Origin of the sequence: Rhodobium orientis (genome assembly GCF_003258835.1) — a bacterium.
Lineage (GTDB): Bacteria > Pseudomonadota > Alphaproteobacteria > Rhizobiales > Rhodobiaceae > Rhodobium > Rhodobium orientis.
The window spans coordinates 1-56,959 of sequence record NZ_NPEV01000014.1 but is presented as its reverse complement, the minus strand read 5'-3'; the positions used below and the strand labels follow the sequence as shown (position 1 = coordinate 56,959).

The 56,959-nt window shown below is 66.2% G+C and carries 50 protein-coding genes and 1 pseudogene (1 of these 51 cut by a window edge); 27 read left to right on the top strand and 24 right to left on the bottom strand.

Annotated features, from left to right (window positions below; genetic code table 11):
• Positions 1-346, top strand: partial view of a DHA2 family efflux MFS transporter permease subunit gene (locus CH339_RS08900; RefSeq protein WP_111433994.1) — the 3' portion only. 1,253 nt of this gene lie to the left of the window's left edge; only the last 346 of its 1,599 coding nucleotides appear in the window; its start codon lies beyond the left edge, outside the window; its stop codon occupies positions 344-346.
• Positions 347-402: 56 nt separating this feature from the next.
• On the opposite strand, the gene panC is transcribed toward CH339_RS08900, so the two are convergent.
• The 3 genes from panC to CH339_RS08885 all read right to left on the bottom strand — a co-directional run bounded on the left by panC (position 403) and on the right by CH339_RS08885 (position 3,152).
• Positions 403-1,254, bottom strand: coding sequence for a pantoate--beta-alanine ligase (gene panC / locus CH339_RS08895; protein ID WP_111433993.1), 852 nt, complete (start codon positions 1,252-1,254; stop codon positions 403-405).
• Positions 1,251-2,096 carry a 3-methyl-2-oxobutanoate hydroxymethyltransferase gene (gene panB / locus CH339_RS08890; RefSeq protein ID WP_111433992.1) on the bottom strand — a complete coding sequence of 282 codons (846 nt, stop codon included), beginning with the start codon at positions 2,094-2,096 and terminating at the stop codon, positions 1,251-1,253. Before panB ends, panC begins: the two co-directional genes overlap by 4 nt.
• A 174-nt stretch (positions 2,097-2,270) precedes the next feature.
• Positions 2,271-3,152 carry a bile acid:sodium symporter family protein gene (locus tag CH339_RS08885; protein ID WP_170138455.1) on the bottom strand — a complete coding sequence of 294 codons (882 nt, stop codon included), beginning with the start codon at positions 3,150-3,152 and terminating at the stop codon, positions 2,271-2,273.
• Positions 3,153-3,420: 268 nt separating this feature from the next.
• On the opposite strand from CH339_RS08885, the gene bchE reads away from it, so the two are divergent.
• From bchE to CH339_RS08865, 4 genes and pseudogenes are all read left to right on the top strand, one after another.
• On the top strand, positions 3,421-5,100 hold the full coding sequence (bchE, locus tag CH339_RS08880; RefSeq protein ID WP_111433990.1) for a magnesium-protoporphyrin IX monomethyl ester anaerobic oxidative cyclase: 1,680 nt from the start codon (positions 3,421-3,423) through the stop codon (positions 5,098-5,100).
• A 9-nt stretch (positions 5,101-5,109) separates the two neighbouring features.
• Positions 5,110-5,766, top strand: a complete 657-nt coding sequence (gene bchJ, locus CH339_RS08875) for a bacteriochlorophyll 4-vinyl reductase (RefSeq protein WP_201241050.1) — start codon at positions 5,110-5,112, stop codon at positions 5,764-5,766.
• A gap of 25 nt (positions 5,767-5,791) precedes the next feature.
• A pseudogene (locus CH339_RS08870) lies at positions 5,792-7,069 on the top strand (cytochrome b); the annotation flags it as partial.
• A gap of 252 nt (positions 7,070-7,321) precedes the next feature.
• On the top strand, positions 7,322-8,245 hold the full coding sequence (locus tag CH339_RS08865) for a cytochrome c1 (protein ID WP_111433989.1): 924 nt from the start codon (positions 7,322-7,324) through the stop codon (positions 8,243-8,245).
• A gap of 538 nt (positions 8,246-8,783) precedes the next feature.
• Here CH339_RS08865 and menA read toward each other — a convergent pair.
• From menA to dxs, 3 genes are all read right to left on the bottom strand, one after another.
• Entirely contained in the window at positions 8,784-9,731 is a 948-nt protein-coding gene (menA, locus tag CH339_RS08860; protein ID WP_170138453.1) for a 1,4-dihydroxy-2-naphthoate octaprenyltransferase, read from the bottom strand.
• 549 nt (positions 9,732-10,280) lie between these two features.
• Positions 10,281-11,138, bottom strand: coding sequence for a cobalamin B12-binding domain-containing protein (locus tag CH339_RS08855; RefSeq protein WP_111433987.1), 858 nt, complete (start codon positions 11,136-11,138; stop codon positions 10,281-10,283).
• A gap of 295 nt (positions 11,139-11,433) precedes the next feature.
• Positions 11,434-13,383: a 1-deoxy-D-xylulose-5-phosphate synthase gene (gene dxs, locus CH339_RS08850; protein WP_111433986.1), complete on the bottom strand. Its 1,950-nt coding sequence runs from the start codon at positions 13,381-13,383 to the stop codon at positions 11,434-11,436.
• A 422-nt stretch (positions 13,384-13,805) separates the two neighbouring features.
• Here dxs and bchI point away from each other — a divergent pair, with 422 nt between their 5' ends.
• The 6 genes from bchI to CH339_RS24640 all read left to right on the top strand — a co-directional run bounded on the left by bchI (position 13,806) and on the right by CH339_RS24640 (position 20,542).
• On the top strand, positions 13,806-14,837 hold the full coding sequence (gene bchI, locus CH339_RS08845) for a magnesium chelatase ATPase subunit I (protein ID WP_111433985.1): 1,032 nt from the start codon (positions 13,806-13,808) through the stop codon (positions 14,835-14,837).
• Positions 14,830-16,602, top strand: coding sequence for a magnesium chelatase subunit D (locus CH339_RS08840; RefSeq protein WP_111433984.1), 1,773 nt, complete (start codon positions 14,830-14,832; stop codon positions 16,600-16,602). The genes bchI and CH339_RS08840 overlap by 8 nt, the downstream gene beginning before the upstream one ends.
• 5 nt (positions 16,603-16,607) lie before the next feature.
• Complete coding sequence (gene bchO / locus CH339_RS08835; RefSeq protein ID WP_111433983.1) at positions 16,608-17,492, top strand: alpha/beta fold hydrolase BchO; 885 nt, start codon at positions 16,608-16,610, stop codon at positions 17,490-17,492.
• A gap of 159 nt (positions 17,493-17,651) precedes the next feature.
• Positions 17,652-19,178, top strand: coding sequence for a phytoene desaturase family protein (gene crtI, locus CH339_RS08830; protein WP_111433982.1), 1,527 nt, complete (start codon positions 17,652-17,654; stop codon positions 19,176-19,178).
• Positions 19,165-20,199 (top strand): phytoene/squalene synthase family protein, encoded by a 1,035-nt coding sequence (locus CH339_RS08825; protein WP_111433981.1) that lies wholly within the window; start codon positions 19,165-19,167, stop codon positions 20,197-20,199. Before crtI ends, CH339_RS08825 begins: the two co-directional genes overlap by 14 nt.
• Before the next feature lie 178 nt (positions 20,200-20,377).
• Positions 20,378-20,542 carry a hypothetical protein gene (locus tag CH339_RS24640; RefSeq protein WP_170138452.1) on the top strand — a complete coding sequence of 55 codons (165 nt, stop codon included), beginning with the start codon at positions 20,378-20,380 and terminating at the stop codon, positions 20,540-20,542.
• Here the strand turns inward: CH339_RS24640 and CH339_RS08820 are convergent.
• Both CH339_RS08820 and crtD read right to left on the bottom strand, forming a co-directional pair.
• Positions 20,528-21,391 (bottom strand): carotenoid 1,2-hydratase family protein, encoded by an 864-nt coding sequence (locus CH339_RS08820; RefSeq protein WP_497847401.1) that lies wholly within the window; start codon positions 21,389-21,391, stop codon positions 20,528-20,530. The two genes, CH339_RS24640 and CH339_RS08820, sit on opposite strands and share 15 nt — an antisense overlap.
• A gap of 29 nt (positions 21,392-21,420) precedes the next feature.
• Entirely contained in the window at positions 21,421-22,995 is a 1,575-nt protein-coding gene (gene crtD / locus CH339_RS08815) for a 1-hydroxycarotenoid 3,4-desaturase CrtD (protein ID WP_111433980.1), read from the bottom strand.
• Between the two features lie 108 nt (positions 22,996-23,103).
• On the opposite strand from crtD, the gene CH339_RS08810 reads away from it, so the two are divergent.
• From CH339_RS08810 to pufC, 12 genes are all read left to right on the top strand, one after another.
• A complete protein-coding gene (locus CH339_RS08810) occupies positions 23,104-23,976 on the top strand; it encodes a polyprenyl synthetase family protein (RefSeq protein WP_111433979.1) in 873 nt (290 codons plus the stop codon).
• A 10-nt stretch (positions 23,977-23,986) separates the two neighbouring features.
• Positions 23,987-25,144 (top strand): methyltransferase, encoded by a 1,158-nt coding sequence (locus CH339_RS08805; protein ID WP_111433978.1) that lies wholly within the window; start codon positions 23,987-23,989, stop codon positions 25,142-25,144.
• A gap of 87 nt (positions 25,145-25,231) precedes the next feature.
• Complete coding sequence (bchC, locus tag CH339_RS08800; RefSeq protein ID WP_111433977.1) at positions 25,232-26,173, top strand: chlorophyll synthesis pathway protein BchC; 942 nt, start codon at positions 25,232-25,234, stop codon at positions 26,171-26,173.
• A complete protein-coding gene (locus CH339_RS08795; RefSeq protein WP_111433976.1) occupies positions 26,170-27,177 on the top strand; it encodes a chlorophyllide a reductase iron protein subunit X in 1,008 nt (335 codons plus the stop codon). Before bchC ends, CH339_RS08795 begins: the two co-directional genes overlap by 4 nt.
• Before the next feature lie 8 nt (positions 27,178-27,185).
• Positions 27,186-28,733, top strand: coding sequence for a chlorophyllide a reductase subunit Y (gene bchY, locus CH339_RS08790; protein ID WP_111433975.1), 1,548 nt, complete (start codon positions 27,186-27,188; stop codon positions 28,731-28,733).
• The gene (bchZ, locus tag CH339_RS08785; RefSeq protein WP_111433974.1) at positions 28,727-30,178 is read left to right on the top strand and encodes a chlorophyllide a reductase subunit Z; all 1,452 of its coding nucleotides are present in this window, start codon (positions 28,727-28,729) and stop codon (positions 30,176-30,178) included. The genes bchY and bchZ overlap by 7 nt, the downstream gene beginning before the upstream one ends.
• A gap of 129 nt (positions 30,179-30,307) precedes the next feature.
• Positions 30,308-30,472 (top strand): hypothetical protein, encoded by a 165-nt coding sequence (locus CH339_RS24635; RefSeq protein ID WP_170138451.1) that lies wholly within the window; start codon positions 30,308-30,310, stop codon positions 30,470-30,472.
• A gap of 120 nt (positions 30,473-30,592) precedes the next feature.
• Positions 30,593-30,811, top strand: a complete 219-nt coding sequence (pufB, locus tag CH339_RS08775) for a light-harvesting antenna LH1, beta subunit (RefSeq protein WP_111433972.1) — start codon at positions 30,593-30,595, stop codon at positions 30,809-30,811.
• Positions 30,812-30,824: 13 nt separating this feature from the next.
• The gene (gene pufA / locus CH339_RS08770; protein ID WP_111433971.1) at positions 30,825-31,025 is read left to right on the top strand and encodes a light-harvesting antenna LH1, alpha subunit; all 201 of its coding nucleotides are present in this window, start codon (positions 30,825-30,827) and stop codon (positions 31,023-31,025) included.
• A 114-nt stretch (positions 31,026-31,139) separates the two neighbouring features.
• Entirely contained in the window at positions 31,140-31,985 is an 846-nt protein-coding gene (gene pufL / locus CH339_RS08765; RefSeq protein WP_111434023.1) for a photosynthetic reaction center subunit L, read from the top strand.
• Between the two features lie 11 nt (positions 31,986-31,996).
• The gene (gene pufM, locus CH339_RS08760; RefSeq protein ID WP_111433970.1) at positions 31,997-32,974 is read left to right on the top strand and encodes a photosynthetic reaction center subunit M; all 978 of its coding nucleotides are present in this window, start codon (positions 31,997-31,999) and stop codon (positions 32,972-32,974) included.
• The gene (pufC, locus tag CH339_RS08755) at positions 32,971-34,113 is read left to right on the top strand and encodes a photosynthetic reaction center cytochrome PufC (RefSeq protein WP_111433969.1); all 1,143 of its coding nucleotides are present in this window, start codon (positions 32,971-32,973) and stop codon (positions 34,111-34,113) included. Before pufM ends, pufC begins: the two co-directional genes overlap by 4 nt.
• Before the next feature lie 154 nt (positions 34,114-34,267).
• Here pufC and CH339_RS08750 read toward each other — a convergent pair whose 3' ends face one another.
• From CH339_RS08750 to bchF, 16 genes are all read right to left on the bottom strand, one after another.
• A complete protein-coding gene (locus tag CH339_RS08750; RefSeq protein WP_111433968.1) occupies positions 34,268-34,711 on the bottom strand; it encodes a hypothetical protein in 444 nt (147 codons plus the stop codon).
• 131 nt (positions 34,712-34,842) lie between these two features.
• Positions 34,843-35,367, bottom strand: coding sequence for an isopentenyl-diphosphate delta-isomerase (gene idi, locus CH339_RS08745; protein WP_111433967.1), 525 nt, complete (start codon positions 35,365-35,367; stop codon positions 34,843-34,845).
• Positions 35,364-36,578 (bottom strand): 5-aminolevulinate synthase, encoded by a 1,215-nt coding sequence (hemA, locus tag CH339_RS08740; protein ID WP_111433966.1) that lies wholly within the window; start codon positions 36,576-36,578, stop codon positions 35,364-35,366. The genes idi and hemA overlap by 4 nt, the downstream gene beginning before the upstream one ends.
• A 44-nt stretch (positions 36,579-36,622) precedes the next feature.
• Entirely contained in the window at positions 36,623-37,507 is an 885-nt protein-coding gene (puhE, locus tag CH339_RS08735) for a putative photosynthetic complex assembly protein PuhE (RefSeq protein ID WP_170138450.1), read from the bottom strand.
• Positions 37,508-37,521: 14 nt separating this feature from the next.
• Positions 37,522-38,610, bottom strand: a complete 1,089-nt coding sequence (gene acsF, locus CH339_RS08730; protein ID WP_111433964.1) for a magnesium-protoporphyrin IX monomethyl ester (oxidative) cyclase — start codon at positions 38,608-38,610, stop codon at positions 37,522-37,524.
• Positions 38,607-38,909 (bottom strand): O2-dependent cyclase accessory protein, encoded by a 303-nt coding sequence (locus tag CH339_RS08725; protein ID WP_420825907.1) that lies wholly within the window; start codon positions 38,907-38,909, stop codon positions 38,607-38,609. The genes acsF and CH339_RS08725 overlap by 4 nt, the downstream gene beginning before the upstream one ends.
• Complete coding sequence (gene puhC, locus CH339_RS08720; RefSeq protein WP_244669165.1) at positions 38,906-39,403, bottom strand: photosynthetic complex assembly protein PuhC; 498 nt, start codon at positions 39,401-39,403, stop codon at positions 38,906-38,908. The genes CH339_RS08725 and puhC overlap by 4 nt, the downstream gene beginning before the upstream one ends.
• A gap of 14 nt (positions 39,404-39,417) precedes the next feature.
• The gene (gene puhB / locus CH339_RS08715; protein WP_201241049.1) at positions 39,418-40,113 is read right to left on the bottom strand and encodes a photosynthetic complex putative assembly protein PuhB; all 696 of its coding nucleotides are present in this window, start codon (positions 40,111-40,113) and stop codon (positions 39,418-39,420) included.
• Positions 40,110-40,874, bottom strand: a complete 765-nt coding sequence (gene puhA, locus CH339_RS08710; RefSeq protein ID WP_111433963.1) for a photosynthetic reaction center subunit H — start codon at positions 40,872-40,874, stop codon at positions 40,110-40,112. The genes puhB and puhA overlap by 4 nt, the downstream gene beginning before the upstream one ends.
• A gap of 26 nt (positions 40,875-40,900) precedes the next feature.
• On the bottom strand, positions 40,901-42,340 hold the full coding sequence (locus tag CH339_RS08705) for a BCD family MFS transporter (protein ID WP_111433962.1): 1,440 nt from the start codon (positions 42,338-42,340) through the stop codon (positions 40,901-40,903).
• Positions 42,337-43,038, bottom strand: coding sequence for a magnesium protoporphyrin IX methyltransferase (gene bchM / locus CH339_RS08700; RefSeq protein ID WP_111434019.1), 702 nt, complete (start codon positions 43,036-43,038; stop codon positions 42,337-42,339). The genes CH339_RS08705 and bchM overlap by 4 nt, the downstream gene beginning before the upstream one ends.
• Before the next feature lie 11 nt (positions 43,039-43,049).
• Positions 43,050-43,982: a ferredoxin:protochlorophyllide reductase (ATP-dependent) iron-sulfur ATP-binding protein gene (gene bchL, locus CH339_RS08695; protein ID WP_111433961.1), complete on the bottom strand. Its 933-nt coding sequence runs from the start codon at positions 43,980-43,982 to the stop codon at positions 43,050-43,052.
• The gene (locus CH339_RS08690) at positions 43,979-47,704 is read right to left on the bottom strand and encodes a magnesium chelatase subunit H (RefSeq protein ID WP_111433960.1); all 3,726 of its coding nucleotides are present in this window, start codon (positions 47,702-47,704) and stop codon (positions 43,979-43,981) included. The genes bchL and CH339_RS08690 overlap by 4 nt, the downstream gene beginning before the upstream one ends.
• Positions 47,679-49,283: a ferredoxin:protochlorophyllide reductase (ATP-dependent) subunit B gene (gene bchB, locus CH339_RS08685; RefSeq protein WP_111433959.1), complete on the bottom strand. Its 1,605-nt coding sequence runs from the start codon at positions 49,281-49,283 to the stop codon at positions 47,679-47,681. Before bchB ends, CH339_RS08690 begins: the two co-directional genes overlap by 26 nt.
• 3 nt (positions 49,284-49,286) lie before the next feature.
• Positions 49,287-50,603, bottom strand: a complete 1,317-nt coding sequence (locus CH339_RS08680) for a ferredoxin:protochlorophyllide reductase (ATP-dependent) subunit N (RefSeq protein WP_111433958.1) — start codon at positions 50,601-50,603, stop codon at positions 49,287-49,289.
• Positions 50,600-51,073: a 2-vinyl bacteriochlorophyllide hydratase gene (gene bchF, locus CH339_RS08675; protein WP_306461173.1), complete on the bottom strand. Its 474-nt coding sequence runs from the start codon at positions 51,071-51,073 to the stop codon at positions 50,600-50,602. Before bchF ends, CH339_RS08680 begins: the two co-directional genes overlap by 4 nt.
• Positions 51,074-51,749: 676 nt before the next feature.
• Between bchF and ppsR the strand changes: the two genes are divergently transcribed.
• The 4 genes from ppsR (at position 51,750) to CH339_RS08655 (ending at position 56,904) form a co-directional block, all read left to right on the top strand.
• Complete coding sequence (ppsR, locus tag CH339_RS08670; RefSeq protein ID WP_111433957.1) at positions 51,750-53,177, top strand: transcriptional regulator PpsR; 1,428 nt, start codon at positions 51,750-51,752, stop codon at positions 53,175-53,177.
• A 221-nt stretch (positions 53,178-53,398) separates the two neighbouring features.
• Positions 53,399-54,307: a chlorophyll synthase ChlG gene (chlG, locus tag CH339_RS08665; protein ID WP_111433956.1), complete on the top strand. Its 909-nt coding sequence runs from the start codon at positions 53,399-53,401 to the stop codon at positions 54,305-54,307.
• A 28-nt stretch (positions 54,308-54,335) separates the two neighbouring features.
• The gene (locus tag CH339_RS08660; RefSeq protein ID WP_111433955.1) at positions 54,336-55,706 is read left to right on the top strand and encodes a BCD family MFS transporter; all 1,371 of its coding nucleotides are present in this window, start codon (positions 54,336-54,338) and stop codon (positions 55,704-55,706) included.
• 4 nt (positions 55,707-55,710) lie between these two features.
• Positions 55,711-56,904: a geranylgeranyl diphosphate reductase gene (locus CH339_RS08655; RefSeq protein WP_111433954.1), complete on the top strand. Its 1,194-nt coding sequence runs from the start codon at positions 55,711-55,713 to the stop codon at positions 56,902-56,904.
• Positions 56,905-56,959: the final 55 nt, after the last annotated feature.

The following is a 56,959-nucleotide window of genomic DNA, read 5'->3' as shown; positions in this document are numbered from 1 at the left end:
CAACGTGTTTCGCAACATGGGTGGCGCCGTCGGTCTCGCCATGATCAACACCGTCTGGGACGGCCGCTACGACCGACACTATTGGTGGCTGGTGGAATCCCTGCCGGACACCAACCGGATCGCCACCGAGCAGATCGACAAGTTGACCACCCTGTTCTCGGCAAACCCGGCGATCGGAGACCCGTCGCTTGCCGCCATCAAAGTCGTCGTCACCAAACTCGCGCAGCAGGCCAATATCATGGCCTGGAACGACGTATTCCTTCTCATGGCGCTGGCGTTCGTAGTGGCGTGGCCGCTGGTCTTCCTGCTGCGCAAACCGGACCACGGTGACGTTGCAGCACATTGATTGATTTTCGCGTTCAAACGCCACGCAAGTCTTTACCGCGCAGAAGCTTCGCAATGCTATTCCGGCAGGACCTTCACATTGTCGATGAGGCGGGTGGCGCCGAGCCAGGCGGCAACGAGGAGCCGCGCCGGCCGGTCGGCAGCCGCGAGCGGCGTCAGGTCCGCCTCGGCCCTGAGTTCCAGATATTCGACCTTCGAAAACCCCGCAGCGAGGATCGCAGCCTTCGTCGTCTCCACGATCGGCGCAAGGGCCGCACCGCCTTCCAGCGCATGTGCGGCCGCGCGCAAGGCTTCGGCGAGCTTCGGCGCGATTGCGCGCTCTTCCGCTTTGAGGTGGACGTTGCGCGAGGAGATCGCCAGGCCGTCCGTCTCGCGCACCGTCGGGCAGCCGACGACCTCGATCGGAATATCGAGGTCGCGGGCGAGCCGGCGCACCACATGGAGCTGCTGGAAATCCTTCTCGCCGAAAAAGGCGCAATCGGCTCCGGTCTGCAGGAAGAGCTTGGCGACGACGGTGGCAACGCCGTCGAAATGGCCGGGCCGGAATGCGCCGCAGAGGCCCTCGCTGACGGTTCCCACCGTCACCGTCGTTGAAAACCCCTGCGGATAGACCTCTTCCGGCTCCGGGCAATAGAGCATGTGGGCGCCGAGCGGCGCGAGCTTGGCCGCATCGTCGGCTTCGGTGCGCGGATAGGAGGCGTAGTCTTCCGGGTTGTTGAACTGCTTGGGATTGACGAAGAGCGTGACGATGACCCGCTCGGCCCGTTCCAGGGCAGCGCGCACGAGGCTCAGATGTCCCTCGTGGAGCGCGCCCATGGTCGGCACGACGGCGACCTTGAGGCCGGCCTTGCGCCAGCTGGCAACGGTCTCGCGCAGTTCCGCGCGGGTGCGGACGATGGCAACGCTCATGCGCCTTCGGTCCCGCTTTTCGCCTTCGGCTTGTCGGCAAAGACGTGCTCGGGCGCCGGGAAACGGCGGGCCCGAACCTCTTCGGCATAGGCGGCAACGGCGCCTGCCGCGGCCTCGCCCAGCTCGGCATACCGCTTGACGAATTTCGGCCGGAAGTCGGTGAACAGGCCGAGCATGTCGTCGACGACGAGGATCTGGCCGTCGCAGGCCGGCGAGGCGCCGATGCCGATGGTCGGGATCGCGATCTCGTCGGTGATTCTGGCAGCAAGCGTCTCCGGGATCTTTTCCAGCACCACGGAAAAGGCGCCGGCGTCCGTCACCGCGCGGGCATCCGCAAGGATTCTCTCCGCGCCTTCGCCCCTGCCCTGCACCGCGTAGCCGCCGAAGGAATTCACCGCCTGGGGGGTCAGGCCGATATGGGCCATCACCGGAATGCCGCGGGCGACGAGGAAGCGGATCGTCTCGGCCATGGCAACGCCGCCTTCCAGCTTGACCGCCGCGCAGCCGGTCTCGGTCATCACCTTCGCGGCATTGCGGAACGCCTGTTCGGGGCTTTCCTCATAGCTGCCGAAGGGCATGTCGACCGCCATGAAGGCGCGCTCCACGCCGCGGCGCACCGCCTGGCCGTGCAGGATCATCATGTCCAGCGTCACGCCGAGGGTCGAGGGAAGGCCATGCAGCACCATGCCGAGGCTGTCGCCGACCAGCACCACGTCGCAGTGGGGATCGACCAGCCGGGCGACCGGCGTCGTGTAGGCGGTCAGGCAGACCAGCGGGTCCTTGCCCTTGCGCGCGGCGATGTCCGGCAATGCCAGAGCCGTGGCGCGTGCTGTCGCGCTCATTGTTATCACCTCCCGGGGATAGGCGTTCTCGGTTGGGCCCCGTATTTGGCACAGGATTGTGCAGGTGCGAAGAAAAAACATGGCTGCGGGCGGCCGAAATGCGGTCGCGGGCAGACGCCGGGGAGCGCCCCGAACCGCCCTGCCCTTTGCGGCATTCGGTCGCGCAGGTCCGCCTCAGGCCCCTTTTTCCAGCGCCAGCGGGTCCTCTTCGGCGAGCGTCTTGCGGCCGATGGCGATGACCGCAATCACCGAGAGGTTCATGGCGATGGCGTAGATGATCGCCGGCACAGACAGCAGCGGCGTTTCCAGGAGCACGAAGGCGATGAACATGGCGAGCGCCACGTTCTGCAGGCCGCATTCCACGGCAATGGCGATCGCCCGGCGCGCCTGAAGCCTGAGGAGCGCGGCAAGGCCGAAGCCGAGGCCGATGGCCAGTACGTTGAGGGCAAGGACGGCCGGGCCGACCTCGGCCCAGTAGGTGCTGATCGAATCGCGTTCGACCCAGAAGGTCCAGGCGACGATCATGGCGAAGATCAGCGTCGCCAGGCGCCGGGCAAGACCGACATTGCGGCGCACGAAGCCCGGCGCTTTGGCGCGGATCGTCATGCCGACGATGAGCGGCAGCGCGGTGACGACGACGATCGAGCCGATGGTGCGGCCGAGCGGCATGGAGATGGTCTCCGCCGCGCCGAGGAAATATGCGAGGCCGAAGCCGACGACCAACGGCACGGTGACGAGCGAGAGCGCGCTGGTCACCGCCGTCATGGCGATCGACAGGGCGACGTCGCCGCGGGCCAGCATGGTCAGGAAGTTGGAGGTGACGCCGCCCGGCGAAGCGGCGAGAATCACCAGCCCGACCGCCATTTCCGGCGACAGGCCGAGAAGGTGGGCGAGGCCGAAGGCGATCAGCGGCAATCCCAGGATCTGGGCGGCAAGGCCGAAGACCAGCGCCCGCTTGCCGTCCCTCAGGCGCGCAAAGTCGATCGGCCGCATGCCGAGACCGACCACGGTCATGATGACGAACAGGCCGGCGGGCAGGAGAATGTTGGCTGTCATGGCGGCGTGCCCCGTCCTTCTTTGAGCGCCAGGTCCCGAAACGACTGGCATCGGCCTTTCGCACAGACCATCCCGGCCCGCAAGATTGCCGCCGCCACAGCCGCACTCGAAGCACCGGTTCGACGGTCGGTCATTGACGGCTCGCAACGTAACGCGCCGGCGGGATGCCATAGTGTCACATCGCCCTGTCATGCACCGCAAAATAATGTAAAGTCAGATTGACACTATAGGCCGTAATGATATGTTGACGGCCGTGGGAGTGAAGCCAATGCGAATTGTTCTTGTCCACCCGAACTATCAGTCCGGCGGCGCGGAAATCGCGGGCAGATGGCCCCCGGCCTGGGCGGCGTATCTTGCCGGATCGCTGAAGAAAGCGGGTTACACCGATCTGCACTTCATCGACGCCATGACCGACGATATCGGCGAGGAAGAGCTCGGCCGCATGCTGGAAGAGCTGCAGCCGGACTTCGTCGGCGTGACGTCGATCACCCCGTCGATCTATGCGGCCGAGGGCGTCATGGAAGTGGCGCTTCGAAAATGCCCGAACGCGGTTCGGTGCATCGGCGGCGTGCATGCCACCTTCATGTACAAGCAGGTGCTCTCCGAGGCGCCGTGGATCGACGTGGTCGTGCGCGGCGAAGGCGAGGAGATCATCGTCGAGCTTGCCGACGCCATCAGGGACGGCCGCTGGCCGGCCGAGCGGGACAAGATCCTCGGCATTGCCTATCGCGACGGCGAGACGATCACCGCGACAGCCGCCGCGCCGACGATCAAGGACCTCGATTCCATCGAGCCGGACTGGTCGATCCTGGAGTGGGAAAAATACATCTACGAGCCGCTGAACACCCGCGTCGCGATCCCCAACATGGCGCGCGGCTGCCCGTTCACCTGCTCGTTCTGCTCGCAGTGGAAGTTCTGGCGCGACTATCGCATCCGCGACCCCAAGAAGGTGGTCGACGAGATCGAGAACCTCGTCAACAACCACAAGGTCGGCTTCTTCATCCTGGCCGACGAGGAACCGACCATCAACCGCAAGAAGTTCATCGCGTTCTGCGAGGAACTGATCGCGCGCGACCTGCCGAAGCGGATCCAGTGGGGCATCAACACCCGCGTCACCGACATCCTGCGCGACGAGGAATACCTGGACTTCTACCGCAAGGCCGGCCTCGTCCATGTCAGCCTCGGCACGGAGGCCGCCGCCCAGCTCAAGCTCGACCTGTTCAACAAGGAGACCAAGGTCGAGGACAACAAGCGGGCGATCGAGCTGCTGCGCAAGGCCGACATCTTCACCGAAGCCCAGTTCATCGTCGGCCTGGAAAACGAGACCGCCGAGACCCTGGAAGAAACCTACCAGATGGCCAGGGACTGGGATCCGGACCTTGCCAACTGGTCGATGTACACGCCGTGGCCGTTCTCGTCGCTGTTCCATGAACTCGGCGACAAGGTCGAGGTGTTCGACTTCTCCAAGTACAACTTCGTCACGCCGATCATGAAGCCGGCTGCCATGGACCGGGCCGAACTGCTCGACCGGGTCATGAGCAACTACCGCCGCTTCTACATCCGCAAGGCGTTGTTCCACTATCCCTGGCGCGGCATCGGCTACCGGCGCCGGTATCTGCTCGGCTGCCTGAAGGCCTTCCTGAAGGCCGGCTTCCAGCGCAAGTTCTACGACCTCGGCCGGGTCAACTATTGGGGCCCGCAGTCGAAGAAGGGCGTCGACTTCCAGTTCGACCAGACGCGGGGCATCGCCCAGGCGCAAGAGGAGGACTGGGAAGCCGCGGCCGATCGCGCCGCCAGGGCCCGTGCCAAGCGCATGGACGCCATGGCGTGTGGCGGCGGCGACGAGCAGCTATCGGAAGAAGAGCTGTACACGGCGGAGGAACTTGCAGCCCGGCGGGCGGCAAAGGCCAAAGACGCCGCCGACCAGGGGTCCGTTGCCGCCGAGTAGAGCGCGGCCATGTCGTACACTCGCGTCCAGGAACACCAGGACGGGCTGGCGCCGGCGGAAATGTCCGCCACGCCGGCCCGCGTCGGTCCCAACGCCGTCATCCAGCTTGCCATCGTGCTGCAGCTTCGCCTCGGCGAGGTGCGGGCGCGTGCCGTTTTCGCGCGCGCCGGCTTTGCGCCGATGCTGGACGACCTGCCCGACGAGATGGTCGACGAGCGCATTCCGGCCGCGCTGTTTTCCGCACTCTTTGCCGAGCTTGACGCGGAGACCGCGGCCTCAATCGCCGAGGAAGCGGGATTTGCGACCGCCGACTACATCATGGCCAACCGCATTCCCGGCTTCGCCCGCACTCTCCTCAAGATTCTCCCGGGTCCGCTCGCGGCGCCACTGCTGACCAAGGCGATCGCGCAGCATTCCTGGACCTTTGCCGGCTCCGGCGCCTTCAGCGCTGCGCCCGGCTCTCCCATCGTGGTGGAGATCGCCGACAATCCGCTCGCCATGCCCGGCTGTGCCTGGCACCGGGCGGTCTTCGAACGGCTCTACCGCAGCCTCGTTTCTCCGCGCACCACCGTCACGCACGCCTCCTGCTGCCATGACGGAGCGCCGGCCTGCCGTTTCACCATCGACATATCCGGCGGGGGCCCTTCCCGGGCGTCCGCCTCCTGATCCGCCAATCCCTCGAGAGGATGGATTGATGCTTGAAATAGAAAAATACCATCCGAAGAGCCGCCTCGGCCGCTGGGTCCAGTCACGCCTGCCCGTGATCAGCCTGGTGAAAGAGCAGTTCATCGATTTTCCGACGCCGAAGAACCTGAACTACTGGTGGACCTTCGGCATGATCCTGACGGTGATGCTGGTGATCCAGCTCCTCACCGGCATCGTGCTGGCCATGCACTACACGCCGCATGAGAAGATGGCTTTCGATTCCATCGAGCACATCATGCGCGACGTGAATTTCGGCTGGCTGATCCGCTACATGCACGCCAACGGCGCGTCGTTCTTCTTCCTCGCCGTCTATGTACACATCTTCCGCGGCCTCTATTACGGCTCCTACCGGGCGCCGCGCGAGGTGCTTTGGATCCTCGGCGTGCTGATCTACCTCGTGATGATGACGACGGGCTTCACCGGCTACGTGCTGCCCTGGGGCCAGATGAGCTTCTGGGCCGCCACCGTCATCACCAGCATGTTCTCGGCCGTGCCGGAATTCGGCGAGCCGATCGTGCAGTGGCTGTGGGGCGGCTTCTCGGTCGGCAACCCGACCCTGCAGCGGTTCTATTCGCTGCACTATCTGCTGCCGTTCATCATCGCCGCGATCGTGCTGCTGCACGTCTGGGCGCTGCACTATGTCGGCTCCAACAACCCGGCCGGCGTCGAGCCGAAGACCAAGCAGGACACGGTGCCCTTCACGCCCCATGTGACGATGAAGGACCTTTATGCCGCGGTCGTGTTCCTGGTGCTGTTCTCCTGGTTCCTGTTCTTCCAGCCGAACTATCTCGGCCACCCGGACAACTACATCCCGGCCGATCCGCTGGTCACCCCGCAGCACATCGTGCCGGAATGGTACTACCTGCCGTTCTACGCCATGCTTCGGGCCGTCCCGGACAAGCTCGGCGGCGTCCTCGTCATGTTCGCCTCGATCATCGTGCTGTTCTTCGTGCCCTGGCTCGACCCGTGCAAGGCGAAGTCGACGCGCTACCGGCCGATCTACCGGTTGTTCTTCTGGGTGCTGGTCGCCGACTGCGTCTTCCTCGGCTGGCTCGGCTCCAAGCCGGCCGAAGGCGTCTATGTCGCTCTGGCCCAGTACGGTACCGGCTACTACTTCGTCCACTTCATCATCCTGTTGCCGATCCTCGGCCTGATCGAGCGGCCGAAGAACCTGCCGCCGACGATCTCGGCCGCCGTGCTTGAGGACATCGCCGAGCACGAGAAGAAGGACGAAGCGCGCAGGAAGAAGAAGGAGGCCCAGGCCGCCCAGAAGAAGGCCGAAGCGGCCAAGAAGAAGGCCGCCGAGGAGGAAGCCGCCAGGAAGAAAGCGGCGGATGAGGCCGCCAAGAAAGACGCCGCCGCCAAACCCGCCGACGCTACAAAGCCTGCCGATCCGGCAAAGCCGGTCGCTGGCGCCAAGCCCACGGAAGCCGCAAAGCCGGCGGACGAGGCGACACCCGGCGATGCAAAACCGGTCGACACTTCGACCCCCACGCCGAAGAAGGAGGGCTGAACGATGTCACAGACCATCACCACGGCATCCGTGCCCCGTCGCCTGCTGGGTTTTTCCGCCACCATGCTGGCCGCCGCCATCCTCGCTGCGAGCGTCGCCGGCTCGTCTCCGGCCAGGGCCTCGGAGGTCGCCTCGCCGTCAGACAACTGGTGGACCTTCAAGGCCCCCTGGGGCTACTACGACGACGCCCAGCTCAAGCGCGGCTTCAAGGTGTTCCGGGAGGTCTGCTCGGCCTGCCACAGCATGAAGTACATCGCCTTCCGCAACCTCGCCGATCCCGGCGGTCCGGGCTTCACCGAGGAGGAGGCCAAGGCGCTCGCCGAGGAGTACACCGTCAAGGACGGCCCCAACGAAGAGGGCGAGATGTTCGAGCGGCCCGGCAAGCCGTCCGACCGCTGGCCGTCGCCATTCGCCAACGACGAAGCGGCGAAATACGCCAATAACGGCGCCCTGCCGCCGGACTTCTCGCTGCTGGCCAAGGCGCGGGGCCATGAGCGCGGCTTCCCGTGGTTCATCATCGACATGGTCACCACGCACCAGGAATCCGGCCCGGACTACATCTACGCCCTGATGACGGGCTATGAGGATGCGCCGGAATGCGGTGCCGACTTCGAGGGCTACTACAACACCGCCTTTGCGGTCGGCGGCGTGCCGGAAGGCTGCAAGGAGGACGGCGTCTCGACGATCCACGGCACCTACCTCGCCATGGCGCCGCCGCTGTTCGACGACCTCGTCGAATATGACGACGGCACCCCGCAGACGATCGACCAGTACGCCCGCGACGTTGCCGCCTTCATGATGTGGGCCGCAGAGCCGAAGCTGGAGGAGCGCAAGCGCATCGGCATCGCCGTCGTGCTCTACCTGATCTTGCTCTCCGGCCTGCTCTTCCTGGTCAAGAAGCACATCTGGCGCAACGTCGAGCACTGACCGGCGCCGGCCCACTCGACAATGGAAAAGCCCGCCCTCGCCGGCGGGCTTTTTCTTTGCAGGGCCCCTCCCTCCCCTCCCTATCCGACCGATCCCGGTTCGGGCCGTCACGACGGCGCCAGGCCGCCCCTGAGAGGTCAATCGCTGTCTGGCCGACCCTTTCCGCCCCTTTCCCCAAGCGACGCCTGCACGGGCCTTTGTGACGGCTCATCTGCCAGACAAGGAACGATGGACACGCGAGAGGATGCGGAAGGGCCAAGGCTTGCGCCGTCGGGTCTCTGGACGACTGCGTCCCGCCGCCTGATGCGGGCGCGGATCTGCTCGCCGTGTCGCCCCCTCTCCTGCAACATTGCCGGGCGTCATCCGGCGGGCCACCGGGCCCAGACCTACGGCCCGGGGTTGCGTTCGGGGAGATGGCCGACAGTTTTGGGCATGGACAAGAGGCGACGGACACCGGCCATACGCCAGGCAGCCGAAAACGCTGCGCGGGCGCCTCTCGGGCGCCCGGCGAAACGTTCTTATCGATTGGCGGGAGACATTAGTTCGGGAAGCCGACGGCGACCGCAATCGAGACCGCGAGCAGGAGCTGGAAGCTGCCCGTGCGGCCGAGATAGGCGTTGAGCCTGGGGCTGACCGGCTCCTTGCGGAAGCCGAGGGTGAACCAGACGGCGACGACCATCGGCACGGCCATCGCCAGCCAGCCGACCCAGCCATGGGGCTGCAGGAACAGCGCGGCACCGACAACCGACAGCACCATCATCGCACCGTAGAGCAGATGGGTGCCCTTCCTGCCGACGACGATGGCGAGGGTCCGGCGACCGGCCTTTTCGTCGGAGATGCGGTCGCGGTGGTTGTTGACCAGGAGCACGGCGGCGGCCGGCAGGCCGACGATGGCGCCAAGGCCGATCGAGGACGCCGAAACCAGGCCGGTGTGCAGGTAATAGGTGCCGGCAACGGCGACGATGCCGAAGAACACCAGCACGAACAACTCGCCGTGCGGGGAAAAGGAGATCGGCCGCGGCCCGGCCGAATAGGCGAGCCCGCAGGCGATCGAGACGACGCCGATGACGACGATCGGCCAGCCGCCGATGGCGACCAGAACGAGACCGCAGGCGATCGCCGTGCCGAAGGCCGCATAGGCCCAGAGCCTGAGGGTCTTGGGCGAGGCAAGGCCGAGGGCGGTCATGCGGGGCGGGCCGAGGCGGCCGGTGCCGTCCTGGCCGCGCATGCCGTCCTTGACGTCGTTCCACAGATTGGTGCCGATCTGGATCGCGGCGGAGGCGACGATGGCGCAGATGACAACGGCGGAGCTGACCGTGGCGTGTGTGGCCCAGGCCCAGTAGCTGCCGGCCATCACCGGGACGACGGACAGCACCAGCGTCTGCGGCCGGATCGCCATCAGAAGAATGTTGAGAAGCGAACTGCCGAAACTGCGCGCCCGGGCGGCATCGTAAGGATCGGTGAAGCCGTGCTCGTTGATTGTCATCGGCTGTTCCATTTCGGCCCCTTCATCCCAGTGTCATCGCCGCGCGGCATGCGGCCGGTCGGGCCCAGCCGGAGGCCGGTCCATGACGCAAGAATGGAGCGCCTTGGGACCCTCGTGAACGTTTTGCGCCGAAAGCGCAACCGTCGCTACGGTCATGGTTGGAGGTCCGCACCGCGCTTGTCAAGTTTACTTGACACTTATAGCCAAACCACCTTGCACAATGTCCAGTTATTTTGACGCAGCGACAGGTCGTCGGGAGGAAATGACCGGTCGCCGTGTCGTTCCGCCGCGCCCTTCCTACGCATCGTCCGCCGTGCCGGATCATCTCGCGCGGCAAGGCGCCCGGCCGCGCGCTTGCAAGCCTCGCCCGCGATGGGTTGCCAAACCGTAGCCGTCGCAGGATTTCCTGCCTTTGCATGCCGTTCCTCCGGCCGAAGGGTCCGGGTAGCAAAAGCGGTAAGGAGGATGCAATTGCCGGATCGCCGCAGCACCGTGCCCCGCATATATGGTCTTTCGATCGGGATTGCATGGACGAGGGAGAGACGGACGTCACCCGGCGAGGCAGGCCTCGGCCCGCTCGACCGCATCGATGCCTTCGCATGCGGTGAAGTCGGCGCCGATCTCGCGGGCGAGTTCCGGGTCGATGCAGAAGGCGGCGCCGCCGACCAGGACCTTGAGGCCGGGATTGCGGGAATTCTTGCGCAGCGCCTTGATGTCGTCGGCAAGCTCCACCGCCTTGCAGCGCGAGCCGGCGGTAAGCCCCACCACCGAATAGGCGCGCTCGCCGACGGCCCGGTTGAGCTCGTGCCCGGACTCCAGATCGGTGCCGCCATAGACCTGCCAGCCGCCGAGGCGGAAGAATTCGGCGACCATCATCAGGCCGAAGGCGTGCTGTTCGCCGCGGGCGCGGGCGAGCAGGATGCGCCGGTCCGGGTCCGGCAGCGCCGGATTGATGGCCTCGCAGCGGGCGACCTTGAGGATCAGCGTCTGCAGCTTTGCAAGCGCCATGGAGACGTCGACGAAATCGATGTCGTCGTCGAGCCACAGGGGGCCAAGGCGCTGGGCCGCGGGCGCAAGCAGGTCGAGATAGATGGATTGCAGGCTGACGCCCGTGTGAAAGACGTGGTGGACGAAATCGCAGCAGGCGTCCGCCCTGCCGTCCATCAGAAGACGGATCAGCACGTCGATGTCATCCTCGCCGATGACCATCTCGGCATCGCCCGCGTCGCTGCGGCCGGCCGCCTTGCCGGCCGTGATCAGCCGGGGCAGGATCTGGCGCTCGACGATCTCTTCCAGGACGTCGGTCATTCCGTCTCCGGCGCGGGCGCAGTCCATCGCGTTGCGCCACACTGCCCTCTGGACCGCATCGCGGGTCATGTCGGTGTCAGCAAATTCCCCTGCAGACATATGCGCCTCCCAAACGCGCAGTTTTGTCGGGCGGGAACACGCAGTTTTTTATATTATTGTGTCTATATCTAAAGGCGGACGGACCCTGAGTGTCAATATTTGTAGACATACCGTCCGGCTTTTTTGCCCCGCACTGTCCATCACCGTATACAGCGACTGGTACAGAGTCGATATCCGCAAGTCTGTCATATTAGCGCAGGGAGAAATACGGACCCTCGCGCCTGTCGAAACGACAGGCGCCCGTCCTTGCGACGTGTTTTCGGCCCCGAAAACGGGGCGCCCGGCGACCGGGCGCTCAGGCGAGCGAGACGACCTTGCGCCCCTCCTCCTCGGTGCCTTCGCCGAGGCCCAGGGCCGCGACGGCCTTGTCCACGATATGCCGGGCGCTGAGGCCGGCCGCGTCGTACATTGCCGACACCGTATCGTGCGCAACGAACGCGTCGGGCAGGGTCATGGTGCGGATCTTCAGGCCGTGGTCCAGGAGCCCCTCGCCGGCGAGGTGGTGTAGGACCAGCGCGCCGAAGCCGCCGGTGGCGCCCTCCTCGATGGTGATCAGGACCTCGTGCTCGCGCACCAGGTCCGCGATCAGGTCGGTGTCGAGGGGCTTGGCGAAGCGGGCGTCGGCGACGGTGGTGGAGAGGCCAAGGGCATCCAGTTCGCCGGCGGCCTTCAGGCATTCGCCGAGGCGCGCGCCGAGCGACAGGATCGCCACCTGGCGGCCGCGCTTGACGATGCGGCCCTTGCCGATCTCCAAGGGCTGGCCGCGCGCGGGAAGTTCGACACCGAGCCCCTCGCCGCGCGGATAGCGGAAGGCGATCGGGCCGGCGTCGTATTTGGCGGCGGTCGCCACCATGTGCATCAGCTCCGCCTCGTCGGCGGCGGCCATGACGACGAAGCCTGGCAGGTTGGCGAGATAGCCGATGTCGAAGGCGCCGGCATGGGTCGGCCCGTCGGCGCCGACGAGGCCGGCGCGGTCGAGCGCGAAGCGCACCGGCAGGCCCTGGATGGCGACGTCGTGGACGACCTGGTCGTAGCCGCGCTGCAGGAAGGTGGAATAGATGGTGCAGAAGGGCCTCATCCCGCCGGCGGCAAGGCCGGCCGAGAAGGTGACCGCGTGCTGCTCGGCGATGCCGACGTCGAAGCAGCGCTCGGGAAAGCGCTCCATCATCCTGTCGAGGCCGGTGCCGGCCGGCATGGCGGCGGTGACGGCGACGACGCGCGGGTCGTCCTCGGCCTCCTGCACGATCGAATTGGCGAACACCTTGGTGTAGCTGATCTTCGCCGTCTTCGGCTTGGCCTGTTCGCCGGTGACGATGTCGAAGCGGGAGACGCCGTGGCACTTGTCGTGGGCGATCTCGGCCGGCTTGTAGCCCTTGCCCTTGACGGTCTGGACGTGGATCAGAACCGGGCCGGTCTCGCTGGCGCGGACGTTCCTCAGCACCTTCATCAAGAGCGGCACATCGTGGCCGTCGACCGGGCCGACGTAGGAAAAGCCGAGTTGCTCGAAGAGCGTGCCGCCGATGACCATGCCCTTCAGGAGGTCCTTGGCGCGATCCGCCCCCTCGCGGAACGGCGTCGGGAACAGCGACGCGATTTCCTTGGCGCGGGCCTTGGCGTCCTGCAGCGGGCGCTGGGCGCAGATGCGTGTCAGATGGTTCGACAGCGCACCGACCGGCGGCGAGATCGACATGTCGTTGTCGTTGAGGATGACGATCAGCCGCTTGCCGGAATCGCCGCAATTGTTCATCGCCTCATAGGCCATGCCGCCGGACATGGCGCCGTCGCCGATGACGCAGACGATATCGCCCGGATCGCCGCCGAGGTCGCGGGCATAGGCAAAGCCGAGGCCGGCGGAAATGGCGGTCGTGGAATGGCCGGCACCGAACGGATCGTAGGGGCTCTCGGAACGCTTGGTGAAGCCGGACAGCCCGCCGCCCTGGCGCAGGGTGTGCATGCGGTCGCGGCGGCCGGTCAGGATCTTGTGCGGATAGCACTGGTGGCCGACGTCGAAGATCAGCTTGTCGCGCGGGGTGTCGAAGGTGGCGTGGATCGCCACCGTCAGTTCCACGACGCCGAGGCTCGATCCCAGATGCCCGCCGGTCTTGGAGACCGTGCGCACCATGTCGTAGCGCACTTCCTTGGCGAGCTGGGTCAGGTCGTCCACACTCATGCGGCGGAGATCGGCGGGCGATGACACGGTGTCGAGGAGGGGGGTGGCGAGATGTTCCGGCGACTGGGTGTTCATGTAGGTGTCGGGCCTCCGGGTTCTTCGTCCGGCTTGCCGGGGATGCGTCCCCCGCCCCGTCGGGCGAACCTTAGAATGGCAATCGGCGCTGCCACGGCCGCGGGCGTCTGCGGCCTGGCGGCGCCGCCTCGCGGAGCATATTTGTCCTTTGAACCCGCTTTGTAAATAGAAATTGACATACGAGTGTCAATTTTTATTTACATATCGTCGCACCGGGTTATTCTATGGGCCGCCATGGACCCGATGTGTCGGCAGGCGCCAATCCTCCCGACGCTGCGGCTTTCGGCCAACCGTTGGAGAAAAATGCCAGCCACGGGACGGATCGTCCGGCCACACGCCTACGCCGTTTTACGGCTTGCATTTCCTGCCATGTCGACGTCAGGTGCCCCCCGAACCTGAGCGAATAACAAAGTTGTAGGAACATGACGCGTCCATTTCCCTTTGCCGCCATCGTCGGTCAGGAAGAGATGAAGAATGCGCTGCTGATGGCCGCCGTGGAACCGGCGCTGGGCGGCGTTCTGGTGCTCGGCGACAGGGGCACGGCGAAATCCACCGCCGTGCGCGCTTTGGCCGCCCTGTTGCCGTCGATCGAGACCCGCGGCGAGTGCCCCTACAACTGCCCGCCGGACAATCCGGTCGATATCTGCCCCGTCTGTTCGAGCCCGAAGCCGCCCAAGAAGGTGAAGAAGCCGACGCCGGTGATCGACCTGCCGCTGGGCGCCACCGACGACCGGGTGGTCGGCGCGCTGGACCTCGAAAAAGCGCTGATCAACGGCGAAAAGGCGTTCGAGCCGGGGCTTCTCGCCAAGGCCCATCGCGGCTTTCTCTATATCGACGAGGTCAACCTGCTTGAGGACTATCTCGTCGACCTCCTCCTCGACGTCGCCGCCTCCGGGCTCAACATCGTCGAACGCGAGGGCCTCAGCGTGCGCCATCCGGCGCGCTTCATCCTGATCGGCAGCGGCAACCCGGAAGAGGGCGAGCTGCGCCCGCAGCTCCTCGACCGGTTCGGCCTGTCCGTCGAAGTGACCTCGCCGAAGGACATCAAGGAACGGATCGAAGTGATCCGCCGGCGCGATGCCTATGACCACGACCCGGATGCCTTCATGGAGAAATGGAAGGCGAAGGACGCGCGCATCCGCTCCAAGATCAGCAAGGCCAAGAAGGTGCTGCCCGAGGTCGAGACCCCGGACGAGGTGCTGGAAATCGCGGCGACGCTCTGCCTCGGCCTTGGCGTCGATGGCCTTCGCGGCGAACTCACGCTGATCCGCGCCGGGCGCGCCCGCGCCGCGCTCGCCGGCCGCAGGAAGACCACGCCCGAAGACATCCGCGCCATCGCCACCACCGCGCTGCGCCATCGGCTCCGGCGCGACCCGCTCGACGAGGCGGGATCGACGGTGCGCGTGGAGCGCATCGTCCGGGAGGTGTTCGACGGAGAGGCCGCCAATGCCTGAGCCGTCCGGCGAGGTGCCCGGCATCTGGGAGGATGCGCTGCTTGCAGCACGGGTGCTGGCCGTTGCCGGCCCCGCGCTCGGCGGCATCCACCTGCGCGCCCGCGCTGGCCCCGTCCGCGACGCCTGGCTTTCCTACTACCGCAGCCTGTTGCCCGACGAGACCCCATGGAAGCGGGTGACCCCCTCCCTGCCGGAAGGCGCGCTGATCGGCGGGCTCGATGTCGCCGCCACCCTTGAGCACGGCAAGCCCATCGTGGAGCGCGGCCTCTTTGCCCGCGCCGACGGCGGCGCCGTTGTCATCGCCATGGCCGAGCGGGCCGGGCCGTCGGTCGTCGCCATTGCCGGCGGCGTGCTCGATTCCGGCGTGATCCGTATCGAGCGCAACGGCATCTCCGCCGTCCAGCCGGCCTCGGTCACACTGGTCGCCCTCGACGAGGGCATCGACACCGAGGAAGGGGTCGCCCCCGCCCTCACCGACCGCATGGCCCTTGCCATCGACCTCACGCCTGTGAGCTGGCGCGAGGCGGACCAAACCGAGGCGCCGAAGGGCCCGCTGCCGAGTGCCGAGGCGATCGCCGCGATCACCGTTTCCGACGACATTCTGGGTGCGCTCTGCGCCGTCGCCCTGCAATCCGGCCGCTTCTCCATGCGCCCGGCCATCTTCCTGGAACGCGTCGCGCGGATCATTGCCGCGCTCGACGGCGCCAGTGAAGTCGCAACCAGCCATGCCGGCGCCGCCGTGCGCCTCGTGCTGCCGACCGTGATGGCCGCCGCCGAGCCGGAAGAGCAGGAAGAGGCGCCGCCCGATCCGCCTCAGGAAGAACAGGAAGAAGAGCAGCAGGAGCCGGAGGAAGGCGTCCTCAACATGGAGGCGCTTCAGGATCTGCTGGTCGCGGTCGAAAAGGCCTACCTTCCCGCCTCCCTCGACATCAACCGCCAGGTTCCAAAGGCGATGGCGGCGCGCAACTCCGATGCCGGCAAGGCCGGTGCCGTCCTGAAGAACGCCAAGCGCGGCCGGCCGATCGGCGTCAGCGCCAAGCCGCCCTTCCCCGGCGCCCGGGTCAACGTGCTGGCGACCCTCAGAAGCGCCGCGCTGTGGCAGGAGATCCGCCGGCGCGAGCGGGCCAAGGCCGGCCGCGAAAAGCCCGGCCGGTTCGACATCCACAAATCCGACTTCCGCTTCACGCGCTTCAAGCACGAGACGGAATCGACCGCGATCCTTGCCGTCGATGCGTCCGGCTCCACGGCCATCGACCGGCTCGGCGAGGCCAAGGGCGCGGCCGAACTGCTGCTGGCCGAATGCTATGTGCGCCGGGACAATGTGGCGCTGATCGCCTTTCGCGGCCGCCAGGCGGAGCTTCTGCTGCCGCCGACCCGCTCGCTGGTGCGGGCCAAGCGCTCCCTTGCCGCCGTTCCGGGCGGTGGCGGCACGCCGCTGGCCTCGGGCATGATGAATGCGCTGGAACTGGCGCTTTCGGTGCGCCGACGCGGCCAGAGCCCGCTCATCGTCATCCTCACCGACGGCAGCGCCAATATCGCGCTCGACGGCCATGCCGGACGGGCGGATGCGGAACAGGACGCCAGGATGGTCGCCGCCCACTATGCGGCGCTGAACGTTCCGACCGTCGTCATCGACATCGCCCGCCGGCCGCGCGACAAGACCTCGGCGCTGGCGCGGGCCATGACCGCCGACTACCACGCCCTGCCGCATGCCAATGCCCATGCGGTGTCCTCGGTCGTATCCGGCTATATGCAGCGGGGATAGGCGCGATGTCCCTCTTCAAGGATCGTCGCCTCTCCTGGGAATCGGCCGGAGCCGACTGGCCGAACCGGGAAGCGAGCCGATTCGTGGAGGCCCGCGGCATCTGCTGGCATGTCCAGGAGATGGGACCCGAAGACGCGCCCGTCGTGCTGCTCCTGCACGGCACCGGCGCCTCGACCCATTCCTTCCGCGACCTGATGCCGCTGCTTGCCAAAGAATACCGGGTGATCGCCCCCGACCTGCCCGGCCAGGGCTTTTCCGAAACGCCCGGCCGCAACGGCCTGACGCTTTGGGGCATGGGGACGCTGATCGCCAATCTGCTGGACGCCCTCGATGTCCGGCCGGCCGTTGTCGCGGGCCATTCGGCGGGCGGGGCGATCGCCATCCAGATGGCGCTTGCCGGCCAGATCGAACCGGAGCGGATCGTCGCCATGAACGCCGCGCTGGAGCCCTTCCCCGGCTCGTCCTTCTTCTCGCCGATGGCGAAGCTCCTGTTCATGAATCCGTTCGTGCCGCGGCTCTTCTCGTTCCGCGCCCGGCTCAGCGACATCGCAGGGTTCGTGGAAAGCTCCACCAATTCGCAGATCGATGATGTCGGAAAGCGCTGCTACGAAAAGCTTCTGCAGACCCCCGACCATGTCGGTGGGGCGCTCGGCATGATGGCCAATTGGGATCTCGGATCGCTGCAGACGCGGCTTCGGCACCTCAAGGTGCCGCTCGTCCTTGTCATTGCCCGCAACGACGCCACCGTCTCGCCGGAGGTCTCCGAACGCGCCGCCCGGAAGGCGCCGAACGCGACGCTCATCGCGTTCGAGACCGGCGGCCACCTCCTCCACGAGGTCAATCCGGAAGCCATCGCGGAGATCATCGCCGGCCGGCAGATCGACGCCTGAGACCGGCTGCCGCAGGCCGCCCGAGGGCCCGTTCGTCGAACGACTGACTGGCCGTCCTCAGCAAAAACCCGGAATCCCTTTCAGCCGCGACGTTTGAGCCGGTCTTGCGAGACGTTTTAGCCTTGCGCACGTGTGTCAACCGGAGTTAACTGTCAACTTATGATGACACACGCGGTTCTCCCCTCCGATTTGACGGATGCTCCGGCACGGCGACCCCACGCGGTGGTCATCGGCGCCGGTTTCGGCGGCCTTGCGGCGGCGGTCAGGCTCGGCGCCAGAGGCTATCGGGTAACGGTCTTCGACCGGCTCGACGGGCCGGGCGGGCGCGGCTCGGTGTGGCGCCAGGACGGCTTCACCTTCGATATGGGGCCGACCATCGTCACCGCGCCGTTCCTGTTCGAGGAGCTGTGGGAGCTGTGCGGGCGCAAGCTTTCCGACGACATCGAGCTGAAGGCGCTTGAGCCCTTCTACACGGTGCGCTTCGACGACGGCGAGACCTTCTCGGCCTATTCCGATCCGGAAAAGATGCGCCAGGAGGTGGCCCGTTTCAATCCGGACGACGTCGCCGGCTACGACCGCTACATGAAGGAGGCCCAGGCCTGCTTCGAGACCGGTTTCGAGGGCATGGTCGACAAGCCGTTCTGCCGGCTCTTCAACATGGTCGAGGCGCTGCCGGACCTCATTCGTCGGCGCGCCGACCGCTCGGTCTACGGGCTCTGCGCGAAATACGTGAAGGACGAGCGGCTGCGTGTGGCGCTCTCCTTCCATCCGCTCTTTATCGGCGGCAGCCCGTTCCGGGTCAGCGCCGTCTTCAGCCTGATTTCCTATCTCGAGCGCCATTGGGGGGTGCACTACGCCATGGGCGGGACGGGCGCCCTGGCGAAGGGCATTGCGGGGCTCATCGAGGGCCAGGGCAATGTCGTGCGCTACAACACCGACGTTGCCGAGATCGTTGTGGAGGACGGCAAGGCCGCGGGCGTCAAGCTGGCCGACGGCGAGATCGTCGCCGCCGATGTCGTCGTCTCCAACGCCGATGCCGCCTGGACCTACTCCAAGCTCGTGCCGCCCAACCACCGGACCCGCTGGACCGACGCCAAGCTCGACCGCATGGCGTATTCCATGAGCCTGTTCATCTGGTATTTCGGCACCGACCGCAAATATGACGATGTCGGCCACCACACCATCCTGATGGGTCCGCGCTACCGCGGCCTGATCAAGGACATCTTCAAGAACAAGGTGCTGGCGGACGATTTCAGCCTTTACCTGCACCGGCCGTCGGCGACCGATCCGAGCGTCGCGCCGGACGGCTGCGATGCCTTCTACGTGCTGTCGCCGGTGCCGAACCTCGATGCCGACATCGACTGGACGACGACGGCCGAGGTGCTGCGCAAGCGCATCGCCGATAAGCTGGAGGCGACCGTGCTGCCGGATCTTTCCAGGCACATCGTCTCGTCGAAGATGATCACGCCGCTCGACTTCCGCGACCGGCTGCTGTCGGTCAAGGGCGCGGCCTTCGGCATGGAGCCGACCCTTTTCCAGATCGCCTGGTTCCGGCCGCACAACGTCTCAGAAGAGCTGGAAAACCTCTACATCGTCGGCGCAGGCACCCATCCGGGCGCCGGACTGCCCGGCGTCCTCGCCTCTGCCCGTATCCTCGACAAGTTGGTGCCCAATGCCGTTGCCTGAGTTTCCCGCCGGTCTCGGCGCCGCCGACCGGGCGGCGTGCAATGCCATCATTCGCGATGGCTCCAAGTCCTTCTATGCCGCCTCGCTGCTGCTGCCGCCGAAACCGCGCAACGCGGCGCGTGCGCTCTATGCCTTCTGCCGGTTCTCCGACGACCTCATCGACCAGAACGACGGCGGCCGGGCAGACCGGCTCGCCGAACGGCTCGACCGCATCTATGCGGGCACTCCGGTCGACCATATCGCCGACCGCGCCTTTGCGTGCGTGGTGGAGCAGTTCGACATTCCGCGCACCATCCCCGACGCCCTGATCGAGGGCTTCGCCTGGGACGAGGCCGGGCGCGACTACGCAACGATCGACGACGTCATGGCCTATTCGGCCCGGGTCGCCAGCACCGTCGGCGTCATGATGACCATCATCATGGGCAACCGCCGCCATGCGGTGCTGTCGCGGGCGGCCGATCTCGGCCTTGCCATGCAGCTCACCAACATCGCCCGCGATGTCGGCGAGGACGCGCGCATGGGCCGGATCTACCTGCCAAGGACCTGGCTGCTGGAAGAGGCGGTCGACCCGGACGAGCTTTTGGCGCGGCCGCAGCACACGCCCGGTATCGGCCGGGTAACCGCACGGCTGCTGGCCACGGCCGAGGACTACTACAGAAAGTCCGAGGCGGGCATCGGCGCGCTGCCGATCGGCTGCCGGCCGGCGATCCGCTCCGCGGCGCTGATCTACAGCGCCATCGGCTCGGAGATCGCCAATAACGGCTTCGACAGCACCAGCCGGCGCGCCTTCGTGTGCAGCCGGCGCAAGGTGTCGCTGATGGCAAACGCCGTGCTCACCCTTTCCATGTCCTCGCCGGCCACCGCCGGGGCGACCCATCCGGAGGCGCGGTTCCTGGTCGATGCCAGCGCGCTGCCCGATCCGGAGCCGAAGGTCGCCGGTCCCGTCCGGTTCCTGGAGCTCCTGGAGATCTCCGAACGGCGCAAATGGGAATGGCAGGTGACGGGCCGCGCAGAGGCTTGAGCGCGGTCCTTCTGTCGAAGGACCGCAGTTGCGTTCAGATGCCACGCAGGCTTGACGACGCACTCGCGTCGGCGCCCGTTCGGGCTTGCGACGCCTATCGGCGTCGGGGTCGCGCACTTATCGGCGTGGTCATTGTGGCAATGACGGGCTTCAGGCGCGGAGAGTTTGGATAGCCCCCATGGCCAGCTACGCCCTTGTCGAAATCCTGTTCAGTTCGGCCGTCCTTCTGGGGCTCGCCTATTGGCAGTGGCGCAGCGTCAACCGGGCGATTGCGGAGAGGAAGGCGCGCGAGGAGCGGGAAGCCGCCGAGCAGGCGGAGAAAGCCCCCTCAGAGGAAGAATGACCGCACCCGCCGCGGCATGCGGAACGGCAGCATCAGCTTGACGATGGGCGCGGCAAAGCGCACGCCGTCGAGGCTTTCGTGCACCATCTCCACGTCCTCGCCGAAGAGCCGGGTTGTCACCAGCGAGCGCACGTAGAACGGCGAATCCTCAAGCGTCCTCAGCGTTTTCGGCTCGAAACCGGGCTCGCTGGCGATCGACCGCTTCACGCGCCAGAAGCCGCGCGGCAGGGGCACGGCGGGAGGCATGGCGCTGACCTCAAGGCCACCGTCGGGCTTTGCCTTGAGGCACATGGACGCGCGCGAGCCGTCGCGGCGGATCGCGTCGTAAAGCATCACCGGATCGCCGCCTGAGAGCAGCCCGCGCGCCCAGTCCCAGCGCCGGAACCCGGCCTCCAGGGGCTCGGCCCCGCAATTGCTGTCCACATAGCCGATGCCGCTCCAGCCGGGGACGCCGCCCCGATCGATTCTGACATCGATGCGGGCGCGCGGCGCGATCGGCGTCCACCAGTGGCGGCCGAGCGCATCGAGCGGGAACGGCGCGCCGGACAGCGCCTCGGGCGTCACCTCGATGGTGCCGGCGATGCGGCGGGGAAGGAACATGCCCGGCGGGCGCGGCAGGGCCAGCTCGTCGAAGCTGATCCTGAGGCCGCCTGCCGTCCACTCAAGGCTGCTCGGGCCGACCTGGAAGCGGTCAGCGTCGCGGGACAGCGCGCCCCTTGCCCGCTCCGTCATCGACCAGCGATTGCCGCCCGGTGCGTAGAGCGCGACGTTGATGGCGACGTGGTTTTCCGGGTCGTGGCGGCCGGACCAGTGGTAGTAGGGCGAGAATACCGAGCCGACGAAGGCGATGACGGACAGGCCATACTGGCCGCAGTCGCTCAGTCCGTCGACGTACCACCAGAGGTATCCGCCCGGCGGGACGTCGGCGTCGAATCGCGGTCGGCGATCAGCGTCTCGGCCGCAATCCGGCCCGACAGCGCCGCCATCGGGATGCCCGGCCCCGGATGGACGCTGCCTCCCGCCATGTAGAGGCCCGGCACGTTCGTCTTCGCGCCCGGCCGCTGGAACGACGACATCCATCCGTGCGAGGCCGGGCCGTAGAGCGCCCCGCCCGTCGCCGGGAACATCCTTGCGAAGCCCGTCGGCGTCGTCGTCACGCTCTCGGTCTGCGACCCGTTGACCGTCAGGCCGCACCGTTCCAGCACCCGCACCATCGCGTCCAGACATCGTTCAATCTCGCTTTCGGCATATTCGTGGGCATCGCCGATCGCCGGCGCGTTGATCAGGAAAAACAGCGGCTCCGCCGCATCCGGCGCGGCATCGGGTACGGCGTCGATGCGCGCTCCCCGGTCATTGCGGCCTTGCGCGCAGATATAGACGGTCGGCTCGCGCGGCACGGCCCGGCGCTTGAAGAGGGCGTCGAACTCGGCCTTGTAGTCATTGGAAAAGAAGACGTTGTGGCGGCTGAGCGGAAAGCCGGCGGTGACGCCTGAGGCAGACCAGGTCATCGCCGAGAGCGAGCGGCGCCCGCGCGAGGTGGGCCTGAGCCCGGTATCGACCTCGCCGAGCTTGCCAGCGGCGAGCGCCGACATGTCGCCGTTGAAGATGACGGCGCCGGCCTCGATCACCTCGCCGTCGTCGAGCTGCACCCCGGTGACGCCGTCGCTGTCGGTCAAAACCCGGTCGACGGCGCGGCCGTAGTCGAAGCGGGCGCCGTTTCGTTCCGCGACGGCGGCAATCGCCAGCGGCAATTGGTGCATGCCGCCCTTCACCAGCCAGACGCCGTCCTGCTCCACATGGGAGATCAGCATCAGCGTCGCCGGCGCCTCATAGGGCGAGGAGCCGCAATAGGTGGCGTAGCGCCCGAAGAGCTGGCGCAGGCGCTTGTCGGGGAAGTAGTCGCCGAGCGACTTCCAAAGGGTCGAGAACGGCTTGATCTGGCGGATTGCGCCGAGACTGCCGGCGCCGAGCCGGCTGGCAAGCTGCACCGGGTTCGGCCGCGTGTCGGCGATGAAGGTCCGCTGCAGCAGCTTGTAGATGCGGGCGGAGTCCTCGCAAAGGCGCAGATAGCCGTCGGCGTTGCGGCGGTCCGCAAAGGCGGCGATGGCGGCATGGCTGTCGTTTGTGTCGGCAAAAAGGTCGAGGCGGGATCCGTCCTGCCAGCCATGGCGGGCGAGGATCGAGGCCGTCTCCAGGCCGACTTCGGCCTCCAGCGAGGTGCCCGCCGGCTCCAGCAGCTCGTCGAACACCCACTTCATGGTCATGACCGTGGGGCCGGAATCGATCTCGACGCCACCGACCGGGATGGTGCGGATCTTGCCGCCGGGCGCATCGGCCTTTTCGATGACGCGCACGGACATGCCGCGGGCCGAGAGCGCGACCGCCGCGGCCAGCCCGCCCATGCCGGCGCCGACGATGACGACATCGCTCGAACGGTGCGGCGACCTAGTCATTTCTACGGAACCCACGCACGTTGACATCTCGATATGATCTGTCAATCTAATGTGACATTTGGCTCTGTAAATGTAAATTGACGCACATTGCCGGGAAGGAGTGCTCCGATGGACGTCCAAGCCAGGATCGAGCGGGCCCTGGAGCGGGCACTATCCTACGCTGCGGGCAACAACGGCCAGCCGAAACAGCTCGTCGAGGCGATGCGCTACAGCGTGTTTCCCGGCGGCGCGCGGGTGCGCCCCCGGCTCTGCCTCGCCGTCGCCTATTCCTGCGGCGACCCGGCGCCGGAGGCCTCGGACGCCGCGGCCGCCGCAATCGAGCTGCTACATTGTGCCTCACTCGTCCATGACGACATGCCCTGCTTCGACAATGCGGACCTGCGCCGCGGCAAGCCGACGGTGCACGAGGCATTCGGCGAGCCGCTCGCACTGCTGGCGGGCGACGCCCTCATTGTGCTCGCCTTCGAGACCATCGCGCGCGAATGCGCTTTGGTGCCGGAGCGGATCGGACCGCTGATCTCGACCCTCGGACGCTCGGTCGGCATGCCCTACGGCATCGTTGCCGGCCAGGCCTGGGAGAGCGAGCCTGAGATCGTGCTGGAAGACTATCACCGGGCCAAGACGACGGCGCTGTTCAGTTGCGCCACGACGGCAGGCGCCATCGCCGCCGGGTCCGATCCCCAGGTCTGGTACGGCGTCGGCGACGAACTCGGCAACGCCTACCAGGTGGCCGACGACCTGCGTGACGCCGTCTCCACCGAGAGCGAACTCGGCAAGCCGATCGGTCAGGACGAACGTAACTGCCGGCCCAACGCCGTCAGCGAGCTCGGCATCGAAGGCGCCCTTGCGCGGCTCGTCGGCCACGTCCAGGCCGCCGTCGACGCCATCCCGCCCTGCCCCGGCTCGGCACAACTCGAACAACTGATCAAATCGGAGGCGAAACGCCTGCGGCCGAAGAGTCTCGCCCAGCACGCCGCCTGACAAGAAACTCATGGCGGAAACGACGATCTCGACATCATCGGAAAGACCGCCCCGGCCGACGCCTTCCCTCGCCGATCGCCTGCGCGACTGGCGGTCCGGTCTCGTCGCCCGGCCCGGATTCCAGGCGCTTGCCGCGCGCCTGCCCTTCGTCAAACGGATCGCCGCCGGCCAGACGCGCGCGCTGTTCGACCTCACCTCCGGGTTCATCTACTCCCAGGTGCTTTTCTCCTGCGTCGAACTCGGCCTCTTTGACAAGCTGAAGGCGGAGCCGGCAACGACGGCCGAGATCGCCGCCATGTGCCGGCTCAACCGCCGCGCCGCCAACCTGCTCACCACCGCGGCGGCGGAGCTGAAGCTGATCCGCAAGGCCCGCGACGGACGCTGGCGGCTCGACGATTTCGGCGCCGTCGTCGCCGGCAATGCGGGCATCGCGGCGATGATCCGCCACCACGCCATGCTCTACCGCGACCTCGCCGACCCGCTTGCGCTGCTCAGCGGCAATGCCGGGCGCACCGAGACGGCCGACTTCTGGGCCTATGCCGGCGGGCGCGCCGACGAAGTGACCGATGCCGGCGCCGGCGTCTATTCCGACCTCATGGGCCTCAGCCAGGACCTCGTCGCCGAAGAGGTGTTGTCTGCCTATCCGGCGGGGCGGCACAACGTGGTGCTCGATGTCGGCGGCGGCGACGGCGCGTTTTTAAGGGCGCTCGGCGCCAGGAGCCGCAAGCCGCAGCTCTGGCTGTTCGACCTGCCGGCCGTCGCACCGCTGGCGGAGGAGCGATTCGCCAAAGCCGACCTCGCGGACAGGGCAAGCATCCATTCCGGCGACTTCTTTTCCGACCCCCTGCCCTTCGGCGCCGACCTCGTCACCCTCATCCGAATCGTCTGCGACCACGACGACGACGCGGTGGTTGCGCTGCTTCGCAACCTTCACAGGTCCATGCACCGCGATGCCACCCTTCTGATTGCAGAGCCGATGGCTGGACCAGAGGGCGGCGCGGGGTCGGCCGCGGCCTACTTCAGTTTCTATTTCCTTGCCATGAAATCGGGCCGCTGCCGGTCGCCGGCGGAACTGACCGAATTGCTGGAAAAAGCAGGTTTTTCAGGCATCGAGTGGCGCACGACCCGGCGCCCGATTTTTGCCAGCGTCATTGTCGCGCACCCTTAACAGTGCTGTAAATTAAAGTTGACATGCACTGACGTAAATCTAAGATGACATGTGGGAGGCGCGGTCAATGGAGCCGCGTGGAGGCCTATGAGCACAACCGCGGTCGTACTGAGCAAACCATGCACGCTTGAGCTTGCCGAGGTGACGCTTTCGCAGCGTCAGCCGAGCGATATCGTCGTGGACATTCTCTGGTCCGGCATTAGCACCGGCACGGAAAAGCTGCTCTATCAAGGCCTTATGCCGACCTTCCCCGGAATGGGGTACCCGCTGGTGCCCGGCTACGAGGCCGTCGGCATCGTTGCTGACGCGCCCGACGGCGCCGGCCGCAAGGTCGGCGACATGGTGTTCGTGCCCGGCGCCCGCTGCTATGAGGGTGTCAACGGCCTTTTCGGCGCCTCGGCCGCGCAGGTCCAGGTCTGCAGCTCGCGCACCTACCGGGTGCCGGATTCGCTCGGCGAACAGGGCGTGCTTCTGGCGCTTGCCGCCACCGCCCACCATGCGATCGCCGTCGGCGGTGCGCGCGCTCCCGAACTCATCATCGGCCACGGCGTGCTCGGCCGCTTGATCGCGCGGATCATCGTCGCGCTCGGCCATCCGGCCCCCGTCGTCTGGGAAGCCAACCCGCAACGCCGCGAGGGCGATCATCCATACCAAGTCATCGCGCCGGACAGCGACGGCAATGCCGGCTACCGGTCGATCCTGGACGCCAGCGGCGACCACGAAATTCTCGACAAGGTGATTCCGCACCTTTCCCAGAACGGAATCATCACGCTTGCCGGCTTCTACCACCTGCCGCTCAGCTTCGTGTTTCCGCCCGCCTTCATGCGCGAGGCGCAGATTCGGATCGCGGCGGAATTCAAGCCGGAAAACGTCGGCGAGGTCCTCCGCCTCATCAACAGCGGTGCCTTGTCCCTCGACGGTCTGATCACCCATCGCATGGCCGCAGCCGACGCGCCGCGTGCCTATGAGATCGCCTTCGGTGATCCGGACTGCCTGAAGATGGTGCTGAACTGGAGGAGCGTCTCATGACCGAAGGCATGCCAAAGGCATCGATCGAGGCCATCGACGACCAGCTCCGCCAGGAAGCCGAGATCGATCCGGATCCCGTGGTGGCCGGCGAAGTGACCAAGGAAACGCAGATCATCGCGATCTACGGCAAGGGCGGCATCGGCAAGAGCTTCACGCTCGCCAACCTTTCCTACATGCTCGCCCAGCTCGGCAAGAAGGTGCTGCTGATCGGCTGCGATCCGAAGAGCGACACGACCTCGCTCCTGTTCGGCGGCCGCGCCTGCCCGACCATCATCGAGACCTCCTCGAAGAAGAAGGCGGCCGGCGAAGAGGTCGCCATCGGCGACGTCTGCTTCAAGCGCGACGGCGTCTTCGCCATGGAGCTCGGCGGCCCGGAAGTAGGTCGTGGCTGCGGCGGACGCGGCATCATCCACGGCTTCGAGATCCTCGAAAAGCTCGGCTTCCACGAGTGGGATTTCGACTACGTGCTGCTCGATTTCCTCGGCGATGTGGTGTGCGGCGGCTTCGGCCTGCCGATTGCCCGCGACATGTGCCAGAAGGTCGTCGTTGTCGGCGCCAACGACCTGCAGTCGCTCTACGTCGCCAACAATGTCTGCTCGGCGGTGGAGTATTTCCGCAAGCTCGGCGGCAATGTCGGCGTCGCCGGCATGGTGGTCAACAAGGACGACGGCACCGGCGAGGCGCACGCCTTTGCCAAGGCCGCCGGCATTCCGGTCCTTGCCGCGATCCCGCAGCACGAGGATATCCGGCGCAAGAGCGCCAACTACCAGATCATCGGCTATCCCGGCGGCGAATGGGCGCCCCTCTTTGAGGCCCTGTCGGAGAACTTGTGCGTCGCCCCGCCGACCCAGCCGACGCCGCTCAGCCAGGACGAACTCCTCGGCCTGTTCGATACGGAGGATTCGGAGACCGGTTTCGCGCTCGTTCCGGCGACGCAGGAGGACATGTGCGCGGCCTCCACGCTGAACAAGCCCTCCCTCGAAGTCATCTACGACGAGGTCTGAGCCCAGCCATGACCGACGACGCCATCCTTGCCCGTCAGACAGCAGACCCCACTCCCGCGGATGCGCCGGAGGCGGAGGGCCTTGGCTGCCATGCGGGTGCGGAAAAGATGAAGGCGGCGGCGATGGCTTCCGGCAAGGCCGAGGTGATGGAGCGCCTGGAGAAGGACTATCCGAAGGGGCCGCACGACCGGCCGCAGTCGATGTGCCCGGCCTTCGGCTCGCTGCGCGTCGGCCTGCGCATGCGCCGGGTCGCGACGATCCTGTCCGGTTCGGCCTGCTGCGTCTACGGCCTCACCTTCACCTCGCATTTCTACGGCGCCCGGCGGCCGGTCGGCTACGTGCCGTTCAACTCCGAGACGCTGGTCACCGGCAAGCTCTTTGAAGACATCCGCGAGGCCGTCGAGCAGATGGCCGACCCGGCGCAGTACGACGCGATCGTGGTCACCAATCTGTGCGTTCCGACGGCCTCCGGCGTGCCGCTTCAGATGCTGCCGAAAGAGATCAACGGCGTGCGCATCGTCGGTATCGACGTGCCCGGCTTCGGCGTTCCCACCCATGCGGAAGCCAAGGACACGCTCAGCGGTGCCATGCTGGAATACGCATTGACGGAGGCCCGCAGCGGGCCGGTCCAGGCACCGCGAGACGGCCTTGAAGAGCGGCCGACCGTGACGCTGGTCGGGGAAATGTTCCCGGCCGACCCGATGACCATCGGCGCCCTTCTGGAGCCGATGGGTCTTGCGGCCGGCACAGTGGTGCCCGTGCGTGAATGGCGTGAGCTGTACACCGCCCTCGACTGCGTGGCCGTTGCCGCCATTCACCCATTCTACACCGCCTCGCTGCGCGCCTTCGCCAAGGCCGGGCGTCCGATCACCGGATCGGCACCGGTCGGCTATGAGGGAACGAATGCCTGGATGGAGGCGGTCGGGCGGCTCGCCAACGTGCCGCAGAAGGACATCGACCGCGCCCGTAACGGCATTCTTCCAGCAATCCGCGGCGCCCTTGCCGGCGCCCCGATCACGGGCCGGATCACGCTCTCCGGCTATGAGGGCTCGGAACTGCTGGTCGGCCGGCTGCTGGTGGAAAGCGGCGCGGACCTTCGCTACGTGGGCACCGCCTGCCCGAAGACGCCGCATTCGGCGGACGACGCGGCCTGGCTGGAAGCGCATGGCGTCCATGTGCAGTACCGCGCCTCGCTGGAGCAGGATATCGCGGCGTTCGAGGAATTCCGGCCGGACCTTGCCGTCGGCACGACGCCGGTGGTGCAGCACGCCAAGGAAGCCGCCACGCCGGCGCTCTACTTCACCAACCTGATCTCGGCGCGGCCGCTGATGGGTCCCGCCGGTGCCGGCTCGCTTGCGCAGATCGTCAACGGGGCGATCGCCAACAAGCCGCGCTTCGACCGCATGACGGCGTTCTTCGAGGGCGTCGGCTCCGGCGATGCCGCCGGCGTCTGGGAAGACGTTCCGGCCGACCGCTCCGCATTCCGCAAGAAATACGCGGCCAAGACCAGGCGCCAGACCAACGCCGTCGACAACGGGGAGGCCGTGGGATGCTGATCCTCGATCTCGACCGCGCCGGTGGCTACTGGGGCTCCGTCTACGCCTTCACCGCGATCAAGGGCCTGCAGGTCATCATCGACGGCCCGGTCGGCTGCGAGAACCTGCCGGTGACCTCGGTGCTGCATTACACCGACGCGCTGCCGCCGCACGAATTGCCGATCGTCGTCACCGGCCTCGGCGAGGAAGAGCTCGGCCAGCACGGCACCGAAGGCGCCATGAAGCGGGCTCGCGAAGTCCTCGATCCGGACCTGCCGGCCGTGGTCGTCACCGGCTCGATCGCGGAAATGATCGGCGGCGGCGTGACGCCGGAAGGCACCAACATCCAGCGCTTCCTGCCGCGGACCATCGACGAGGACCAGTGGCAGAGCGCCGACCGCGCCCTGAAGTGGCTGTGGACCGAATACGGCCCGAAGAAGGGCAAGGTCAAGGAGCGCACGCGCAAGGACGGCGAGACGCCCAGGGTCAACATCATCGGCCCGATGTACGGCACCTTCAACATGCCGTCGGATCTGGCTGAAATCCGCCGCCTGGTGGAAGGCATCGGCGCGGAAATCAACATGGTGTTCCCGCTCGGCAGCCACCTTGCGGACGTCTCCAAGCTGGCCAATGCCGACGTCAATATCTGCATGTACCGGGAGTTCGGCCGCCTCTTATGCGAAGCGCTCGACCGGCCCTACCTGCAGGCGCCGATCGGCATCCATTCCACGACCGCGTTCCTGGAAACGCTCGGCGAGATGCTGGACCTCGACCCGCAGCCCTTCATCGCCCGGGAAAAGCACACGACGCTGAAGCCGATGTGGGATTTGTGGCGCTCGGTGACCCAGGACTTCTTCGCCACGGCGAGCTTTGCGATCGTCGCCAGCGAGACCTACGAGCGCGGCATCCGGCATTTCCTGGAAGACGAGCTCGGCATGCCCTGCGCCTTCTCGTTCCAGCGGCGCGCCGGGGTGAAGCCGGACAACCAGTCGATCCGCAAGGCGATCCACGAGACGCCGCCGCTGATCCTGTTCGGCTCCTACAACGAGCGCATGTACCTGGCCGAGACCGGGTCCAGGGCGATCTACGTTCCCGCGTCCTTCCCGGGCGCGATCATCCGCCGGCACACCGGAACGCCCTTCATGGGCTATTCCGGCGCCACCTACGCCATCCAGGAAGTCTGCAACGGCCTGTTCGATGCGCTGTTCAACATCCTGCCGCTGTCGAGCGAGCTCGACAAGGTGGAGGCGACGCCGACGCGCAAGCACCGGGAACTGGCCTGGGCGGAAGAGGCAAAGGCGGAACTCGACCGGCTGGTCGCCAAGCAGCCGGTGCTGGTTCGGATTTCGGCCGCCAAGCGGCTGCGCGACGCGGCCGAGGACGACGCAAGGCGCGACGGCAACGAGCGGGTCGAGAAACATCATGTCGAGGCAGCACGCAGCCGTGTTTCGGAGCGCGCAGCCTGAGGAAAGCATTCACGTCCCGTGAGCTGGGTGCTCGGGGAAACTGGAGGACTGACAATGGCTTACGGATGTTCGAGAAGCCGTGACTGCGGACCGAAGCTCGGCTTCAGGGACAGTCTCGAATATCACGTCGTGGTTGTCGTTTTCATCGCCATGTACCTGCTCGCCGCACCGTTCATGGCTCTGATCCGGCACCCGGGACGCAACCGAAATCTTGGCGACGCAAAGCGCCCCTCGCTTCTGGCGAGGGCGACGAGCGCCGCCCAGATCGCAGCCGGCTACGCATTCATGCGCTAGCCACGAGTTTGCCGGATCCACTCCGGCAAGAACCGCCAAAGGTCATGTCCCGACGGGTCTGGCTGGAGGCACACCCCGCCGTGGGGGTCCCGCGGAACTGGTAAATAGGAGGGAATTCTTATGGCCAGTGACAACAGCACGCTTTCGGGTTTTTCCGATAGCGAGGCGCAGGAGTTCCATAAGCTCTTCATCCAAGGCTTCGTGATTTTCATGGTGATCGCGATCATCGCGCATTTCCTGGCCTGGATGTGGCGCCCGTGGATCCCGGGTCCGCAGGGTTATGCGTCGCTCTCCGACGTTGGCCAGGCGGTCTCCACTTTCATCCCGATGATCTCGTAGAGGAGAAGACGCCATGTATAAGATCTGGACGCTCTTTGATCCTCGCCGGGTCCTGGTGGCTCTGAGCGTTTTTCTTTTCGTTCTCGCCATCCTGATCCACATGATCCTGCTCGGCACCGAGAAGTTCAACTGGCTCGAGGGTAACCCCTACAAGGCCGCTTCGGTTGAACAGTCCATCTCGTCGCCTGTGGAGCCTCTTCGGCTTATCGGATAGTGCGCATGCAAACGCGACGGGCCGTCTGGCGCGTTCCTTGCGCCCGCCGGCCCGTCGCGACCCCGACAAGCAACGGAAGCCGCCCGTCCGTTCAATTCGGCGTGGAGAAAAATGATGGCACTACTCAGCTTCGAACGTAAATATCGTGTCCGAGGAGGAACGTTGATCGGCGGAGACCTTTTTGATTTCTGGGTCGGGCCGTTCTACGTTGGTTTCTTCGGTGTAACGACCGCATTTTTCACGATCCTCGGGACGGCGCTCATCCTCTATGGCGCGGCGCTTGGCCCGACGTGGAATATCTGGCGCATTTCGATTGCGCCGCCCGATCTCAGCTATGGCCTCGCCCTTGCCCCCCTCGCGAAAGGCGGCCTGTGGCAGATCATTACGATCTGCGCACTCGGCGCGTTCGTGTCCTGGGCCCTGCGCGAGGTGGAAATCTGCCGCAAGCTCGGCATCGGCTACCATGTTCCGTTCGCGTTCGGCGTGGCGATCTTCGCGTATTTCACGCTGGTGGTCATTCGCCCGGTTCTGCTCGGCGCCTGGGGCCATGGCTTCCCGTACGGCATCTTCAGCCATCTCGACTGGGTGTCGAACGTCGGCTACCAATATCTGCACTTCCACTACAATCCTGCCCACATGCTGGCGATCACGTTCTTCTTTACGACGTGTCTGGCGCTGGCAATGCATGGCGGCCTGATCCTTTCGGCGTCCAACCCGGGCCGGTCCCGGAAAGATCCGAAGGTCCGCGGCTCCGTCAAGGTGGCCGATTACGAAGACACGTTCTTCCGCGACGCCGTCGGTTACTCGATCGGCGCTCTCGGCATTCACCGTCTTGGCCTCCTGCTCGCAATCAACGCCGGTTTCTGGAGTGCGGTGTGCATCGTCATCAGCGGACCGCTGTGGACCAAGGGTTGGCCGCAGTGGTGGAACTGGTGGCTTGACCTGCCCTTCTGGAGCTAAGGAGATCCACGATGTCCGAATATCAAAACATCTTCACGGCGGTGCAGGTCAGGGGACATCCCGAGACCGGCGTGCCGCTGCCTCCGGGAGACAGCAAGCGTTGGGGAACACCGTTCTTCGAGTACTGGATCGGCAAGATCGGCATCGCGCAGATCGGCCCGATCTACCTCGGAACGCTCGGGTTCTTCTCGCTCGTCTTCGGCGCCATCGCCGTTTCCATCATCGGCCTCAACATGCTGGCCTCCGTGGGCTGGGACCCGATCCAGTTCATCCGCCAGCTCTTCTGGCTGGGACTTGAGCCGCCCCCGGCGAAGTACGGCCTGACCATCCTTGCCCCCCTCAACGAGGGCGGCTGGTGGCAGATCACCGGCTTCTTCCTGACCCTGTCCATCCTCCTGTGGTGGGCCCGCATGTATGTGCGCGCACGCCAGCTCGAGCTGGGCACCCACGTTGCCTGGGCGTTCGCGTCCGCGATCTTCCTGTTCCTGTCGCTCGGCTTCATCCGGCCGCTGATGATGGGAAGCTGGGCCGAGGCGGTGCCGTTCGGCATCTTCCCGCACCTGGACTGGACGACCGCTTTCTCGATCCGCTACGGCAACCTCTACTACAACCCGTTCCACGCCCTCTCGATCGCCTTCCTTTACGGCTCCGCCCTCCTGTTCGCCATGCATGCCGGCACGGTGCTCTCGGTCGGACGCTATGGCGGCGACCGCGAGCTGGAGCAGATCACGGACCGCGGTACGGCTTCCGAACGCGGTGCCCTGTTCTGGCGCTGGACGATGGGCTGGAACGCCACGATGGAATCCATCCACCGCTGGGCCTGGTGGTTCGCAGTGCTGACCCCGCTGACCGGCGCGATCGGCATTCTTCTGACAGGTACGGTGGTCGATAACTGGTACCTGTGGGGCATGAAGCACGGCATCGTCGCGCCGCTGCCCGATGTCTTCCCGGGTGTCGTGGATCCGTCTATTGCAGGAGCGGCACAATGAAACTCTGGATTCCCTTTGCTATCGCTGCCGCCGTTCTGATGGCAGTCGCGATGGTGATCATGCCGCACTGGGATCTGCCGCCGCAGACGGTCACGCAGATCGGCTATCGCGGTACCGGCATGTACGACATCAAGGACCAGGAAGACGAAGCCGTCCTGGTCAAGGCCAACGTGGTTCCGGGCGTGCCCTATGAGCCGGATCCGGAAGGCCAGAAGGCCGGCGACGTCTACGAGAACGTCCAGGTTCTCGGGCATCTGTCCGAGGACGAATTCAACCAGCTCATGATGGCCATCACCCAGTGGACCACTCCGGACAATGACTGCAACTACTGTCACGATCCGGAGAACCTGGCCTCCGACGCGGTCTACACCAAGGTCGTGTCGCGGCGCATGCTGCAGATGACCCAGGCCATCAACGCGGACTGGAAAACCCACGTCGCGGAGACGGGCGTCACCTGTTACACCTGCCACCGCGGCCAGAACATCCCGCCGGAGACCTGGTCGACCGATCTCGGCCCGAAGATGGCGGGCTATCTCGGCTACCGCGCCGACCAGAACATCGTCGCGGAAACGGCCGGCCATACGGCGTTGCCGAATGGCGGGTTCGACAACTACCTGCTCGGCGACAAGTCGCTTCTCGTTCACTCCAAGTCGGCGCTGCCGAACGGATCGAACAAGACCGACCTGACCGACGCGGAGCGGACCTTCGGCCTCATGATCCACATGTCCGAGGGACTGGGTGTCGGCTGCATCACCTGCCACAACACCCGCGCCTTCGACAACTGGGACGAGAGCCCGCCGCAGCGCGTCACCGCCTGGCACGGCATCCGCCTGACCCGCGCCCTCAACAACGACTACATGGCGCCGATGACCCCGGTCATGCCGGCCAACCGTGTCGGTCCGGAGGGCGACATCCTCAAGGTCGACTGCGCCACCTGCCACAACGGCGTTCAGAAGCCGCTCTATGGCGCACCGATGGTGCAGGACTACCTGAAGGGCCTCGGCACGAAGACCTTCACGGGCGTGCCGGACTTCACGACCTGGAAGGAAGGCGAGACCGAACGGCTGCTGCCGATGGAAGAGGACAAGACCTCCGACGCCGGCACCGCCGCGACGTCAGCCCAACTGGCGGTCAACTGACGACAGGGACCGGGCGCCACGCCGCCCGGACCCCCAACCAAATCGGGGAGGGCCATGGCCCTCCCCTTTCTTTTGGTTTTTTGCCGCCGGCCGGCCGGATAGTTGATCCGATCGGTAGTCGCCGGGACGGCGGCACCCCGCCTCACGCGCCGTCCTATCGGTAGGCGCAAAGCCTGGCGCGGTCGTTCTGCCAGCAGGCGCCACGGCGGTGCAGATTGCCGATCCGTGCCTGGCCGTGGAGATACCGGCCCTCGTTCCAGAACATGATGCCGGCATCCGGGCCGGTGATCGAGAGCGAGCCGAACGTTCCGTTCCGCATCACCCTGGTATTGGCCATCGAGCACTCGTCAGGCCCGAGGTCGAATTCGGCGCATTCGGTCTTCAGGCGGCCATCGTCGAAATCGAAGTCGCCATTGGCCTGAAGGTCGATGATGCAGCTCCCGTCGATATAGGTGGCGCCATCGACGACGAGGACGCAGCGGCCGTTGCCATTTAATGCAGACGATTGCGCACCGGCGGCGGACGCCGCGACCAGGGCGAGCCCGGCGGCGACGGCGATTTTCCCGAAGCGACGGTTCGCGTTGGCGAGAAACGACATCGGTTTTCTCCCCCTCTTCGTTTCGGGAAGTCTGACAGCGCCGCCCGGCGATCACAATCGCAGCACGAAAAAAAGCGCCGGCGCAACAGGGCGCCGGCGTCGTTTTTTTGCCGATAAACAGGCGCTTCTTTTCAGAAAGTCAGGTCAGGAAACCTTTCAAGGTAGATCCGGAACCAGGGCGTGAAATCGTCCGGCCGTTCGGCGATTTCCGCCTTCAGGTCGTCCAGGGCGACCCAGCGGGTCTCGGAGACCTCGTCCGGATTGGGCGCGATGTCGGCGACGGAGCGCGGGGCGACGCCGGTAAACACCGTCACCTTCTCGTGCTCGTGCAGGCCCGAGCCGACATCGGCCGCGTATTCCACAACGCTGCGCTCCTGCAGCGGCACGGTGAAGCACAGCTCCTCGTGCAGCCGGCGGCCGGCCGAGGCGGCGGAGCATTCCTGCCAGTGCGGATGGGTGCAACAGGTGTTGGCCCATTTGCCGCCGCAGTGATACTTGCCGTCGGCCCGGCGCTGGATCAGGAGCTCGCCGTCCTCGTTGAAGACGAACACCGACACGGCCAGATGAAAGACCGCGTCGGTGTGCGCGCGCAGCTTCTCGATCGGGAACAGCGAACCGTCCCGCGCGATACCCGGTATGATGACCGGGGCCGTCATGCCACCTGGCGAGCCAGGGCGCATTGCGACCACAGGTCGTTGATCGCCCGCACCAGGTGGTCGACATCGTCGTCGGAGTGCAGCGGCGACGGCGTGATGCGCAGGCGCTCGGTGCCCTTGGGGACGGTCGGGTAGTTGATCGGCTGGATGTAGATGCCGTAGGTGTCGAGCAGCACGTCGCTGATCCAGCGGCACTTGGTCGGATCGCCGACCATCACCGGAATGATGTGGCTCGGGTTCGGCATGTGCGGGATGCCGAGGGCATCGAAGCGGGCGCGCACGGTGGCGACGCGGTCGCGCTGGGCCATCCGCTCCTCGTTGCTGTCCTTCAGGTGCCGGATGCTGGCGGTGGCGCCGGCTGCGATCGCCGGCGGCAGCGCCGTGGTGAAGATGAAGCCGGACGAGAAGCTGCGCACGTAGTCGCACAGGGCCGCGGAGGCGGCGATATAGCCGCCCATGACGCCGAACGCCTTGCCGAGGGTGCCCTCGATGATGGTCAGACGGTCCATCAGGCCTTCGCGCTCGGCAACGCCGCCGCCGCGCGGGCCGTAGAGGCCGACCGCATGGACTTCGTCGAGATAGGTCATGGCGCCGTGCTTGTCGGCGACGTCGCAGATCTCCTTGATCGGGGCGATGTCACCGTCCATCGAGTAGACCGACTCGAACGCGATGAGCTTCGGCCGCGACGGGTCGATCAGCGACAGCTTGCGGTCGAGATCCTGGACGTCGTTGTGGTTCCAGATGACCTTGTCGGCGCGACTATGACGGATGCCTTCGATCATGGAGGCGTGATTGAGGGAATCCGACAGGATCACGCAATTCGGGAGCCGGGCGCCGAGCGTGCCGAGGGTCGCCCAGTTAGAGACGTAGCCGGAGGTGAAGATCAGCGCGGCTTCCTTGTTGTGCAGGTCGGCAAGCTCGCGCTCCAGGAGGATGTGGTAGTGGTTCGTCCCGGAGATGTTGCGGGTGCCGCCGGCACCGGTGCCGCACTTTTCGATCGCCTCGTGCATGGCGGCGCGAACGGTCTCGTTCTGGCCCATGCCGAGATAGTCGTTGGAGCACCAGACGGTGACGTGCTGGGTGTTTTCCCCGTCATAGCGGGTGGCCCGGGGGAAGGCGCCGGCGTGACGTTCCAGGTCGGCGAAAATCCGGTAGTTGCCATCGTTGCGAAGGCGCTCAAGCTCCTGCTCGAAGAACGCGTCGAAATCCATTTGTACCTCCAAAGCTACCGGTTCGTGTTAGCGCCACCGGCACGTCATGGCGCGTCGTGATCTGGCGCCGCCTCCAGGCGGCGTCGGTGGATGGATGTCTTGCCGGAAAACCGGCTTTCGAAGCCCTGCCAGGCGGAGCCGTTGGCGGCGGTGAGGTCGATCGGCGCGGCCTCACCGCGTTCCGGGATCGCCCAGCGCCACAACACGGCCTCGGAGACCGGCAGGACCAGGAAAAAGTGCTCGATGATGGCGAGCGCGAGGAACGCCGAGGCCAGCACCGTGGCAGCGACCACATGGGGCTCGTCGGCGGCATAGGCATTGGCGATCAGCCAGCCGCAGACCACCATCGCCACGCCGACCATGGCCGGGAAGAACGGGTTGGTGCGGTCGGTACGGAAATAGCTGGTGAGATAGTGGAGCCGCGCCGGCGTCATCTCGTTGATGGCGTTGGGCGCGCCGAGGAAGACGGTCAGCTTGGCGCTGAGGCGCATGGCCCACAGAATGAGGAAGGTCCACAGGCCCGCATGGTTCGGCGCGGTCCAGGTCAGGCCCGCGACGAGAACCGCGGTGACCGCCAGCGCGACCTCATGGTCGCGGATCGTGGAGAAGGCGGCCAGGAACCGGCGCCAGCCGGAGGCGTCCGGCGGACAGGGCGCCCGGTTCGGTCCGGTGACCATGCCGGTGAGGAAGGAGAGCTCGTGCCAGGCCCACAGGCCGATGGCGCTCAGATAGCCGAGATAGGCGCCGGCCGCGCTTTCCATGCGGGCGCTCTCGTAAAGCCCGAAGACGGCAAGGCCGGCGATCAGCGTTGCGACCACCATCGCGCCACGGCGGAAACCGCGCGGGCGCCGCGCCGCATAGAGGACCACCCCGGTGGAGAACCACCAGGTGAAGACCACGAACACGACGGGCGCTACGTACTGGACCAACAGGTCTCTCCCAATTACCAGGCCGGCTGAAGCCGGCTGGTCTGCGGAATTTCGTTCGTCTTGCCGGGCAACAGATAGAGGCGGGCAAAAACGGCCGCGGCCGCCGCGCCCCACACTGCCTTGCCGAGGGCGCCGGCAAGGCCGCCCTTTGCTGAAGCCGCCTCCAGGCGGCGGTTGATGCGGCAGAGCCGCCTGAAGCCGGCGACCATCGCCGGGTGGTCGGTGTCCAGCAGCACCGGGAAGCACTGCCTTGAGATTTCCGTCGTCGTCCGGAACACCTTCGCGTCGTAGTCGTCGATGTCGATGCCGAGACCGCGATAGAAGGCCGGACGGGCGTGATCGCGCACATACATGGTCGCATACACGGCGAGCAGGAAGAATTTGATCCACAGCCTGTTGACGCCGCTGAGCAGCTTCGGGTCGGACCGCATGATCAACGAGAACGCCTCGCCATGACGGAATTCGTCATTGCACCATTCCTTGAACCATTTGAAAATCGGGTGGAATCGGTATTCCGGGTGCCGTTCCAAATGGCGGTAGATGGTGATGTAGCGGGCATAGCCGATCTTTTCCGACAGGTATGTGGCGTAGAATATGAATTTCGGTCGGAAATAGGTATACTTTTTCGCCTTGGCCAGAAACCCCATATTGACGCCGATGCCGAAATCCTTCAGCGCGTCATTGATGAAGCCGGCATGGCGCGACTCGTCGCGGCTCATGAAGCCGAACAGATCACAGATCTCCTTGTTCTTGCCGCGTCGCTTCATTTCCTTGTAGAGCACGCAGCCGGAGAATTCCGCGGTCAATGAACTGACCAGGAAATCGACCAGCTCGGCGCGCAAGTCTTCCGGCAGCGCATCGATATCCAGATCGTCCCAGTTTTCGTTGCGCTTGAAGTGGCCCTTGTTGTGGTCGGCGCGCAGGTCGTCCATCAGGACGTCCCATTCCTCGCGCACGGCCGACACGTCGATGCGGTCGAGCTCGGCGAAATCCGTGGTGTAGAAGCGCGGATTGAGCATGGTCGACTGCATCGCGGCCCTGGTGGTCTCGCTCTGCTCGTCGACCTTTGGCGCCAGATCGTCCGGCGCGACGTGCCTGTTCATACGGTTCCCCTCCCTGAAAAACTGAATTCGCAGAGTTCCATCAGCTCCAGATCGCCTGTCGCCTTGACGAAGGCGCGCTCGAGCAGACTTGCCCGCGTTATCGTTGCGGTCCGCTTGAACTCGCGGACTTCGCCATAGGGCACGGCGACCGGCGCGCCATGCACGACCACCTCGTCCCCCGGATGTACGATCGTCCCGTCCGAGAACCGTACATGGGCGCCGAGGCTGTCGAAGGTATTGCTGATCTCAACCGTGCAGGGCACGTCGATGCGTTTCCTGCCGATCAGCCTGCCGATCACTTCACGTCTCCATAGTTCTTGAGGAACGCCTCGAAGGCGGCCGCGTTGTCGGGCCCGAAAGCGTTCAGGTAAAGCCGTTGGCCGGTGCCGGTGTCCGACAGGGAGACCCAGCCGTTCTCCCACTTGATGATGCGGTAGGGCTGGTCCTTGCCGACCTCGGCGACAAGGCGCATGCGGTCGAGGCCGCGCAGCGCGCCGCGCACGAAGCCGCCCTCGCCCGAGCCGATGACGGCGATCTCGTCGCCGCTCATGGCATCGGTGACGGTGACGCTGTCGGCCGCATCGCGGGTGATGACCACGTCGCGGATGGCGACCGGCTGACCGAGGCCGTTGCGCACCGTGCCGATGTCGGTGACCGAGCCGAAAATGGTGGCGATCAGCGCGAAGCCGACAAGCGCCAGCGCCGAATAGAGCGGAAAGCGCGGGAACGAGGGAACGCGCCCCTTTCTCTCCTTCTTCGGCTTTTCAGACGCGACGGCGACGTTCATGCTCATCCCCTTTTTCCTTCCTACTCGGCGGCCGTGACGGTCTTCAGACCCGAGACCCGCTGGCGAGGCGTCTCCGGGCCCGAGGCGGTCACGGCGATCCGCGGCGCCTCGTCGGCATGGCCGGCGACGTAGTCGGCGAGTGCCTTGCCGAGGATGCCGGCGACCTTTTCGGCTTCCGGAATGCAGCGCAGGGCCGGCTCGCAGCGGAACATCCGCCAGGGCCGGACATGGGGCCACATCATCAGCCAGGACATGCGCTCGTCGGCCTTCAGGGCCATGGCGATGTCGCCGATCCCCCGCTTGCCGGTCGCAAGGTTCGCCGAGGCGATCTTGGAGAACGGCAGGTTGAGCGTGAACGGCAGCGCCACGCCGACACGCATCACCACGCGGCGGTTGGTGACGGTGTACATCGTCGTCTTGTGGACGCCCCAGGCATAAGCCTCCAGGAGGCCGATCAGCACCGCGGCGAAGAGGACCAGCGCGCCGGCGGAAAACGTCGACGCGCCGAGACCGCGACCGTCATAGAGACCGGCCGTAAACGCCCAGGCCGCGAGCACGAGGAAGTAGAACGCGAACCAGCCGGTTTTCATGACGCGCCGGGCAATGGAGCGGCCGTCGGGCCGCCCCTGCCACAGCATGAACTCGCCTTCCGGAAGCTTTTCGGGAAGACCCTCGACGGGTTCGTATTCGTGCTCGCGCACCTGGTCGAACATCATAGCAGCGGCTCCTGCCGTTCCGGCGTGGCGTAGAGCTGACCGGCGCCGTAGTAAGCGGCGATCTTCTCTTCTTCCAGTCGGCTGACGGCGTCGGGGCTGGCCGTCGTCGGAACGCCGGCGAACTGCTCGGAGGTGACGGCATGGACATAGATGTGGCCGGTGCGCACGACGCAGAACGGCATCGGCAACAGGACCGTGCCGGCGCCTTCGAGCTGAACCTCGAGGTAGCGGATCAGGCTGTCGGACTTGTCGACCCAAAGGTCGGTGACCGTGCCGGCGATCTGCTTGTCGCAGCCGACGACGCTCATGCCGCGCGGATCCGGATCGTCCTCGACGACCTGGAACTCGTCGGTCGTGCGGAGCGGCACGATGCGGTTGGAGCCGTCCGGATTGGTCTCGACGATGTCGAGACGTTCGGCATAGGAGCCCGGGCCGATGCTGTCGGCCATCGGATCGCCGGTCGGCACGAGCGGCGAGCCCGGCGCGACGGTGAGCCGCTCGGCGGCAATCGGACGGGTGTCGCGGACCTGGTCCGGGACGGTCTTGGTGCCCTGGTTGTTGAACAGCACGAAGGTCTTGGGCTGCGGCAGGAACAGCCAGGGATCCTTGCTGTACTCGCCGGAAACATCGGCTTCCAGCGGATAACCCTCACGCCGGTCTTCCTGGCGCAGGTACCAGACGAGACCGACGAAAAATGCCCAGAACGCATAGAGCGTCACCTGTGCAACGTCGATATGTGATGTTAACGCTCCGGATTCCATAGCTCTCTCCCGGTTCGCGGTTTCGATTATCCCGGCAACTCGGCTAATCCGAACTGCCGTTGTGTCGCGGCGCTGTGGCGGCGCCGGTAGGTCAACGGGCCCAGCACCACCAGGCTCGCAAATAGCATTCCGATTTCAATGTGATAGACGACGCTGTAGCCGACCGTGACGTCGTTGAGGGTGGCCCCCAGCGCGCCTGACATAGCCAGCGAATTGACGACGTCGCGCAGGACGCCGCCGACGGCGAGCGCGATGCCGATCGAGGTGGCCTGCACCGCGCCCCAGGCGCCGATGGCAAGGCCGTGATCGGTGTGCTCGCCGAGCTCCATGGCCGCCAGCATGGTGCCGACGGCAAACAGCCCGCCGCCGAAGCCGATGACCGCGGCGCCGGCCCGGAACAGGTTCGGTGCCTCCAGCGGGGCGGCAAAGACGACGGCGGAAAAGGCGACGATGCCGGACAGCGCGCCGATGGCGGCGACCCGGTGCATCTCAAAGCCCCTCGCCAGCAGGTTTCCGGCAAGCAGGAAGCCGGCAAGCGTGCCCGCGGCCCAGAGCGCGGTCAGCATGGTCGTCTGGCTGACCGAAAGGCCGAGGACTTCGGCGCCATAGGGCTCCAGCAGCACGTCCTGCATGCTGAAGGCGGCCGAGCCGAGGGCGAGCGCGAGCAGCAGGCGCGTGGTGCGCGGATCGGCGCGGTAGTTGGCGATCGCCTCGCTGAAGCTGAGCGCCTCGCGGCTGTGGGCGGTGCGGCTCGGGTCGCGCGCTTCCTGCTTCCACAGCGAGATGACGTTGAGGACAAGGGTGATGACCGCCGCGCCCTGGATCACCTGGATCAGACGCTTGGCGCTGAAGTCGTTGAGCAGGTAGCTGAGGACGAAGGCGCTGCCGATCATGCCGATGAGGAAGACGACATAGGTGAGCGCAACGACGCGCGGGCGCTTGTCCTCCGGCACCAGGTCGGTGGCGAGCGCCAGGCCCGCCGTCTGCGTCATGTGCATGCCGAGGCCGACCAGCAGGAAGGCGAGCGCGGCGCCGGCGCTGCCGGCCCATTCCGGGCCGTTGTTCTGGCTCTGCAGCAAGAGCAGCGCGAAGGGCAGAATGGCAAGGCCGCCGAACTGCAAGAGCGTGCCGAACCAGATATAGGGCACACGGCGCCAGCCGAGGAACGAGCGGTAGGTGTCGGACTTGTGGCCGATGAGGGCGCGGAACGGGGCGGCGACCACCGGGATCGCCACCATGATGGCGACGAGGCTGGTGGAGACGCCGAGTTCGACGATCATCACCCGGTTGAGCGTGCCGGTGAGCAGCACCGCGGCCATGCCGACGGAGACCTGGAACAGGGCAAGGCGAAGGAGGCGCGAGAACGGCATCTCCGCCGTCGCCACGTCGGCGAACGGCATGAACCGCATCCCTACCCTCTTCCAGAACGCCACCATGCGGGCGTTCGCCTGTCCGACCATGCTCATAGGCGCGACACCTCGATGGCTTGCGACGTGTAGAAGCCGCTCTTGACGCGCTCGCAGAGCCCAACCTGCCAGCCGGCGAAGGCCGGATCGGCGAGCACGCGCTTGCGGAACTTGCCCGGCGCGGTCGGCTGGATCGACGGCGCCCTGTCAGAGCGCGGGAACAGGCGGCCGGCCATGTGCATGAGGGTCAGCGGCACGGTGCGCGGCGCGAAGGTGCAGACGATCTTTCTGTCGGTGCGCGCGGCCAGCGTTGCCATCGCGGCAACGGCGTCGCCGAGCTTGTAGTGGATCAGCGAATCCATGGCGACGACGGCGTCGAAGCGGCCGAACTCGGGCGACAGCATGTCGCCGGAATGGAAGGTGACCGAGCCCTTGAGGTCCTCGGCGGCAAGCTGGGCGGCGGCGTAGCGCACGATCTCCGGCGACAGGTCGACGCCGACCACATCGGCGCCGCGCCGGGCCAGCTCGGCCGACATCATGCCCGCGCCGCAGCCGGCGTCGAGCACGCGCCAGCCGGTGAGGTCGTCGGGCAGGCAGGAGAGCAGCAGCCCGCGCATCCGGTCGCGGCCGGCGCGGACCGTCTCGCGGATCCGGTTCAGCGGCTCGTCGGTCGCCAGCTTCTTCCAGTGATGGATCGCGGTGCGATCGAAATAATCCTGGATTTCACTGCGACGCCGGATGTAGCGGGCCTGCTCCATCTTCTTCTTCCTCATTCAAAGCCAAGGAACTCGAAAATGTCGCGATCCTTCATCGGGGTCGCGTCGAGTTCCTCCGACCCGGACCAGAGGTATTCGGCCAGCTTCATGTATTCCTGCTGGATCCGTTTGATCTCCGGGGTCTCGTCCATTTCGAAAAGGGTGCGCTTCTTCAGCCGGCTCATCCGCACCGCGTCGTCGTCCGGTATGTGGGCGAGGCGCTTCAGGCCGATCGCGTCGTTGTAGCGGTCGATCTGGTCGGTGTTGGCCGAGCGGTTGGCGATGACGCCGCCGAGGCGGACGTCGTAGTTCTTCGCCTTGGCCCGGATGGCGGCGACGATGCGGTTCATCGCGAAGATGGAATCGAAGTCGTTGGCGGCGACGATCAGCGCCCGCTCGGCGTGCTGCAGCGGCGAGGCGAAGCCGCCGCAGACCACATCGCCGAGGACGTCGAAGACGACGACGTCGGTGTCTTCCAGCAGGTGATGCTCTTTCAAGAGCTTGACCGTCTGGCCGACGACATAGCCGCCGCAGCCGGTGCCGGCCGGCGGGCCGCCGGCTTCCACGCACTGCACGCCGTTGTAGCCGTCGAAGACGAAGTCTTCCGGCCGCAGCATCTCGGCGTGGTAGTTGACCTCCTCCAGGATGTCGATGACCGTCGGGATCAGCGATTTCGTCAGGGTGAAGGTGGAATCATGCTTGGGGTCGCAGCCGATCTGCAGGACGCGCTTGCCGAGCTTGGAAAACGCCACCGACAGGTTCGACGAGGTGGTCGACTTGCCGATGCCGCCCTTGCCGTAGATGGCAAAAACCTTGGCGCCCTCGATCTCCATCGTGGGGTCGAGCTTGACCTGGACCGATCCCTCGCCGTCCTCGCGGTGCTCGGAGGCGACCTTGGAGCTCTTGGCGCCCTTGCCGGCGACGTCCCTGTACGAATACGCGTTCATGCTGCCTCCACGTCGATGCCTTCGAGCCGGTCTTCCAACTCGTCCCCGGCCGCCCTCAGCGCTTCGAGCGTCGCTTCGTCGGGTTGCCAATAATTGCGCTCATGCGCCTCGATCAGCCGGTTGGCGAGCTTGGAGCAGGCCTTCGGATTGAGATCGGCCATGCGGGTCCGCATTTCCTCGTCGAGGATGAAGGTCTCGGTGAGGTTCTTGTAGACCCAGGGCGCGACCTGGCCGGTGGTGGCCGACCAGCCGAGCGTGTTGGTGACGTGGCTCTCGATCTGGCGCACGCCCTCATAGCCGTGCTTCAGGAGGCCCTCGTACCATTTCGGGTTGAGCATGCGGCTGCGGGTCTCCAGCGCCACCTGTTCGGTGAGCGTGCGGACCTTGCCCTTGCCGCAGGTCTGATCGCCGACATAGACCGGCACATGACCGCCGCCGGACTTGCGGATGGCCCGGCTGATGCCGCCGAGCGTGTCGAAATAATGGTCGATGGTGGTGATGCCGAGCTCGACCGATTCCAGGTTCTGGTAGGCCGCATCGACGCTCTGCAGGACCTCGCCGAGGAGCTCCTGGCGCTTCACCGGCTTGCCGTCGACGCCATAGGCGAAGCACTTGCGCGAGGTGTAGGTCTCGGCGATCTCGTCCTCGTCGTCCCAGGCGCCGCTGTCGATCAGCATGTTGACGTTGGAGCCATAGGCGCCGGCGGCGTTGGAGAAGACGCGCAGCGCCGCCTCGTCGAGCGCACAGCCGTGCCTTTCGGCATATTCCAGGGCGTGCTTGCGCAGGAAATTCTTCTCCACCGGCTCGTCGGCGGTGGCGGCGAGGTTGCAGGCCTCGGCCAGCAGCTTGGTCTGCATCGGCAGAAGGTCGCGGAAGATGCCCGACAGGGTGATGACGACGTCGATGCGCGGCCGGCCAAGGTCTTCCAGCGCGATCAGTTCGGCGCCGGCAAGGCGGCCGAAACCGTCGAAGCGCGGCTTAGCGCCGATCAGCGCCAGGGCCTGGGAGAGCGTCGAGCCCTCGGTCTTGAGGTTGTCCGATCCCCACAGCACCAAGGCGATCGATTTCGGCATCTGACCGCTGTCGCGGATGTGGCGCTCGATCAGCCGGTCGGCCTGTTCGCGGCCATCCTCCACCGCATAGGCGGTCGGCAGGCGGAACGGGTCGAAGCCGTGCAGGTTGCGGCCCGTCGGCACGATCTCCGGCGCGCGGACGATGTCGCCGCCGGCAACCGGATGGATGTAGCGTGTGTCGAGGGCGCGAAGCAGCGCACCGGTCTCATGGTCGACCTGCAGGCCCTCGTTGAGCCTTGCCAGCCGTTCCACGGTCATGGCCTTGTCTTCCTCGCCGCGGGCGATGGCGACGCGCGTCCCGGCAACGATGGCGTCGATGTCGGCATCGTCGAGGCGGCCGTCCATCATCGCCTCGTTGGTGGCGGCGAGGAGGTCGCGGCGCTCGATATCGCTCGGCACTTCGCCGACCACATGGAGCCCGTGCGGGATCAGGGTCGTCTCAAGCTCGATGATGCGCTCGTGGATGCCCGGGATCTCGGCCTCGCCGCCGTCGCTCCATTCCGCCTCCTGTTCGGCCAGGTCAACGGTCGCGGCCTGGCTCTGGATGATTTCGGCGAGCTTGCGGCGTTCGCCGTCCTGGCCCGGCGGCAGGGCACGCCAGCGCTCCACAGAGGCCTTGAGGTCAAGAAGACCCTTGTAGAGGCCGGCGTGGCTGAGCGGCGGGGTCAGGTAGCTGATAAGGGTCGCGGCCGAACGGCGGCGGGCGATGATGCCCTCCGACGGGTTGTTGGCGGCGTAGAGATAGTAGTTCGGCAGGGCGCCGATGAGGCGTTCCGGCCAGCACGCGTCGGACAGGCCGACCTGCTTGCCGGGCATGAATTCCAGCGCGCCGTGGGTGCCGAAATGGAGCACGGCGTCGGCCGCGAAATCGGTCTTCAGATAGGTGTAGAAGGCCGAGAAGGCGTGGGTCGGCGTGAAGGTCTTTTCAAACAACAGCCGCATCGGGTCGCCCTCGTAGCCGAAGGCGGGCTGAACGCCGACGATGACGTTGCCGAAATCAGCGCCGAGCACGAAGATGCCGGCGCCGTCGGTCTGGTGGCGGCCGGGCGCCGGGCCCCACTGGGCCTCGATCTCGGCGAGATACTTCTCGCGCGCCACATGGGTCTCGGCGGGAACGCGGTGGAGCACGTTGGCGGCCGTGCCGTGGCGCTCCGAATTGCCGATCAGGATACGGTCGCGCAGGGCGTCGACGCTTTCCGGCAGATCGACCGTATAGCCCTCCGCCTTCATCGCCTTCAGCGTGTTGAAGAGCGACTGGAAGACCGACAGATAGGCGGCCGTTCCGACGGCTCCGCCATTGGGCGGGAAGTTGTAGATGACGATGGCGACGCGGCGGTCGTTCCTGGCGCTGCGGCGCAGGCGGATCAGTTTCTCGACCCGGTTGGCGAGGCGCTCGGCGCGGTCCGGCTTGCAGACCATGTCGCGTTCCGACTTGATCTCGGCAGCGCCGGAGCGGCCGCCGAAGATCAGCGATCCGGAGGCGCCGTCCATTTCCGGCAGCGCCACCATCATCGTCGTTTCCACCGGCGACAGGCCCAGGTCGGAATCGAGCCACTGCTCGAGGGTCTGGAACTCGATCGCGAAGGCGGATAAATAGGGCACGTCCAGCTCAGCGAGCATGGCTTCAGCGGCGGGAGCGTCGTTATATGCGGGACCACCGACCAGCGAGAAGCCGGTCAGAGAGACGACCGCGTCGACTATCGCTTTGCCATCCTTGAGAAAGAATCGCTCGATGGCCGGACGTGCATCGAGGCCGCTTGCAAAGGCGGGGACAACCTTAAGCCCGCGAGCCTCGAGTGCGCTGATCACGCCGTCATAGTGTGCCGTGTTGCCGGCGAGCACATAAGACCGCATGACGAGGAGTCCCACCGTGCCGGTGGCGGATTTGGCGCAGACCTTGCGCGAGAACGCGGCAAGGTCGTCCGTAACCCGCTCCTTCAGCACGGGGTGGTAAAGACCGGTGTCGGGGTAGTTGACCGGATCGGCCGGCTTGACGAGCTTGCGCAGCCCGGCGCGCGGCCCCGACGCATATCGCGAAATCAGAAAGCGGACGAGGTTGGTGAGGTTCTCGTCGGACCCGGCGAGCAGGTATTGCAGGGTCAGGAAATAGGCGCGGACGTCCTGCGCCTTGCCGGGGATGAACTTCAGGATCTTCGGGATCGCCCGCAGCACCTTCATCTGGCCGTGGCCGGCGCCGCTGGAGCCCTTGGAGCCGCCGCGAAGGCGCTTCAGGAGGCCGAGGATGCCCGTCGTCGGCTTCGACATGTTGAAGTCGCCGATGCGGGTCAGCTTGACGATCTCGGCGCCCGACAGGCAGCCGACGACGCAGTCGCAATGGTCGCGGCGCGCCTCCAGCGACGGCCGGATGGCGCGACTGTGGTCGTCGAGGAAGATCATGCTGGCGACGATGATGTCGGCGGTCTCGATGTCGGCGCGGCAGCGCTCGGCAGCGGTCTGGTCCTCGCCCCAGCCGGCCAGCGCATGAATCGAGAGCTCCAGGCCCGGAATCTCGCGGCGCAGGGTCGCGCGGGCACGGTCGATGGCGCTCGTCATGTGATTGTCGAGCGTCACGAAGACGACGCGGATCGGCGTCGCCTTTCCGGATCCCTTCCGGGTCTCTGCGTCAGCGGGCAAAATGTGCTTTTGCATCGTAGAGTGTCTCGATCGTAATCACATTGACGCCGGTCTCATCGGCGAAACGCTCCGTGTTGCGGCGGGCCTTGCCGCGCACGAAGAACGGGATCTTTTTCAGTTCCTTTTCCGCTTCGGTGGTCCAGCGGGCGGCCGTGCCGTCCGGACTGTCGATGGTGTCGGGTGTCTGTTCGGCCGCGGCGGCCTCGAACGCGGACTGCTCGGCGCGAGCGGCGACGCCCTGCCCGCCGGAGCCGTGGGCGGCGTTGACGGCTGCCAGGTGCGAGGCGCCGGTGTCGTCGTGGAATTCGAAATCCTCGCGGAACATGCCGAGCAGATGCTCTTCCAGGCCCATCATCAGCGGGTGAACCCAGCTATCGAAGATGACGTTGGCGCCCTCGAAGCCCATCTGCGGGGCATAGCGCGCCGGGAAGTCCTGGACGTGCACCGGGGCGGAGATGACGGCGCAGGGGATGCGCAGGCGCTTGGCCGTGTTGCGCTCCATCTGGGTGCCGAGCACCAGTTCCGGATGGGCCTCAACGATCGCCTCCTCGACGTCCAGATGATCGTCGGAGATCACCGGCTCGACGCCGTAGTGGCGGGCGGCGGCGGTGATGTCGCGGGCGAAGTTGAAGCTGTAGGTGCCAAGACCGCAGACCTTGAAGCCGAGCTCTTCCTCGGCGATGCGGGCCGCGGCGAGCGCATGGGTGGCATCGCCGTAGATGAAGACCCGCTTGCCGGTCAGGTAGTTCGAGTCTACCGAGCGCGCATACCAGGAGAGCCGGTCGGCGTCGGTATCGAGCGCCTCTGTCGGATCGATGCCGGCGAGTTCGGCGACTTCCCGGATGAATTCGCGGGTCGCGGTGACGCCGATCGGCACGGTGCGCACGATCGGCTGGCCGAATTCGCGCTTCAGCCAGGTCGCCGCGGTCTCGGCGATCTCCGGATAGAGCACGACGTTGAAGTCGGCGGCCGGCAGCCTGGTGAGATCCAGCGGCGAGGCGTCCAGCGGGGCGACGACGTTGATGTCGACGCCGAGGGATGTCAGCAGCTTCTTGACCTCGACGATGTCGTCGCGGTTGCGGAAGCCGAGGGCGGTCGGGCCCAGAATGTTGCAGGATGCCGGCGCGCCCTCTTCCTTTTCGGGCTTCTCACGCCCGCCGGCAAAGCCGCGGACCAGCCGGTAGAAGGTCTCGGCCGCGCCCCAGTTTTCCTTGCGCTGGTAGGACGGCAGCTCCAGCGGCACCACGGGAACGTCGAGGCCCAGCGCCTTGGCAAGGCCGCCCGGATCGTCCTGGATCAGCTCGGCCGTGCAGGAGGCGCCGACCAGGATCGCCTGGGGCTTGAAGCGTTCCACCGCCTCCCTGCAGGCCTCCTTGAAGAGCTCGGCGGTATCCTTGCCGAGATCGCGGGCCTGGAAGGTGGTGTAGGTGACGGGCGGGCGCGTGCGGCGGCGCTCGATCATGGTGAAGAGGAGATCGGCGTAGGTGTCGCCCTGGGGCGCGTGCAGCACATAGTGGACGCCCTTCATGCTTGCTGCGATGCGCAGCGCGCCGACATGGGGCGGTCCCTCATATGTCCAGACGGTGAGCTGCATCGCCTAGACCTCCACCTTCAGCGCGGCACGGCGCCGCAGCGGGCGGGCGAACAGCTCGGCGAGATCGCCGGCCTGCTCGTAGCCCTGGATCGGGGTGAAGACGAGCTCGATCGACCATTTGGTCGCATAGCCCTTCGCCTCGAAGGGATTGGCAAGGCCGAGGCCGCAGACGATGAGGTCCGGATCGGCCTCGTGGCAGCGGTCGATCTGGCGCTCAACGTCCTGGCCCTCGCTCAACACCACGTCTTCGGGCAGGAGATCGAGTTCGGCGGCGAGGTGCCGGCGGTGGAGGTACGGGCTGCCGACCTCAGTCAGGCCCATGCCCGCCTCGCGGCTGAGGAACCGGGCGAGCGCCGGCTCGAGCTGCGAATCGGGGAAGAAGAAGATGCGCTTGCCGGAAAGGGTTTCCGCATAGCTCTCAAGGGCCTTGCGGGCGCGCTCCCGGCCCGGCGCGGTCACCGCCGCAAAGCGCGCGGGATCGACACCGAAGGCGTCAGAAGCGGCCTTCAGCCAGGCGGTCGTGCCCTCCTCGCCGAGCGGGAAGAGCGCCGGGATATGCGTTGCACCGCGGCGCTCCAGCATCTTGGAGGCCTCGTTGAGGAACGGCTGGGCGAGCAGGAAGCGCGTGTTCGGGCCGATCGCCGGCAGCCGGTCGCTGCGCCGGGTCGGCAGGAAGGCGACGTTGTCGATGCCGAGGGCCTGGAAGATGCGCGAGAACTGGTCTTCCACGACGTCCGCCAGCGAGCCGGCAACCACCAGCGAGGGGGCCGCATCGGCCTCCGCGGCGGGGCATTCCTCAACAAGGGTGGCCAGGAAGCTGTCTTCCCCTTGCGTGAACGTGGTCTCGATGCCGCTGCCGGAATAGGCGATGACGCGGCGATCCGGCGCGTGTTCGCGGTTGAGGCGCTCGGCGGCGCGCGAAAGATCGAGCTTGATGACCTCCGAGGGGCAGGAGCCGACGAGGACCAGCATCCTGATGTCCGGACGGCGCTTCAAAAGCCGCGCGACGACGGCGTCGAGCTCGTCGTGCAGGTCGGCCATGCCGGAGAGGTCGCGCTCCTCGATGATGGCGGTGGCGAAGCGCGGCTCGGCGAAGATCATGACGCCGGCGGCGGACTGCATCAAATGGGCGCAGGTGCGCGAGCCGACGATCAGGAAGAAGGCGTCCTGCATCTTGCGATGCAGCCAGATGATCGACGTCAGGCCGCAGAAAACCTCGTGCTGGCCGCGCTGGTGGAGGATCGGCTGGCGACCGCCGGCCGGCGCATCGCACGGCGCCGCGGTGTTGGAGAGGATTGTCTGGGAAGCGGGCCGGCTCATTGGGCGGCCTCAAGCGATACGGCATGCATCTCGGCGTCGCGCCGGGCCATGCGCAGCTTCCACAGGAACTGGCCGGCGTTGATCACGTATGTCGCGTAGGCCGCAAGGGCCAGGAGCAGAAGTGGGGTCGGCGACAACAGATCGAGGCCAAGCGCCAGGAGATAGGCGGTGTGCAGCGTCAGCACCGCCATGGAGAACACGTCCTCCCAGAAAAACATGCGTGCAAACAGATACTTGCCGAAGACGTCCTTTTCCCAGATCGAGCCGGTGATCATGATCGCGTAAAGCGTCAACGTCTTCAGGACGATCGACAGATTGGCGACCCAGAGGCCCTCCCCGGTCAGGAAATAGCGGATGATCAGGATGAGGCTGACGAAGAAGACCAGGAACTGGATCGGGGCGAGGACCCCCTGCACCAGCGTCCAGGGCGAGGCGTCCCGCCGCCGGCGTTCTTCCGGCGTGTACAGCATGACCTGCGATTTCTCAGAATTCGCGGCAACCTTCATGGTCCTGCGGGTGACCGCCTCCCTCACTCCTGCTGGCATCGACTCTAACGCCGCGACAAACGAAGTGTCAACTTCATTTGACGTTAATAGCGATTTACATTCGACGTTCGATGGGACATTGTTGGGAGGCTTCCGCGCACGGTCGTCGACCGTGGGTTCGGCGCTCCGGACGGGGTCTCATGGAGGACCCTGCTCCCTGTGTCGGCCTTGATCAGCAAAACACGTCAGCGCGGGTGGCGACCGAGGCCGCTTCGTATTGGGGGCGCTATGATTTTATCCCTCAAAAGGGCTCCTGACGGCAACAGCTATCACACGGTCGCTGCCGCAGAAACCGGATTACTACGGAAGGCCGGAGCCGTTCCGGCGTACCTGTCGGGTGCGCCGGCCTGCGTTTCGGATGCTTTTCGTGCGCGGGCGCGCGCGGGCGCGCGTTCTTTTCCGAAGGGGCTTTCGCGCCGCGCGCCGGCACCCCATGTGACAATTCGCGCTGACACCGGATCTCGCCCGATCCCGGCCACTGGCGGGGCTCACCGCGACGGTGCGCTGCCCCCTGACGCCAGGCGGCCGGAGGCCGGCGCGCGGTGTCGCAGGCGGCCGGCCCTGCCGGCGCAGAAATGACGCGGAGACGACGTCGAATGCCATGAGCGACCGGGCCGAAAAAACGCGTTACAGGCAATTCAGCCGCCCGTCGGAGTGGTTCCACGACGTCGACCATGTCGCCGCCGCCGAGCTTGCCGCCGTCGGCTCCGACATTGCGCTCATCCTTTCCGAGGCAGGCGAGGTGGAGGACGTGTCCTACGCCAACGCCAGCCTGCGGCCCTACGCCCCCGACAAATGGATCGGCCGCCGCTGGGAGGCCACCGTGACGAGCGAGAGCGTGGACAAGGTGCGGACCCTGCTCTCGGACATCACCGCCGCCCGGTCGACCCGGCGCCGGCAAATCAACCACCCCGCAGAAGGGCTCCCCGACCTGCCGGTCAACTACGCCCTGGTGGCGATCGACGGATCCTCCTCCACGGTCGCCCTCGGCCAAGACCTTCGAAAGATAGCTGACATGCAAAGCCGGATGGTACAAAACCAACTCGAAATGGAGCGGGAATACCGCGACCTCCGTCAGGCCGAAACCCGCTACCGCATGCTCTTTCAACTGATCGCCCAGCCGATGTTCATCGTCGACGGCGACCTGTTGCGCATCCTGGATGTCAACCGGGCGGCGGCCGAACTGGTCGAGCGACCAAGCAGCCGGCTGGTCGGCGAAACGGTGACGACGCTGTTCCGGCGAGGTGCCCGCGAGGACATCGACGCGGTGCTGGAAGCCGCCCAGCGCCAGGGCACGGCCGACAGCCTGGAGGTGCGGCTCGCCAACCAGGACGGCTCCTATGCGATGACCGTGCAGCCGTTCCGGGACGACGGCAAGGTCAACCTGCTTGTCCGCCTGCGCCAGATCACCCGCGAGGGCGATGACGCCGATTCTGATGCGTTCGACCCGCAAGGCCTGATCTGGGAACTGCCGGAGGCCGTCGTCGTCACCGACGGCGAGGGCATCGTGGAACAGCCCAACGACCAGTTCCTCAATATGGTCAAGGCGGTGACCCGCGAGCACGTGATCGGCCGCAACCTCAATTCCTGGGTCGGGGCGGCGGCGATCGACATGCAGCTCCTGATGTCGAACCTGAAGGAAAAGGGCGAGGTGCGCTCCTTCTCCACCGTCATCCGCGACGATTTCGGCAAGGCGATCCCGGTCCGCATCGCCGCCAAACGGCTGACCGGGCCGCGCTCCTCGCGCATCGGCTTTCTGATCTCCGAGGCGACCGGCGACAGCGGCTATCCGTCCGTCACCGGCGCCCTGCCCTACGAGCCGTCGAATTTCGGCGAGCTGGTCGGCCGGGTGCCGCTGAAGGAACTCTTACGCGAGGCCTCCGACATCATCGAGAAGCTGTGCATCGAGGCGGCGCTGCGCCAGACCGGCAACAACCGCGCCTCGGCCGCGGAGATGCTCGGCCTCAGCCGGCAGAGCCTCTACATCAAGCTGAAACGGCACGGCGTCGGCGCCCCGGAGGCGGAGTAGGCGCCTCCTCTCGCGCGACCCCACCGGCGGCCGCGCGAGCGCCGGAAAGCGGCGAAAGCGCCCAACTTGTCACGTCCGCCTGACAACGGATCGTGTCGTCCTGTCGGAAAAACCTATTTTCCGGCAATGTTTTGCCAGGAGGTTGCGGCTGCGGCGATCACGCACTCCCATAAGTGTCATTCTGAATTGACACTTTTTTGGATCGCTCCTAGCATTTCGCCATGGATGCTTACCGGGTCTCCCAGGATTTGCCGCGGGTTCCGACCGTCGGCGCCACCATTCAACTGCTGAAACCGATCACATGGTTTCCGCCGATGTGGGCCTATGCCTGCGGGGTCGTCTCCGCCGGCGCCTTCACCGCGGAGCGCTGGTGGTTCGTGATCGGCGGCATTCTGCTCGCCGGCCCGCTGCTTTGCGGTACCAGCCAGGCGGTGAACGACTGGTTCGACCGCCATGTGGACGCCATCAACGAGCCCGACCGGGTGATCCCGTCCGGCCGCATGCCCGGCCGCTGGGGGCTTTACGTCGCCATCATCGCCAGCGCGCTGTCCATGGTCGTCGCAGCACTTCTCGGCGCCGCCGTGTTCTGGGCCGCGCTGATCGGCCTGGCGCTCGCCTGGGCCTACAGCGCGCCGCCGTTCCGGCTCAAGCAGAACGGCTGGTTCGGCAATGCCGCCGTCGGCTTTTCCTACGAGAGCCTGCCCTGGTTCACCGCCGCCGCCGCCGCCCTCGGCGGCCTGCCGCCGGCGGAGATCATCGCCGTTGCCCTGCTTTACGGCGTCGGCGCCCACGGCATCATGACGCTCAACGATTTCAAGTCGGTGGAAGGCGACACCCAGCACGGGCTCGCTTCGCTGCCGGTACAGCTCGGCGTTTCCAACGCGGCGCGCTTTGCCTGCCTCGTCATGGGCGGCTCGCAGGCCGCGGTGATCGCGCTTCTTATCATCTGGCAACACTTCTGGGCGGCCGGCGTCGTCGGCCTCGTTCTGGCGATCCAGATCGGCTGCATGATGCACATGCTGAAAAGCCCGAAGGAGCGCGCCGTCTGGTACTCGGCGATCGGCGTCGGGCTCTATGTCAGCGGCATGATGGCGACCGCCATCTCGCTGAGGACCCTGACCGTCGCATGACGGCTTTCCGAAGGAGCGGACAACAGCAATGACGTCGTTGGCGAAGGGGACTCGCGACGGACTTGGTTGGATCGGCATTCTGAGGCTCGGGCTGGTGCAGGCGAGCCTCGGCTCGATCGTCGTTCTCACCACCTCGACCCTCAACCGGGTCATGGTCGTGGAACTGGCGCTCGCCGCCGCGATCCCCGGGGCCCTCGTCAGCCTGCACTACGCCGTGCAGATGCTGCGCCCGGTCTGGGGCTACGAATCCGACATCGGCGGCGGCCGCACCCGCTGGATCCTCGGCGGCATGGCCATGCTGGCGCTGTCCGGCACCGGCGCCGCGGCCTCCACGATCCTGCTGGAATCCCATTTCTGGCTCGGCCTTGGTGCCGCCATCGTCGCCTTTGCCTTCATCGGCTTCGGCATTGGTGCTGCCGGCACCTCGCTGCTGGCGCTCTTAGCCAGCCGCACGGCGCCGGAACGGCGCCCGGCAGCCGCGACCATCGTCTGGATGATGATGATCGCCGGCATCGTGGTCACCGCCGTCACCTCCGGCCATTTCCTCGATCCCTATTCCCACGCGAAGCTGATCACCATCACCGCCGTCGCCGGCGTCATCTCCTTCGTCCTTGCCGCCGTCGCCGTCGGCCGGCTGGAAAAGCGCACCGTGGAACAGGTCACCCATGACAACGACCCGAACACGCCCAAACCGACCTTCTGGGAAGCCCTGAGGGAGATCTGGGAAGATCCGGAGGCCCGGCTCTTCACCATCTTCGTCTTCGTCTCCATGCTCGCCTATTCCATGCAGGACCTGATCCTGGAGCCGTTTGCCGGCCTCCTCTTCAACATGCAGCCCGGCGAGACGACCCAGCTTTCCGGCAACCAGCACAGCGGCGTCTTCCTCGGCATGGCGACGGTCGGCATCATCGGCAGCCTGCTCGCTGGCCGAAAGTCGCAACTCCTGAAGATGTTCACGGTTGTCGGCTGCATCGGTTCGGGCATGGCGCTGGCACTGCTGGCCGTTGCCACGTCGTTCGCCCCCGACTGGCCGCTTTGGCTCAACATCTTCGCCCTCGGCTATGCCAACGGCGCCTTTGCGGTCGCGGCCATCGGCTCGATGATGACGCTGGCCGGAGCCGGCGTGAAATCGCGCGAGGGCATCCGCATGGGCCTGTGGGGCGCGGCGCAGGGAATCGCCTTCGGCGCCGGCGGGTTCTCCGGCACCGTCACCATCGACTTCGCGCGCTATCTCACCGGCGACATCGGCATTTCCTATGCCTGGGTGTTCTCCGGCGAGGCGGCGCTGTTCCTGATCTCCGCCGTCATCGCCAGCCGGCTCACCATGGGCGGTCCGCCTCCCTCCAACGGTGCGGCATCGGCAAACGGCGCGCGGGGCGACCTCCAACCGGCGGTGTAGGAAAATGACCAAGGATTTCTTCGATACCATCATTGTCGGCGGCGGGCCGGCCGGCGCCACGGCGGCGCACGAACTGGCCAAGAAGGGCCGGGCCGTCCTGCTCGTCGACCGGGAGGGGCGCACGAAACCCTGCGGCGGCGCCATCCCGCCGCGCGCGGTGCGCGACTTCGACATCCCGCCGCACATGCTGACGGCGCGGATCGCCGCCGCCCGCATGGTCTCGCCGTCGAACAAGACGGTGGACATGGAGATCACCGGCACCGGCTATGTCGGCATGGTGGACCGCGACGCGTTTGATCCCTGGCTGCGCCAGCGCGCGGCGGAAGCGGGCGCGACGCGCATTGCCGGCACCTTCACCGGCGCCACCCAGAACGCCGACGGTACGGTGACGGTACAGATCCGCGAAAAGAGCGACGGCAACGCCGTGCGCGAGTACAAGGCCAGGACCCTGATCGGCGCGGACGGCGCCAACTCGCCGGTCCGGCGCGCCGTCTTCGGCGCCAACGTCAAGCCGCCCTTCGTCTTTGCCTATCACGAGATCGTCCGCTCGCCGGACACCGCCAACGACAATTTCAATCCGAGCCGCTGCGACGTCATCTACAAGGGCGAGATCTCGCCGGACTTTTATGGCTGGATCTTCCCGCACGGGCCGGCGACCAGCATCGGCTGCGGCAGCGCCATCAAGGGCTACGACCTCAGAGCCGCGACCCGTCGCCTGCGCGAACAGGCCGGCCTTGCCGACTGCGAGACGCTGCGCGAGGAAGGCGCACCGCTGCCCCTGAAACCGCTGAAGCGCTGGGACAACGGCCGCAACGTGCTGCTTGCCGGCGATGCCGCCGGCATCGTCGCCCCCTCCTCCGGCGAAGGCATCTACTACGCCATGCTCGGCGGCCAGCTTGCCGCCGAGGCGGTCGACCAGTTGCTGGTCACCGGCGAGGTCAAGGCGCTGAAGAGCGCCCGCAAGCGCTTCATGAAGGACCACGGCCGGACCTTCCTTATCCTGCGCGTCATGCAGACGATCTGGTACCGCAACGACAAGCGGCGCGAGCAGTTCGTGAAGATGTGCCGGGATCCGGACGTGCAGCGCTTGACCTGGGAATCCTATCTCAACAAGAAGCTGGTCAAGCGCGAGCCGATGGCGCATCTGCGCGTCTTCGGCAAGGATTTGCAGCAATTATTCGGCCTGTCGCACCGCTGACAGGCGCCATCACTTTTCAATGGAGCAGAGACGCCGCCCCGCCGACGTGCGGGGC

What these genes read in the sequence shown, in the direction of transcription:
- panC (WP_111433993.1), bottom strand. Translation starts at nt 1,254, where the DNA reads ATGAGCGTTGCCATCGTCCGCACCCGCGCGGAACTGCGCGAGACCGTT.
- panB (WP_111433992.1), bottom strand. Translation starts at nt 2,096, where the DNA reads ATGAGCGCGACAGCACGCGCCACGGCTCTGGCATTGCCGGACATCGCC.
- CH339_RS08885 (WP_170138455.1), bottom strand. Translation starts at nt 3,152, where the DNA reads ATGACAGCCAACATTCTCCTGCCCGCCGGCCTGTTCGTCATCATGACC.
- bchE (WP_111433990.1), top strand. Translation starts at nt 3,421, where the DNA reads ATGCGAATTGTTCTTGTCCACCCGAACTATCAGTCCGGCGGCGCGGAA.
- bchJ (WP_201241050.1), top strand. Translation starts at nt 5,110, where the DNA reads ATGTCGTACACTCGCGTCCAGGAACACCAGGACGGGCTGGCGCCGGCG.
- CH339_RS08865 (WP_111433989.1), top strand. Translation starts at nt 7,322, where the DNA reads ATGTCACAGACCATCACCACGGCATCCGTGCCCCGTCGCCTGCTGGGT.
- menA (WP_170138453.1), bottom strand. Translation starts at nt 9,731, where the DNA reads ATGACAATCAACGAGCACGGCTTCACCGATCCTTACGATGCCGCCCGG.
- CH339_RS08855 (WP_111433987.1), bottom strand. Translation starts at nt 11,138, where the DNA reads ATGTCTGCAGGGGAATTTGCTGACACCGACATGACCCGCGATGCGGTC.
- dxs (WP_111433986.1), bottom strand. Translation starts at nt 13,383, where the DNA reads ATGAACACCCAGTCGCCGGAACATCTCGCCACCCCCCTCCTCGACACC.
- bchI (WP_111433985.1), top strand. Translation starts at nt 13,806, where the DNA reads ATGACGCGTCCATTTCCCTTTGCCGCCATCGTCGGTCAGGAAGAGATG.
- CH339_RS08840 (WP_111433984.1), top strand. Translation starts at nt 14,830, where the DNA reads ATGCCTGAGCCGTCCGGCGAGGTGCCCGGCATCTGGGAGGATGCGCTG.
- bchO (WP_111433983.1), top strand. Translation starts at nt 16,608, where the DNA reads ATGTCCCTCTTCAAGGATCGTCGCCTCTCCTGGGAATCGGCCGGAGCC.
- crtI (WP_111433982.1), top strand. Translation starts at nt 17,652, where the DNA reads ATGATGACACACGCGGTTCTCCCCTCCGATTTGACGGATGCTCCGGCA.
- CH339_RS08825 (WP_111433981.1), top strand. Translation starts at nt 19,165, where the DNA reads ATGCCGTTGCCTGAGTTTCCCGCCGGTCTCGGCGCCGCCGACCGGGCG.
- CH339_RS24640 (WP_170138452.1), top strand. Translation starts at nt 20,378, where the DNA reads ATGGCCAGCTACGCCCTTGTCGAAATCCTGTTCAGTTCGGCCGTCCTT.
- crtD (WP_111433980.1), bottom strand. Translation starts at nt 22,995, where the DNA reads ATGACTAGGTCGCCGCACCGTTCGAGCGATGTCGTCATCGTCGGCGCC.
- CH339_RS08810 (WP_111433979.1), top strand. Translation starts at nt 23,104, where the DNA reads ATGGACGTCCAAGCCAGGATCGAGCGGGCCCTGGAGCGGGCACTATCC.
- CH339_RS08805 (WP_111433978.1), top strand. Translation starts at nt 23,987, where the DNA reads ATGGCGGAAACGACGATCTCGACATCATCGGAAAGACCGCCCCGGCCG.
- bchC (WP_111433977.1), top strand. Translation starts at nt 25,232, where the DNA reads ATGAGCACAACCGCGGTCGTACTGAGCAAACCATGCACGCTTGAGCTT.
- CH339_RS08795 (WP_111433976.1), top strand. Translation starts at nt 26,170, where the DNA reads ATGACCGAAGGCATGCCAAAGGCATCGATCGAGGCCATCGACGACCAG.
- bchY (WP_111433975.1), top strand. Translation starts at nt 27,186, where the DNA reads ATGACCGACGACGCCATCCTTGCCCGTCAGACAGCAGACCCCACTCCC.
- bchZ (WP_111433974.1), top strand. Translation starts at nt 28,727, where the DNA reads ATGCTGATCCTCGATCTCGACCGCGCCGGTGGCTACTGGGGCTCCGTC.
- pufB (WP_111433972.1), top strand. Translation starts at nt 30,593, where the DNA reads ATGGCCAGTGACAACAGCACGCTTTCGGGTTTTTCCGATAGCGAGGCG.
- pufA (WP_111433971.1), top strand. Translation starts at nt 30,825, where the DNA reads ATGTATAAGATCTGGACGCTCTTTGATCCTCGCCGGGTCCTGGTGGCT.
- pufL (WP_111434023.1), top strand. Translation starts at nt 31,140, where the DNA reads ATGGCACTACTCAGCTTCGAACGTAAATATCGTGTCCGAGGAGGAACG.
- pufM (WP_111433970.1), top strand. Translation starts at nt 31,997, where the DNA reads ATGTCCGAATATCAAAACATCTTCACGGCGGTGCAGGTCAGGGGACAT.
- pufC (WP_111433969.1), top strand. Translation starts at nt 32,971, where the DNA reads ATGAAACTCTGGATTCCCTTTGCTATCGCTGCCGCCGTTCTGATGGCA.
- CH339_RS08750 (WP_111433968.1), bottom strand. Translation starts at nt 34,711, where the DNA reads ATGTCGTTTCTCGCCAACGCGAACCGTCGCTTCGGGAAAATCGCCGTC.
- idi (WP_111433967.1), bottom strand. Translation starts at nt 35,367, where the DNA reads ATGACGGCCCCGGTCATCATACCGGGTATCGCGCGGGACGGTTCGCTG.
- hemA (WP_111433966.1), bottom strand. Translation starts at nt 36,578, where the DNA reads ATGGATTTCGACGCGTTCTTCGAGCAGGAGCTTGAGCGCCTTCGCAAC.
- acsF (WP_111433964.1), bottom strand. Translation starts at nt 38,610, where the DNA reads ATGAACAGGCACGTCGCGCCGGACGATCTGGCGCCAAAGGTCGACGAG.
- puhC (WP_244669165.1), bottom strand. Translation starts at nt 39,403, where the DNA reads ATGAGCATGAACGTCGCCGTCGCGTCTGAAAAGCCGAAGAAGGAGAGA.
- puhB (WP_201241049.1), bottom strand. Translation starts at nt 40,113, where the DNA reads ATGATGTTCGACCAGGTGCGCGAGCACGAATACGAACCCGTCGAGGGT.
- puhA (WP_111433963.1), bottom strand. Translation starts at nt 40,874, where the DNA reads ATGGAATCCGGAGCGTTAACATCACATATCGACGTTGCACAGGTGACG.
- CH339_RS08705 (WP_111433962.1), bottom strand. Translation starts at nt 42,340, where the DNA reads ATGAGCATGGTCGGACAGGCGAACGCCCGCATGGTGGCGTTCTGGAAG.
- bchM (WP_111434019.1), bottom strand. Translation starts at nt 43,038, where the DNA reads ATGGAGCAGGCCCGCTACATCCGGCGTCGCAGTGAAATCCAGGATTAT.
- bchL (WP_111433961.1), bottom strand. Translation starts at nt 43,982, where the DNA reads ATGAACGCGTATTCGTACAGGGACGTCGCCGGCAAGGGCGCCAAGAGC.
- CH339_RS08690 (WP_111433960.1), bottom strand. Translation starts at nt 47,704, where the DNA reads ATGCAAAAGCACATTTTGCCCGCTGACGCAGAGACCCGGAAGGGATCC.
- bchB (WP_111433959.1), bottom strand. Translation starts at nt 49,283, where the DNA reads ATGCAGCTCACCGTCTGGACATATGAGGGACCGCCCCATGTCGGCGCG.
- CH339_RS08680 (WP_111433958.1), bottom strand. Translation starts at nt 50,603, where the DNA reads ATGAGCCGGCCCGCTTCCCAGACAATCCTCTCCAACACCGCGGCGCCG.
- bchF (WP_306461173.1), bottom strand. Translation starts at nt 51,073, where the DNA reads ATGCTGTACACGCCGGAAGAACGCCGGCGGCGGGACGCCTCGCCCTGG.
- ppsR (WP_111433957.1), top strand. Translation starts at nt 51,750, where the DNA reads ATGAGCGACCGGGCCGAAAAAACGCGTTACAGGCAATTCAGCCGCCCG.
- chlG (WP_111433956.1), top strand. Translation starts at nt 53,399, where the DNA reads ATGGATGCTTACCGGGTCTCCCAGGATTTGCCGCGGGTTCCGACCGTC.
- CH339_RS08660 (WP_111433955.1), top strand. Translation starts at nt 54,336, where the DNA reads ATGACGTCGTTGGCGAAGGGGACTCGCGACGGACTTGGTTGGATCGGC.
- CH339_RS08655 (WP_111433954.1), top strand. Translation starts at nt 55,711, where the DNA reads ATGACCAAGGATTTCTTCGATACCATCATTGTCGGCGGCGGGCCGGCC.